The organism is Shewanella olleyana, from assembly GCF_023283825.1.
Taxonomy (GTDB): Bacteria; Pseudomonadota; Gammaproteobacteria; order Enterobacterales; family Shewanellaceae; genus Shewanella; species Shewanella olleyana.
Map to the genome: position 1 here is coordinate 57,672 of NZ_JAKILD010000013.1, position 57,671 is coordinate 115,342.

General features: G+C 41.0%; 46 protein-coding genes and 1 riboswitch (2 of these 47 cut by a window edge). Of the genes, 29 read left to right on the forward strand and 17 right to left on the reverse strand.

All coding sequences use genetic code 11. The annotated features are described in order from the left end of the window. A protein-coding gene (locus L2735_RS10945) for a bifunctional protein-serine/threonine kinase/phosphatase (RefSeq protein WP_248984743.1) crosses the window boundary here: on the forward strand, window positions 1-998 show its 3' portion. 724 nt of this gene lie to the left of the window's left edge; only the last 998 of its 1,722 coding nucleotides appear in the window; its start codon lies beyond the left edge, outside the window; the stop codon is at window positions 996-998. 45 nt (window positions 999-1,043) lie between these two features. Here L2735_RS10945 and cynS read toward each other — a convergent pair whose 3' ends face one another. Together cynS and L2735_RS10955 are read right to left on the reverse strand one after the other, a co-directional pair. Continuing rightward, window positions 1,044-1,484, reverse strand: coding sequence for a cyanase (gene cynS / locus L2735_RS10950; protein ID WP_248984744.1), 441 nt, complete (start codon window positions 1,482-1,484; stop codon window positions 1,044-1,046). Window positions 1,485-1,704: 220 nt separating this feature from the next. Continuing rightward, window positions 1,705-2,223 (reverse strand): aldolase/citrate lyase/malate synthase family protein, encoded by a 519-nt coding sequence (locus L2735_RS10955; protein ID WP_248984745.1) that lies wholly within the window; start codon window positions 2,221-2,223, stop codon window positions 1,705-1,707. Window positions 2,224-2,418: 195 nt separating this feature from the next. On the opposite strand from L2735_RS10955, the gene L2735_RS10960 reads away from it, so the two are divergent. Continuing rightward, entirely contained in the window at window positions 2,419-3,942 is a 1,524-nt protein-coding gene (locus tag L2735_RS10960) for a DUF3612 domain-containing protein (RefSeq protein ID WP_248984746.1), read from the forward strand. Window positions 3,943-4,032: 90 nt separating this feature from the next. Here the strand turns inward: L2735_RS10960 and L2735_RS10965 are convergent, their stop codons facing one another. Then, window positions 4,033-4,680 (reverse strand): type 1 glutamine amidotransferase, encoded by a 648-nt coding sequence (locus tag L2735_RS10965; RefSeq protein ID WP_248984747.1) that lies wholly within the window; start codon window positions 4,678-4,680, stop codon window positions 4,033-4,035. Window positions 4,681-4,696: 16 nt separating this feature from the next. Then, window positions 4,697-5,410, reverse strand: a complete 714-nt coding sequence (locus L2735_RS10970) for a hypothetical protein (RefSeq protein ID WP_248984748.1) — start codon at window positions 5,408-5,410, stop codon at window positions 4,697-4,699. Between the two features lie 449 nt (window positions 5,411-5,859). Here L2735_RS10970 and L2735_RS10975 point away from each other — a divergent pair, with 449 nt between their 5' ends. Further along, window positions 5,860-7,776: an alpha/beta hydrolase family protein gene (locus L2735_RS10975; RefSeq protein ID WP_248984749.1), complete on the forward strand. Its 1,917-nt coding sequence runs from the start codon at window positions 5,860-5,862 to the stop codon at window positions 7,774-7,776. Between the two features lie 119 nt (window positions 7,777-7,895). Here the strand turns inward: L2735_RS10975 and gorA are convergent, their stop codons facing one another. The 3 genes from gorA to L2735_RS10990 all read right to left on the reverse strand — a co-directional run bounded on the left by gorA (window position 7,896) and on the right by L2735_RS10990 (window position 10,847). After that, window positions 7,896-9,251: a glutathione-disulfide reductase gene (gorA, locus tag L2735_RS10980; RefSeq protein ID WP_248984750.1), complete on the reverse strand. Its 1,356-nt coding sequence runs from the start codon at window positions 9,249-9,251 to the stop codon at window positions 7,896-7,898. 194 nt (window positions 9,252-9,445) lie between these two features. Further along, window positions 9,446-10,012, reverse strand: coding sequence for a hypothetical protein (locus L2735_RS10985; RefSeq protein ID WP_248984751.1), 567 nt, complete (start codon window positions 10,010-10,012; stop codon window positions 9,446-9,448). A 109-nt stretch (window positions 10,013-10,121) separates the two neighbouring features. Then, window positions 10,122-10,847 (reverse strand): hypothetical protein, encoded by a 726-nt coding sequence (locus tag L2735_RS10990; RefSeq protein ID WP_248984752.1) that lies wholly within the window; start codon window positions 10,845-10,847, stop codon window positions 10,122-10,124. Between the two features lie 343 nt (window positions 10,848-11,190). Between L2735_RS10990 and prlC the strand changes: the two genes are divergently transcribed. Then, a complete protein-coding gene (gene prlC, locus L2735_RS10995; RefSeq protein ID WP_248984753.1) occupies window positions 11,191-13,245 on the forward strand; it encodes an oligopeptidase A in 2,055 nt (684 codons plus the stop codon). Between the two features lie 402 nt (window positions 13,246-13,647). Further along, complete coding sequence (locus L2735_RS11000) at window positions 13,648-14,319, forward strand: flagellar brake protein (RefSeq protein WP_248984754.1); 672 nt, start codon at window positions 13,648-13,650, stop codon at window positions 14,317-14,319. Window positions 14,320-14,395: 76 nt separating this feature from the next. Here L2735_RS11000 and ribB read toward each other — a convergent pair whose 3' ends face one another. Then, entirely contained in the window at window positions 14,396-15,052 is a 657-nt protein-coding gene (gene ribB / locus L2735_RS11005) for a 3,4-dihydroxy-2-butanone-4-phosphate synthase (RefSeq protein ID WP_248984755.1), read from the reverse strand. A gap of 92 nt (window positions 15,053-15,144) precedes the next feature. After that, window positions 15,145-15,320: riboswitch (FMN riboswitch) on the reverse strand. Between the two features lie 236 nt (window positions 15,321-15,556). On the opposite strand from ribB, the gene L2735_RS11010 reads away from it, so the two are divergent. Both L2735_RS11010 and L2735_RS11015 read left to right on the forward strand, forming a co-directional pair. Further along, window positions 15,557-16,111 (forward strand): thioesterase family protein, encoded by a 555-nt coding sequence (locus L2735_RS11010; protein WP_248984756.1) that lies wholly within the window; start codon window positions 15,557-15,559, stop codon window positions 16,109-16,111. Between the two features lie 45 nt (window positions 16,112-16,156). Further along, window positions 16,157-16,846 carry a DNA-3-methyladenine glycosylase I gene (locus tag L2735_RS11015; protein ID WP_248984757.1) on the forward strand — a complete coding sequence of 230 codons (690 nt, stop codon included), beginning with the start codon at window positions 16,157-16,159 and terminating at the stop codon, window positions 16,844-16,846. A 275-nt stretch (window positions 16,847-17,121) separates the two neighbouring features. Here the strand turns inward: L2735_RS11015 and L2735_RS11020 are convergent, their stop codons facing one another. Next, window positions 17,122-17,742 (reverse strand): TetR/AcrR family transcriptional regulator, encoded by a 621-nt coding sequence (locus tag L2735_RS11020; RefSeq protein WP_248984758.1) that lies wholly within the window; start codon window positions 17,740-17,742, stop codon window positions 17,122-17,124. Window positions 17,743-17,882: 140 nt separating this feature from the next. Between L2735_RS11020 and L2735_RS11025 the strand changes: the two genes are divergently transcribed. The 4 genes from L2735_RS11025 to L2735_RS11040 all read left to right on the forward strand — a co-directional run bounded on the left by L2735_RS11025 (window position 17,883) and on the right by L2735_RS11040 (window position 24,330). Continuing rightward, the gene (locus tag L2735_RS11025; RefSeq protein WP_248984759.1) at window positions 17,883-18,938 is read left to right on the forward strand and encodes an MBL fold metallo-hydrolase; all 1,056 of its coding nucleotides are present in this window, start codon (window positions 17,883-17,885) and stop codon (window positions 18,936-18,938) included. Window positions 18,939-19,323: 385 nt separating this feature from the next. Beyond that, the gene (locus L2735_RS11030; protein ID WP_248984760.1) at window positions 19,324-20,469 is read left to right on the forward strand and encodes an efflux RND transporter periplasmic adaptor subunit; all 1,146 of its coding nucleotides are present in this window, start codon (window positions 19,324-19,326) and stop codon (window positions 20,467-20,469) included. A gap of 9 nt (window positions 20,470-20,478) precedes the next feature. Continuing rightward, entirely contained in the window at window positions 20,479-23,634 is a 3,156-nt protein-coding gene (locus tag L2735_RS11035) for an efflux RND transporter permease subunit (protein ID WP_248984761.1), read from the forward strand. 183 nt (window positions 23,635-23,817) lie between these two features. After that, window positions 23,818-24,330, forward strand: a complete 513-nt coding sequence (locus tag L2735_RS11040; RefSeq protein ID WP_248984762.1) for a TlpA disulfide reductase family protein — start codon at window positions 23,818-23,820, stop codon at window positions 24,328-24,330. Window positions 24,331-24,412: 82 nt separating this feature from the next. Here the strand turns inward: L2735_RS11040 and L2735_RS11045 are convergent, their stop codons facing one another. Continuing rightward, window positions 24,413-26,041: an AbgT family transporter gene (locus tag L2735_RS11045; protein WP_248984763.1), complete on the reverse strand. Its 1,629-nt coding sequence runs from the start codon at window positions 26,039-26,041 to the stop codon at window positions 24,413-24,415. 681 nt (window positions 26,042-26,722) lie between these two features. Between L2735_RS11045 and L2735_RS20180 the strand changes: the two genes are divergently transcribed. The 3 genes from L2735_RS20180 to L2735_RS11060 all read left to right on the forward strand — a co-directional run bounded on the left by L2735_RS20180 (window position 26,723) and on the right by L2735_RS11060 (window position 29,642). Continuing rightward, window positions 26,723-27,928: a lytic transglycosylase domain-containing protein gene (locus L2735_RS20180; RefSeq protein WP_248984764.1), complete on the forward strand. Its 1,206-nt coding sequence runs from the start codon at window positions 26,723-26,725 to the stop codon at window positions 27,926-27,928. Between the two features lie 8 nt (window positions 27,929-27,936). Then, the gene (locus L2735_RS11055; protein ID WP_428848307.1) at window positions 27,937-29,310 is read left to right on the forward strand and encodes a M28 family peptidase; all 1,374 of its coding nucleotides are present in this window, start codon (window positions 27,937-27,939) and stop codon (window positions 29,308-29,310) included. A 65-nt stretch (window positions 29,311-29,375) separates the two neighbouring features. After that, window positions 29,376-29,642, forward strand: coding sequence for a hypothetical protein (locus tag L2735_RS11060; RefSeq protein WP_248984765.1), 267 nt, complete (start codon window positions 29,376-29,378; stop codon window positions 29,640-29,642). A gap of 108 nt (window positions 29,643-29,750) precedes the next feature. On the opposite strand, the gene L2735_RS11065 is transcribed toward L2735_RS11060, so the two are convergent. Continuing rightward, entirely contained in the window at window positions 29,751-30,593 is an 843-nt protein-coding gene (locus L2735_RS11065; RefSeq protein ID WP_248984766.1) for a 23S rRNA (adenine(2030)-N(6))-methyltransferase RlmJ, read from the reverse strand. 139 nt (window positions 30,594-30,732) lie between these two features. On the opposite strand from L2735_RS11065, the gene L2735_RS11070 reads away from it, so the two are divergent. The 5 genes from L2735_RS11070 to L2735_RS11090 all read left to right on the forward strand — a co-directional run bounded on the left by L2735_RS11070 (window position 30,733) and on the right by L2735_RS11090 (window position 38,481). Then, a complete protein-coding gene (locus L2735_RS11070) occupies window positions 30,733-31,494 on the forward strand; it encodes a class I SAM-dependent methyltransferase (protein WP_248984767.1) in 762 nt (253 codons plus the stop codon). A 750-nt stretch (window positions 31,495-32,244) separates the two neighbouring features. Continuing rightward, the gene (locus L2735_RS11075; RefSeq protein ID WP_248984768.1) at window positions 32,245-33,639 is read left to right on the forward strand and encodes a TolC family protein; all 1,395 of its coding nucleotides are present in this window, start codon (window positions 32,245-32,247) and stop codon (window positions 33,637-33,639) included. After that, window positions 33,632-34,873: an efflux RND transporter periplasmic adaptor subunit gene (locus L2735_RS11080; protein WP_248984769.1), complete on the forward strand. Its 1,242-nt coding sequence runs from the start codon at window positions 33,632-33,634 to the stop codon at window positions 34,871-34,873. Before L2735_RS11075 ends, L2735_RS11080 begins: the two co-directional genes overlap by 8 nt. Next, window positions 34,870-38,046 carry an efflux RND transporter permease subunit gene (locus L2735_RS11085; protein WP_248984770.1) on the forward strand — a complete coding sequence of 1,059 codons (3,177 nt, stop codon included), beginning with the start codon at window positions 34,870-34,872 and terminating at the stop codon, window positions 38,044-38,046. The genes L2735_RS11080 and L2735_RS11085 overlap by 4 nt, the downstream gene beginning before the upstream one ends. Window positions 38,047-38,235: 189 nt before the next feature. Then, window positions 38,236-38,481, forward strand: a complete 246-nt coding sequence (locus L2735_RS11090; protein WP_248984771.1) for a hypothetical protein — start codon at window positions 38,236-38,238, stop codon at window positions 38,479-38,481. 590 nt (window positions 38,482-39,071) lie between these two features. Here the strand turns inward: L2735_RS11090 and L2735_RS11095 are convergent. Further along, entirely contained in the window at window positions 39,072-39,626 is a 555-nt protein-coding gene (locus tag L2735_RS11095; RefSeq protein WP_248984772.1) for a TMEM165/GDT1 family protein, read from the reverse strand. Between the two features lie 420 nt (window positions 39,627-40,046). On the opposite strand from L2735_RS11095, the gene L2735_RS11100 reads away from it, so the two are divergent. The 3 genes from L2735_RS11100 to L2735_RS11110 all read left to right on the forward strand — a co-directional run bounded on the left by L2735_RS11100 (window position 40,047) and on the right by L2735_RS11110 (window position 43,562). After that, window positions 40,047-41,078 (forward strand): cation diffusion facilitator family transporter, encoded by a 1,032-nt coding sequence (locus L2735_RS11100; RefSeq protein ID WP_248984773.1) that lies wholly within the window; start codon window positions 40,047-40,049, stop codon window positions 41,076-41,078. Window positions 41,079-41,082: 4 nt separating this feature from the next. Continuing rightward, window positions 41,083-41,499, forward strand: coding sequence for a MarR family winged helix-turn-helix transcriptional regulator (locus L2735_RS11105; protein WP_248984774.1), 417 nt, complete (start codon window positions 41,083-41,085; stop codon window positions 41,497-41,499). Window positions 41,500-41,741: 242 nt separating this feature from the next. After that, a complete protein-coding gene (locus tag L2735_RS11110) occupies window positions 41,742-43,562 on the forward strand; it encodes a tetratricopeptide repeat-containing diguanylate cyclase (RefSeq protein ID WP_248984775.1) in 1,821 nt (606 codons plus the stop codon). Window positions 43,563-43,683: 121 nt separating this feature from the next. On the opposite strand, the gene L2735_RS11115 is transcribed toward L2735_RS11110, so the two are convergent. Continuing rightward, window positions 43,684-44,880, reverse strand: coding sequence for a BamA/TamA family outer membrane protein (locus L2735_RS11115; RefSeq protein WP_248984776.1), 1,197 nt, complete (start codon window positions 44,878-44,880; stop codon window positions 43,684-43,686). A gap of 662 nt (window positions 44,881-45,542) precedes the next feature. Here L2735_RS11115 and L2735_RS11120 point away from each other — a divergent pair. The 3 genes from L2735_RS11120 (at window position 45,543) to L2735_RS11130 (ending at window position 49,472) form a co-directional block, all read left to right on the forward strand. After that, window positions 45,543-46,397 (forward strand): HAD-IIB family hydrolase, encoded by an 855-nt coding sequence (locus tag L2735_RS11120; protein WP_248984777.1) that lies wholly within the window; start codon window positions 45,543-45,545, stop codon window positions 46,395-46,397. Window position 46,398: 1 nt separating this feature from the next. Further along, complete coding sequence (locus L2735_RS11125) at window positions 46,399-47,619, forward strand: glycosyltransferase family protein (protein ID WP_248984778.1); 1,221 nt, start codon at window positions 46,399-46,401, stop codon at window positions 47,617-47,619. Between the two features lie 110 nt (window positions 47,620-47,729). Continuing rightward, window positions 47,730-49,472 carry a sugar phosphorylase gene (locus L2735_RS11130; protein WP_248984779.1) on the forward strand — a complete coding sequence of 581 codons (1,743 nt, stop codon included), beginning with the start codon at window positions 47,730-47,732 and terminating at the stop codon, window positions 49,470-49,472. Window positions 49,473-49,577: 105 nt separating this feature from the next. On the opposite strand, the gene L2735_RS11135 is transcribed toward L2735_RS11130, so the two are convergent. The 3 genes from L2735_RS11135 to L2735_RS11145 all read right to left on the reverse strand — a co-directional run bounded on the left by L2735_RS11135 (window position 49,578) and on the right by L2735_RS11145 (window position 53,571). Further along, window positions 49,578-51,032: a methyl-accepting chemotaxis protein gene (locus tag L2735_RS11135; RefSeq protein ID WP_248984780.1), complete on the reverse strand. Its 1,455-nt coding sequence runs from the start codon at window positions 51,030-51,032 to the stop codon at window positions 49,578-49,580. A 548-nt stretch (window positions 51,033-51,580) separates the two neighbouring features. Continuing rightward, window positions 51,581-53,248 carry a sensor domain-containing diguanylate cyclase gene (locus tag L2735_RS11140; protein WP_248984781.1) on the reverse strand — a complete coding sequence of 556 codons (1,668 nt, stop codon included), beginning with the start codon at window positions 53,246-53,248 and terminating at the stop codon, window positions 51,581-51,583. A 20-nt stretch (window positions 53,249-53,268) separates the two neighbouring features. Further along, window positions 53,269-53,571, reverse strand: a complete 303-nt coding sequence (locus L2735_RS11145) for a hypothetical protein (RefSeq protein WP_248984782.1) — start codon at window positions 53,569-53,571, stop codon at window positions 53,269-53,271. A gap of 475 nt (window positions 53,572-54,046) precedes the next feature. Here L2735_RS11145 and L2735_RS11150 point away from each other — a divergent pair, with 475 nt between their 5' ends. From L2735_RS11150 to L2735_RS11160, 3 genes are all read left to right on the forward strand, one after another. Beyond that, on the forward strand, window positions 54,047-54,397 hold the full coding sequence (locus L2735_RS11150; protein WP_248984783.1) for a DUF4870 domain-containing protein: 351 nt from the start codon (window positions 54,047-54,049) through the stop codon (window positions 54,395-54,397). A 90-nt stretch (window positions 54,398-54,487) separates the two neighbouring features. After that, window positions 54,488-55,144 carry a Bax inhibitor-1 family protein gene (locus L2735_RS11155; RefSeq protein WP_248984784.1) on the forward strand — a complete coding sequence of 219 codons (657 nt, stop codon included), beginning with the start codon at window positions 54,488-54,490 and terminating at the stop codon, window positions 55,142-55,144. Between the two features lie 70 nt (window positions 55,145-55,214). Next, window positions 55,215-55,727: a GNAT family N-acetyltransferase gene (locus L2735_RS11160; protein WP_248984785.1), complete on the forward strand. Its 513-nt coding sequence runs from the start codon at window positions 55,215-55,217 to the stop codon at window positions 55,725-55,727. 13 nt (window positions 55,728-55,740) lie between these two features. On the opposite strand, the gene L2735_RS11165 is transcribed toward L2735_RS11160, so the two are convergent. Further along, window positions 55,741-56,280: an NADPH-dependent FMN reductase gene (locus tag L2735_RS11165; protein WP_248984786.1), complete on the reverse strand. Its 540-nt coding sequence runs from the start codon at window positions 56,278-56,280 to the stop codon at window positions 55,741-55,743. A gap of 771 nt (window positions 56,281-57,051) precedes the next feature. On the opposite strand from L2735_RS11165, the gene L2735_RS11170 reads away from it, so the two are divergent. After that, a protein-coding gene (locus L2735_RS11170) for a BUD32 family EKC/KEOPS complex subunit (RefSeq protein WP_248984787.1) crosses the window boundary here: on the forward strand, window positions 57,052-57,671 show its 5' portion. 4 nt of this gene lie beyond the right edge of the window; only the first 620 of its 624 coding nucleotides appear in the window; the start codon lies at window positions 57,052-57,054; its stop codon lies off the right edge, out of view.

Sequence of the window (57,671 nt, forward strand, 5' to 3'; positions counted from 1 at the left end):
TTGATTCCCTACCTAGCCATGAAGTCAATGAGTTTAAACAGCTATTGACGCACTTACCTTTACCGCCGCCACTATTCAGTGGCCAATCATTTGAAGGCTTTATCATTCAGCGAGAACTGTATGTCAGTAGTCGCAGTCGTGTTTACCTTGCGGCTGACAATAACTCACAACAGCGGGTGACAATTAAGGTGCCATCAGATGAAATGCGTCATAATGAAAGCCATTTAGAATCCTTGTTGATGGAAGACTGGATAGCAAAAAGGGTATCAAACCCGCATTTGTTGATCCCGTTTAAGTCTGCACACCCCAAAAACTATCTTTATACGGTTGCTGAGTATATTGATGGGGTAACGTTAGCACAGTGGATCCATGACCATCATCAAGTTGATCTTAGTCGTGTTCGCAATGTGATTGAGCAGGTGGCGCATGGTTTACAAGCGTTACACCGTCAAGAAATGGTGCATCAAGATTTACGCCCTGAAAACGTGATGATAACCAGTGAAGGTATTGTTAAAATTATCGATTTTGGTGCCACAGCCGTTGCTGGATTGATAGAGACTCAAGGTGTTGGTGCTGACATTCTTGGCACGGCACAATTCACTGCGCCTGAATATTTCTTAGGGGAGCTTGGGGATCATCGTAGTGACATTTTTTCATTGGCAGTGATGACCTATTACATGTTGACCAATGGGTTGCCCTACGGTACTGCAGTGGCGAAGTCGACAACATTAAAGGCGCAACAACAATTAATATATATTCCTGCTCGTTCTCAAAATGGCGCAGTACCCCATTGGGTGGATTATGCCCTTGAAAAAGCGCTTGAAGTAAATCCAGCTAAACGTACCTCAGAAGTGTCGGAATTTATTTATAACCTTAAAAACCCACATCCTAAAGCTATGCAAAAACAAGTGCCATTCATTGATAAAAATCCGATTTTATTTTGGCAACGTTTGACGTGGTTATTTGGGATATTATTTGTCATTGCGATAGTTAATTAAGCCGAGAATCTCAGTTTAACTAACTATTGCAATACTTAATAATGACTACCAAGCCTTATACGGTAAGAATTTACCATTCATGGTAATCACGACTCTGTCGCCCTTGGGGTCGACTTGCTTTTCAACATCCATTGAAAAATCAATCGCACTCATAATCCCATCGCCAAATTGTTCCTGAATGACTTCTTTTAAGGTGTCGCCGTACACGCCAACGACTTCATATAACCGATACACTAATGGATCTTGAGGGACATCTCGCTGCCATTTTTTGGTTGGGTAAGCCGTTAATGCCGCTTGGGAGCCTGCAGGTAAATCAAGTAACTGGCATAACTTGATAGCAATGGCTTCGGGCATACTGTTCATACCTAAACATGCTGAAGTGACCCAAACACAGCCCATTTCCAGCTCATCTGCGATATTCTGCCAAGTTAATTGGCGGGCATGCTTTGCTAATACAATCGCTTCAACCACTTGTTCCTTGTTCATCTTTTATTCCTTTAGTTAGCTAGAGTTAAGGAACAGATCGCAAGAGTTAGACCAAAAATAATTAATATGTAAATCAAGTTGTTATGTTTGTTACAAAGATTTGAGAGTCTGTTTTAGTGCAGATTGAGCTTGTTCTTGGTGCGCGGAGGGATAAAGATTGTTTGATGATGTGAAATAAACTGGCCGACAATTAAGTCGGCCGGTGATCATTATGATGTTATTAACGCTGATGCATCGCGTAGTCAGTGCCATCTTTGGCGGTAAACACTTTGCAGTTCCCTTCAGTTGGTAAGCAGCGTGAGTGCAACATGCTTACCCATTGCTTGTAAGGTGTCGGTAGGTTTTTAATTGGCAGCGCAACTTGAATATCTTCAATGTGAGCAGGGTCGTTAGCACCTAGTTCGCCATTGCGGTCAAAGCTCACTTCAACATGGGTATCGTTATTTTTTAATACCACAGACGTTGGGTCGCTTTTATGTCCCGTTAGAGCAACAAACTGACAAGGATTTTGTAATCCACATTGGCTGCCATCTTTCATAAACGCTAAAAGATGAGTGTAGTAAATAACGTAGCTATTAACATCGGCATGAGAGCCTTCGGTTAGCGGGAAGTTATCATCTAGAAATACTTTCGCATTGGTAATTTTATCTGCGTTAGTACTGGTCGCCACAAATTGTTCCTCAATGAAGCTGTTAAGGTTGTGAGCTGCTGTGTTGGTGTGCATTGTTGTCATAGTCATAACCTTATCCTCTTCGTTTGGGTCATTACACTGAATGAATCTTTTCTGTTCAGTGTTACTTCTCTTATCATTGATTCATGTTGCTAGCTGCGGTGAACGATTTTCAAAAACTGTTTCCCGATTGCTTAATTTGTAGTCTAGAGTATTTTTCACTACAATTTCACAATAAAAATTTTACACTGTGAATTTTACAAAATGCGCAATGATCAAAGCTTGATGAGAAAGTCACATTTTCTGGGCACTAAGATCCGAAATCTACGCAAACGGAATCATTTGACGATGGAAGATTTATCGGCCAGATGTATCCGAGTGGATTCAAGTTCTGCGCCTTCGGTATCGTATCTATCTATGATAGAGCGAGGTAAGCGTGTCCCCAGTGCTGGCATGCTGGCAGTTATCGCCACAGTGTTTCAAAAAGAGGTGGATTGGTTTTTAGATGATATGCCTGAAGAGCAGTCTATTACCCCTGAAAAAGGCCGTCGCGGTGGCATTAGTGGGATGCCACTCGAACCAAGCTTCTTATTTTCCAATGATATTTTACAAATTGCGATTCCTGAAATGTTGTCACAAACAGGCACATCAGGCAGACAATTTGCGCAGTTATTGATCCGTGCTCACCAAGAACATCATCAAAACCATTTCCCTGATTTAGAACGCGCTGCAGAAGATATCGGCAAGAAACAAATGCCATTGAGCGCCGATGAAATGCTCTCTATCGCTAAAAGTATGGGACTTAAAATCAAGTGGATTGATGAAGTCCCTACAGAAGTGTTAGATGAAACTGGAGCCCGCTCTTCACGTTTAACCACCTCATTTTTTGAGCCGCCTGCGACGATTTTTATCAATAAAGCCCTAAAATCTAACGCGCCGCGACTCAAATATGACTTAGCAGTGCACATCGGTCACTGCGTTTTACACAATAAAGACGGTTTAAAAAGTGTCATGACATCGGGGCGTCGAGTTGAAGTCGATGATGATGCCGCAATGCAGTCAAATACCTTAAATGCTCAAGATATTTTGCATGCATGGCGCGACTTTGAATCAAGCTTTTTTGCTGGTGCCTTGTTGTGTCCTAAGGTGCCATTTAGGCAACTGCTTGACCGTCATGGTTATGAAATTGATATTCACAAACAGCTGCAAGTTTCAGCCTCTGTGGCGATGAGAAGGATGACCGTCGTATCACCGTATCCACATTGGCATTATTTCGATGCCTATGCGCCAGGAAAACTCAAAGCAGTATATCGCGGTAATGGGATCCCGCTGCCTTGGGGCAATATGCGGATTGTTGAAGATCCTTGTCATCACTGGGCTGTGTTTCGAAAGATTAACGAACCATCGGCAGGGACTTCAGCTCAAATATCTATTTTGAATGTGGGTAATGAGCCACGTATTTACTGTTGTGAGTCGATAAAAGTAGATGATTCAGCGGGCAACCCACATGTATTGTGCGCAGGGATTGATCTGAACCCTGCCATTGAAGCTCAAGGCAAAGATGCTGAAAAAATCACTGAAGATTTAAAACAAGCATGTGTTGATAATGGCGGTTTAGTGGCGATACCTAAAGCGATAAAAGCCGATTTAACCAGTGTGGCTAAAATCCTTAATATCAATTGGATTGAACGTGGCATTGAAAACGAGGCTAGAGTGATTTGTTCACGAGGAGCTGTGTGTCCGCGTCAGCCTAGTTGTTATGCTAGCGGAAAAGCACAATGTGAGTAGCTATATGTGATTAGCTATATCTGTTAGTTAATTATTGAGCAGCATCTAAAAATGCCCTGTTAATGAGTCACTATTAACAGGGCATTTGCGTTATTTGAATGTGCTATCAAGAAGATGAAAAAACCACTCTTCGAGCTCTTTTTGAGATGATTGAATTAACTTATCTTTCTCATTATTGACATCAAACGGGCTGTCTTCACCAAAAGCATGCTGCAGTTGTTGTATTTGTTCAGCATTCCACTCTGGGTGAAACTGAAGTCCAACTTGCCTTTGATGTACGAACATTTGCTGTGGCCAAGCTGTTGAACTCGCTGTGATGCTCACCTCTGAGTTACAAAATTTAAACCCTTGATAATGCCACTGTGGTACTTGCATTACCTGATTATCAGCCTGTTTTATTGGCAACCAACCTAATTCAGCTTGTGGTAGCGCGAGTAACTTGGCACCGAGTGTCGATGCCAATAGTTGTGCGCCTAAACAAATCCCGATAATAGGCATGTTTGCGTGTACAGCTTGCTTAATCAACACTATTTCTGCCTGCATCCACCTTGGGTTTTCTACCACATCCATAGGGCCGCCTAAAATGATTAGCCCATCGACATTCGTCAAATTTGGTAACTCATTATTTGGCGCCATAAAATGAATTAATTGGTGACCATAAATATTTGCCCAATCGGTTATTCGTCCAGCCCCTTCAGCTGTGTGATGCTGAATGACGGCTAAGGTGAGTTTTTGCATTCGCTTTATCTTCCTATTATTGCAACTCGGCCGTTTCAAGATAGATTTCGATAAGCTGTTGAGGTGCTAGAGATAAGTTTTTTGCTAACTCATCCTTGCTTGGATGTAACTTGCCTTTTAGAGGCACAGTCACTTGAGATACCTTGTCAAATTGATGATTCAACACTCGTAAAAGGTGATCAGCCTCTGGGCGGTTTTCAATTAATTTGACTAAAAACTGATGCTGACTTTGAGGGTTGGCACTAATGACTTGATACGTCGCATTAGCAGCTTTATTTTGCTCAGTTAGCATATTGAGTTCAGAGAAAATGATGATGTTATCAATGATAACTTCTTGATCGGTGAACCGGCTTATTCCACCGCGCTCAAAATGTCCTTCCACAACATCAACCTGTAATTTTGTAAGTTCGTTATCTTGCGATGGATGCAAACGCATTAAATCAAATGGTTTCGGTACTATGGTCCATAACTGATTCGCTTGGTTTGACTGCTGAGTTAGCTTTTGTTTTACCGTTTTATCAATATCGGGATCACTAAAGTGAAATTGCATCACCATTTGCACATTATGTGGTTTATGGTACATGGGCAAATGTGATGCAAATAAACCATCATCGCCACCAAATATGGTCATGCCATGGGTACCAAAGTGAGTCTTATTTGCTTGTAAAGGCGAAGAGAAAAGAGTGATGATTGTAATAAAGAGAGTGGTAATAAACGCGGGTTTGAACATTGTCGGCTCCTATCTGGAAATTAGTCAGATGGGGCCGTCCCCTTATGAATATCTATTGGAGTAAAGCACTGGATAGTCATTTAACCAATAAACTGAGGTCGTCCTCGAAAACTATTTTACTACAATCGGCTAACAATTCGAAGCCATAGAATTTGATAGATGAACTGACTGTTTATTGAACAAGTTATGGTGTTAGTCTCTGTATTGTTAGTGATTGATAATAATCGACAAACTAACTATTGAATCTTGAAACCAAAGGCTGCAATATTCGTCATAACATATTTTTATGTCAGGAATCACTTGCCCAAGGAATAGGGAAGCTTAATTACACCTTTCATGTAATCTGTTTTACCTCTTCCTTGGATACCTTTTTAACAATTAGCATTACATTTTTAAGGATAAAACTATCTCTAGTGGTATCACTAGCTGATAGCTTTCAAGGAGTCACCATGAAGTACATCAAGTTGATGGTATGGGGAGTGTCATTGTGCATTTCAAATTCCATTCTCGCCGCCTCTGTTGAGGATTATTCCCGCCATAGCGATTATTACAATGTCAAAATATCACCTGATGGTAAACACTTAGCGGTGTTGGTGAATGATGAAGGTAAAAAGAAACTAGCGTTTTTACGTACTGATAATTTTGAGCTTACTTTTGCTTTAAATTCAAATAATAATGGTCAACCTGCTGATTATTATTGGGTTAACAATGAACGAGTCATTGTCCAAGTGGTTCAAAGTCGAGGCTTTTTAGAGCAACCGATTAATATGGGCGAAATATTTGGCGTTAATTACGATGGCTCAAAGCGCAAAATGATTTTCGGCTACCGCTCGCAAGGTGGAATTGTGTATTCCGGCTCTGGTGGTTTTTTAATTGATAAGCTTGCAGGTGATAAAAAGCATGTGTTAATCACAAAGCAATCTTTTAGTCGAGATGGTGATGTTTTACCTGAAGTGGTTAGGCTTAATGTTTATACAGGTAAAGAGCGCCGAGTTAAACGGGCGCCAATTTCTTATAGTCAGTTTTTAGTCGATAACGATGGCGTGCCAAGGTTTGTGGTTGGTGCAGATAAGAATGCTAAGACTAAAATTTTCTATCGTGAAGGCAAAGGTGAAGATTGGCAGCCATTTGATCAGCAAATTGATGGTGAGTTCACGCCGTTAGCATTTTCCAGTGATAATCAGTCGGTGTACGCATTAAAAACAGATCCTGAAAAACCGAAAGGCTTATACCGTTATGACTTAAAAACCAGCACAGAAACCTTTTTATACCGCAGTGAGATTGCCGATCCTACTTATGCGATTAAATCTGATTTAAATGAAGTGTATGGTTTGAGGTTAGATGAAGATTACTCAAGCTATATTTTTATCAAACCAGATACGCAGGAAGCAAAATTACATAAAGCATTAATTCAAGCCTTTAATGGCGACAGCGTGGAAATCACCAGTAAAACTCAAGACGGAAAGCAAATGGTGGTGCATGTTTCCAGCGATCGTAATCCTGGTTCGTTTTATTTATTCGATACTGAAACCATGAATGCGCGCTTTTTATTAGCTAGTCAGTCTTGGATTAAAAAAGAGCAGCAAGCATCTACCGAACCTTTTCGGCTCAAAACACCAGACGGTTTAGTGCTTAACGGCTATTTGACCTTGCCTATTGGCAAAAAAGAGAATTTACCGACAGTCGTGCTGCCTCATGGCGGACCACATGCTCGAGATTACTGGAGTTATGATCCTCAAGTGCAAATGCTTGCAAATGCTGGTTATGCGGTGCTTAAAGTGAACTTTAGAGGCTCCGACGGCTATGGTGAAAGCTTTATGGAAGCGGGTTACGGCCAATGGGGAACAGGCATACAGGATGATATTACTTTAGCACTGAATTATGCCATTCAAACCGGTGTGACCGATAAAGATAGAGTGTGTATTTTTGGAGCGAGCTTCGGCGGTTACAGTGCCTTGCAAAGTGCAATTCGACAGCCAGATATGTACCAATGTGCTATTGGTTATGTGGGCGTTTATGATTTGCCTATGATGTTTGATGAAGGTGATATCAAAACTATTAAATGGGGTGATGCGTATTTAGATAAGACATTAGGGACCGATAAAGCTGAGCGTATCGCACAGTCTCCTGCGCGCAATGTTGATAAGCTTAAAGCACCAGTGTTAATTATTCACGGTAAAGACGATCAGCGTGCCCATTTTGAGCATGCGCTAGCGCTTAAAGATGCCTTAGATAAAAAAGGCCACCCTTATGAATGGCTAGTGAAAGACAAAGAGGGTCATGGTTTCTATAACGAAGATAATATTCTAGAAGCAAATAAAGCTATTTTATCATTCTTAGATAAATATATTGGTGCAAAAAATTAGACTTTAGTACAACTGTCAAATTTAAATTTTTCATCAGTTAAAAAGTGGTAATAAAAAGCCCTATGCGATAGTTGATGAATCATCAGCTATCGCATAGGGCTTTGTTGAATTGTTATTTACTATCTCATGGTAACAAACTCTTCAGCGCCAGTTGGGTGAATAGCCACAACTGCATCAAAGTCAGCTTTTGTTGCGCCCATTTTCATCGCGACGCCAAAGCCTTGGAGGATTTCATCCATACCAAAACCAATACCGTGAATACCCACTACCACTTCGTTTTCGCCTGCGCAAATCAACTTCATTTTGCATGCTTCACGATGAGCAGTAATAGCAGTGTACATAGAGGTAAACCCTGATTTGTACACTGTAATGTTATCTTCGCCATATTGCTCAATCGCTTCTGGCTCAGTTAAGCCCATAGTGCCGATTGGTGGGTGACTGAATACCACGGTTGGAATTACACTGTAATCCATTTTCGCATTTGGCATATTGCCAAATAGACGCTCTGATAATAAACGACCTGCTTTAACAGCAACAGGAGTCAGCTCTACGCCGCCTTCCATAATATCGCCAACACAGTAAATACCTTTAGCTGTGGTGTTTTGCTGCTCGTCAGTCACCACATAGCCTTTAGCATTTAGTTGAACATCGGTATTTTCTAAACCGATGTTACCAGTAGATGGAGAGCGACCAATGGCCCAAATTAAGCTGTCGACAGTGATGCTCTCACCATTTTCAAGTTCTAGTGTTAGGCTGTCATCTGCATTTTTAATCACGGCTTTAGGAATGCTGTGGGTGTGCAATGTTGGTCCATTGATTTCCATGGCTTCAACTAAAGTGTCAGTTAAAATTGGATCAAAGTTACGTAGCGGAGCATGTTTACGCACTAATAGGTGGGTTTCGCTACCTAAAGCATGCAAAACACCCGCGAGTTCTACTGCAATGTAGCCTGCGCCGACAACAGCAACTCGTTTAGGTTGCTCGCGTAGAGCAAAGAAACCATCTGAATCGATACCATATTCAGCACCTGGAATATTTGGAATCGTTGGTGCGCCGCCTGTGGCGATAAGGATATGGTCTGCAGTGTAGTGTTCACCGTCGACTTCAATGGTATTACCGTCAACAAACTTACCGTAACCGTTAAGTAGGGTGACATTGTTGCTTGCAAAACCACGGCCATAAGCATCATGAATGCGACCAATGTAGGCTTCGCGGTTATCAACTAAAGTGTTCCAGTTGAAGTTATTTACGGTGACGTCAAAGCCATAATCTTTAGCAAATAGGTGCATTGCTTCAGCAACATGAGCGCCATACCACATGACTTTTTTCGGTACACAGCCGACATTTACACACGTTCCGCCAACATGTTTTGCTTCAATAACCAAAACCTTTGCACCACGCATTGCTGCACGGTTACCAGATGCGATACCACCACTACCTGCACCTAGGCAGATATAGTCAAAATGTTGAGCCATGTTAACCCTCTCTATGTGTTACTTCTGCCAAGCTTATTTCAATAAAAGCCTGACTTTAATAAGCGTTTATGTGAGTTCGATAGATTTTATTGCAGCCATTGTAGGGGGGAATCCAATTACAAGCTAGTTTCAAAGACCGTAATAAATTGTAATTTATTGCAACGGTTTTAATTGGCTGGAATAGGAAATTTACGCTAACGCTTATATTGGCAGCTCGAACGCTCAGCTTGTGTGGGACCTGTTGTTGAGCAGCTCATGCAATCCCACTCTGTTTGGCGGTGACCTAATTCTGTTTGATGATGTATCGCTTGCTGTAGATCAATGTGTTTTTTCAAATAACGGATCCGATTGGCCAACCAGCGACAACTTGGGTCATTGGCGGTAGCCATTTTCGTATTGCTGTTCTTGGTTTTTGATACTGAGTTTGAGGGTGATAACTGTGCGGTTTGCGGTCTATCTAACTGCATTTCGTCGGCTGAATATTCGAATGCATTTTGTGATTGTGAAGGGGTGATGGCCTTGCCTTGATTATCTTGTGCGCCGTCATTCCCCAGTGAACTTTGTTGAGGTTCCTCTGATTTGTGGGATTTTTTATGTTGGATGAGTTGAGTAAATTCAGAAGCTTGAACGGGTGGGGTTGCTAACATGAAAATAATGGTTAGTAGCAGAGATAATAATCGTGTTTGTAAGTTGGTTGATTCGAACAGATGATTATTTAACCAATAGATAAATTGCGGGTAAACCCCTTGAGGTTGTTTCATCAGCATTCCTTTGCTTTAGTCAGTTTTTACCATTCAATTGGTAAGACTCACATAGCTTAGAAGGGAATACTGATATTTGCCACAAAGTTAGAGAACGGAGTTATTGAATTTAAAAGCTCCAACTTAAATAAATACCGCCATAGCTTTCATCTAAACTGCCAGTGTAACCATCCATCTCAGCTTCCTTTTTAATGTCAGCCATGGCAATTACATGGCTAAAGTGGGCACTAATAGCCATATTACTGCTTAGGGCGTAACTGGCTTCAACGCCCATTTGAAAGTGGTTGGCGCCATCATGTTCTTCTGTAGCGTACTGAAAATCAAACCCTTGAGTAATGTATGGGGTTATTGAAAATTGTTCGGTTAATTGCCAAGGGCTATGTAGGCTGACTTCGACAAAATATCCACCCGCTTCGGTAGCATAAGTATATGCAACAGATGGGATTAACCAATCCACACCGGTGTAGGCTATTTCTGCAAAAAATTCATTATCTGAGCCGCGTTCGTCGCCATAAAATTCAAGGCGTTGATAACCCACAATAGTTTCTAAATTATCATGTAGGTTTAAAGCGTACTCTAAGCCAAAGTTCCATTCGGTGTAGTGTTCGCTATCTCCACGAACAACAGCTGCATAAGAGGTAAAATCGCCACTTGATACCGATGCCGCACCAAGATAAACACCGCCATCAGCTAAATTATTTCGACCTTCTGAGATATATTTTGAGTCCCAACCTAAATCAATACCAAACTCAACACCTTCGGCATGGACTTGGTTAGATAGCATCGCTGAAACGCTGATTAATGATAAAAACAGCAGGATGAAATTTGTTTTCATATCATTGATTTCTCTCATAAGGTCATAAAGATGTTGTAAGACTACATGATTCAAAGTAATTGGTAATGAGAATGAATTGGATTTGCGATCAAGTTGTCAATAACAGTTATGTAAATAGCATGTAAATAGGATTGTGCAGTGAGTCACGTTTTTTAAGGTTATTTTAAGGTAGTGGTTTGGTGGGTGACTTGGGTAGGGACGCTAAAGTATATTAAGACTGATGATTTGCTTCATTGTTTGCTTACTATTCTGGCCTCAATCTGCAGCAGACTTGAATTCGTTAGCGTGAGCCCTTATTAATACAGTTAAGGCAATTATTACCCTATTTCCCGAGGAATCACCTATGAGCAACACATTGCTAGATAATCCTTTGCTTGAACAGAGCGAACTGCCGCAGTTTTCGAAGATTAAAGCTGAGCATATTCAGCCAGCAGTTGAACACGCTATCGCACAATGTCGCAGTAAAATCGATCAAGTATTAGCAGATAACAGCACATACTCATGGGAAAATTTAATCGAACCGCTTGAAGAGGTGGATGATCAATTAAGTAAAATCTGGTCACCAGTCTCACATATGAATTCAGTGACGAGTACTGATGAATGGCGCGAGGCCCATGATGCTTGCTTACCTTTATTATCAGAGTACGGCACCTTTGTCGGTCAGCACCAAGGGCTTTATCAAGCTTATAAATCGATTCAGGAATCAGCAGAGTTCGAGCAACTCACCACAGCGCAACAAACCTTATTGACTCAGAGTTTACGCGACTTCGAATTATCAGGTATTGGCTTAAACGATGAACAAAAAGTCCGTTACGGTGAAATCGTTAAACGTTTATCTGAATTAACCAGCAACTTTTCAAACCAACTGTTAGACGCCACCCAAGCTTGGTCTAAGTTAATTACTGACGAATCACAGTTATCAGGCTTACCTGAATCGGCTATCGCTGCAGCAAAAGCGATGGCTGAAGCGAAAGAGCTTGAAGGCTACCTATTTACCCTAGATTTCCCGTCTTATTTACCTGTGATGACCTACAGCGATAACCGCGAGTTACGCGAAGAATGTTACCGGGCATTCGTAACTCGTGCATCAGATCAAGGTCCAAATGCTGGCGAATTTGATAACAGTGCCAACATGGACGAAATTTTAGCGTTACGTCATGAGCTGGCGCAGTTATTAGGTTTTGATAGCTATGCTGATAAATCGTTAGCGACCAAAATGGCCAATGATCCTAGCCAAGTATTATCATTTCTAAATGAGTTAGCACTTCGCTCAAAAGAGCAAGGCAAGGCAGAACTTGCTGAACTTAAAGCATTTGCTAAAGAGCACTTTGATGTTACTGAAATGGCCTCATGGGATTTAAGTTTTTATGCTGAAAAATTACAGCAGCATAAATATGAAGTATCACAAGAATTATTACGTCCATACTTCCCTGAAGACAAAGTCTTATCAGGCTTGTTCTACACAGTATCGCGCTTATTCGGTTTAAGTATCGAAGAGCAACAAGGCTTTGATAAGTGGCACGATGATGTGCGCTTCTTCCACATTTATGACGCTGAAAAAGTGCATCGTGGTAGCTTCTATCTTGATTTATATGCCCGCACAGGTAAACGCGGCGGAGCATGGATGGACGACTGTCGTGGTCGCCGTGTAACCAGTTCTGGGCTGCAAAAACCAGTGGCTTATTTAACCTGTAACTTTAATGGCCCAGTTGATGGTAAACCTGCATTGTTTACCCATGATGAAGTGACCACTCTGTTTCATGAATTTGGCCATGGTATTCACCATATGTTGACTCAAATTGAAGTCGGCGGTGTTGCTGGCATTAACGGTGTGCCTTGGGATGCGGTTGAGCTTCCAAGTCAGTTTATGGAAAACTGGTGCTGGCAAGAAGAAGCCTTAGCTGAAATCTCGGGTCACTTTGAAACGGGTGAAGCCTTACCAAAAGCACTGCTTGATAAAATGCTCGCTGCAAAGAACTTCCAGTCAGGCATGATGATGCTGCGCCAACTTGAGTTCTCACTGTTTGATTTCAGAATGCACCATGAGTTTGATGCTGAAAAAGGTGCTGATATTCAAGGCATTCTTGATGAAGTACGTGGCCAAGTTGCCGTTAATGTTCCACCATCGTTTAACCGTTTTCAACATGGTTTCGCTCATATTTTTGCTGGTGGTTATGCTGCAGGTTATTACAGCTACAAATGGGCTGAAGTATTATCTGCAGATGCGTTTTCACGCTTTGAAGGTGAAGGTATCTTTAACCCTGAAACTGGTAAAAGCTTCTTAAACAACATCCTTGAAATGGGGGGCAGTGAAGAGCCAATGACTTTATTTGTGCGCTTTATGGGCCGTGAGCCGAATACCGATGCATTATTACGTCATTCAGGTATTAATGCCTGAGTTCAAATAAAATCAATAAGTGATTGCTTTTTAAAAGTAAAACAATAAAATCAAAAGGCACTCTAAGTTATATACAGTAACTTCAAGGGTGTCTTTTTTGTTTTTACCTTGTCAGGATTAGTTGTTTTATAAGATGAACTTATTAAAACACCAAAGTTACATTACTAACCTGAACCCGGGATAAGAAGTTAGTTAAACTGTTGAATTATTACATGTTTGCTTTCAATCTTATTCTAGATAGATATTTTTGCTTAGAACAAGGCAAATTTGTGCGTCAATAGCAGGCCTATTGCAAACAAATTTAACGCCGTTATCAGTAAAAATAACCTCTAGAAAGTAAGTTGTTATCCCGAGCTCAGGTTAACTACGTCATAGACAGCATAACTTGAACGGATTCGTATTTTGAACCAGCAACCATCACCAGACGAGCAAGTATTCTTTACCTTATCACCAGGAAGAACGGTCGATATTCAAATTGATTTCCCTGTGAAATTTAGAACCAAAGCTATTTTGGTTGGCTTTGAGCTGGGTAAATATATTATTTTGAAGCACCCCGCACCGCAGCAAATGAAAAATTACAGCGATGTATTTGTTGAAGGCAATGGTGTAGTGGTTCGTTATCTATTGGAAGGTCAACAGGGCGAGTGCTACGCCTTTAAATCGACCATTCGCAATATCACTAAAATCCCAGAAAAGTTTATTTTTCTGTCTTACCCAAAGCAAATTGAAAACCGTCAGTTACGAACCCATCAACGCTTCGTCACGCATTTGCCAGCAGCTATCCAAGCAAAAGATGAAAATGATGCGAGCCATGGTACCCAACTAAAAGGCATTATTTCTGATATTTCATCCAAAGGCTGTGGCTTCGTATTTAAAACTGAGAATCCGAATCTTAAAGTGAGTCAGAAAGACATTATTGTGATGATCCGTAATCCTAATAATGAAGGGGTTTTCATTCCTGCTAAGGTGTGTAATAGCCGCTTTGAAGACGGTAAGGTCAATGTTGGGATTAAGTTTGAAGACGATGATGAGCAAATCAAAACCTTACTCACTCAGCTGTATATTGATTTGTAAGAATTAAAAAAGGCATTAAAAAAAGCGACTGTTATCAGTCGCTTTTTTTGTTTTCGTAGACGCTAAACTTTCAACACTAGGCCAATTTCAAATCATGTTGCTGGCGGTACATCACCATGTCTTCAATCGTCAACACTGGCATATTGTGCTTAAGGCCAAATGCGACAATTTCAGGTGCTTTTGCCATGGTGCCATCTTCATTGGTCACTTCGCATAATACGCCAGCAGGTTGAAGCCCTGCCATTTGCATTAAGTCTACCGTGCCTTCGGTGTGGCCGCGACGAGACATTACACCGCCAGCGCGTGCGCGAAGTGGGAAAACATGCCCCGGGCGAGCCAGATCTGATGCTTTAGCATTAGCTGCAGTGGCGGTTTTTACTGTGGTAACACGATCTTGTGCTGAAACACCTGTGGTGACGCCTTCTTTAGCTTCAATAGACACAGTAAAAGCCGTTTGGTTAGCGCTATTGTTATCTTGCACCATTGGTGGCAGTTCAAGCTTGTTTGCTTGGTCATCAGTTAAGCATAAACACACAATACCGCTGCATTCGCGGATCATTAATGCCATTTGCTTGCTAGTAAGATGTTCTGCTGAATAGATAATATCGCCTTCATTTTCACGATCTTCATCGTCGAGCAATAATACGCCGTTACCTAGACGTAATGCAGCTAAGGCTTTTTCAACACGTTCGATAGGATCGCCAAAAGGCGAAAGTAGTGATAACTGATTCATGGTTAACTCCTAAAAAATACCAGAATCAGGGCTTTAAAGAGGGGTTTTACGCCAAACGAAATACACCAGCAAGCATAGGCTCACTGGCGTATTTCTATTCTCTCTCATCCGGACTATAACCGTCGGCTCTGGAATAGTAGACATTACATCTACATCACCAAATCTGCTGACCTCGACGAATCGAGCGCTCGCGGGCTTAGTTAAGATTACATAAAGGTAAGTTAACATCACCGCCGGTGGGGAATTTCGCCCCGCCCTGAGAATTAAAATAACCTGCTCACACCCAATGTGTGAACAGCGCCGCCATGGTAAGCCAAAACGCTCGTTTAAAAAAGTGTTAACGCTCACAGAGGCGACAATTATTTATTCAATATCGAAGGTTAACCTTTATCAAATAGATTTTTGTATAAGTTGTTCTATTTAATGATTTGTTAATTTAGTAAGCAGGCTTGATAGCTGGTATGACCTCTGTTAGCCTGTTTCGTTCACATGGAGTAGTAGTATATGAATTTATATTTCCGCCTAATTTGGTTGATGTTTTGGCGCAACCGTCAGGCAAAAAAAATAGGCTTTTTAGATACCAGCCGAATTAGTTACCGCGCTTGGCCACTTGATTGCGACATCAATATGCATTTAACCAATTCTCGTTATCCTGCGTTTATGGATCTTGCTCGTACCCATATGATTGCCGAAATGGGATTAATGAAAAAATTCCTTAAACTTAAATGGCTACCTATCGTGAACGCGTCGGAGTTTACTTTTTTCCGTGATATTAAACCGATGGAAAAATTTGAAATTGAAACTCGCATTGTTGGCTGGGATGAGAAGTATTTTTATATCGAACAACGTTTCGTGACTGCTAGAGGCCTGCATTGCATCATGCATGTTCGCGGTGTGTTCATCTGTAAAGGTAAACAAGTACCGATTACTGAACTGGTTGAAGCGGGTGGCTATTTCGGCCCAACCCCTGAAATGCCGCCTGAAATTGTTAAGTGGAAAGAGTTTTTACAAGTTAAGAAAGAGCAAAACAGCGCGCCTAAATTGAGTTTAGCGTCGTAAGCGTTATCATATCCATAATTGATAGCGTATTGAGTAGGTAGCACTGTGGCAAAACTAGAAAAATTTAGCGATATATTTGATCGTGCAGCTGAACGAAAAGGCGGCGCCAAAGCGTTAGGTTTGTTAATGCCACAATCATTGGAAGCTGATGAAATTGGTCAGTATTCTGATGCTCAGTTGTTGTCAGCCATGAGCAAACAAGTATTTCAGAGTGGCTTTGTCTGGCGGGTGGTTGAAAACAAATGGCCTGCCTATGAAGAAGCTTTCTTTAATTTTGAGCCTTTTAAAGTATTAATGCTGTCGCCTGATCAGATCCAACAAAGAGCATCTGATGCAACACTGATACGCCATCAAAAGAAAACCCAATCAATTGTCGATAATGCCTATATGGTTCAGCAGCTTGCTGCTGAGAATGGCAGTTTTGCTGAGTTTATTGCTAATTGGCCAGAAGAAGACATCACTCTATTATGGCAAGCGTTAAAAAAGAAAGGCAGTCGCTTAGGCGGCAATACTGGCCCTTATTTTTTGCGCACCATAGGCAAAGACACTTTTTTATTAACCAATGATGTGAAATCTTATTTAACAGCCACCAAGGTTGTTGATGCTGGTTTTACTTCACAAACGGCGCTTCGCCAAGCACAGGCGGCTTTTAATCATTGGCAACAAGAGTCTGGTTTGAGCCTTGCGCATATCAGCCGCATTATTTCTTTGGGAGTGGGTGATAATCGGGTTTAGCCTCTATACCCAAACAAGCTGAAGATGCTCGATTTCAGCAAGAATTTACACGCGTTTAGGCAAGGCATTGATTGCGGATAATGGTTATTCCCTTTTCAAAATCAATAACGCAGCATAAACGCGTGTAAAACTTGCCCTCAGGGAGTTTCACCGTGTTCCCACTACGTTGTTGCGCTAATTTATAAGGTACCTACATTACCGCATTAACGCGCCTAGTATTGAAAACACGGTGAAGCTCTGAAACACGTATCTTCAAGTTGTTTGGGTATATAAGGCTAAGCTGATGCTATTTGATAGCGGCATAAGAACATTTTTGCGACTTCGTTAGCAATACTCACTTGTTCATCATGATTGAGTCTTTCAGCAAACTGCATCACTTGTGGCCAAAAGCAGCTGCCTTTTATCAGGCTATGTATTTGCTGTAATGCCAGCTCTTCATTAGCTACCGATATTTTTTTGTCGGCTATAGCTTCTCTTATCCAGCGCATGGTGGCGCTTTCTTGTTTTTTGACCCGCTGAAATTCTTTATTCATTGACTCTGGAGTATAAAAAAAGTGACCAATAGCCATACGTGTCAGTTCAATGTATTCCTGACTACTAATGAAGTTAACTTCTTTAAATACCACTTCCGAAAGCTGCTCAAGTAGCGGTCTGTCACTCTGATATTCAGCGACGTTATGCTTTAAAGAGCGGTCCCATAAATCAGCCATCAAGGTCATGACAATCGCTTCTTTGGTATCGAAGTGATTGTAAACAGTACGTTTAGATACGCCTGCTACCTCAGCGAGTTTATCCATACTTGTTGCAGCAACCCCAAATTCTGTAAAGGTCACTTTAGCGGCATTGATAATATCTGCTCGCTTTATCTGGCTTAAGGTCATTTTTTCTTTAGGCATCGTTTGGCTCAATCAGTAAATCTGTAGATATTCTACACTGGGCAGTTTACTTTTCAATCATATTTTAATAAACTGCACCGTGTAGTTTACTTTTTGTGTTAAAAATGAAATATCTGTGGATTTTTGTAGGAGTTTTAGTGATGGCATTTTCAATTAAAGCAATATTCGGTAATAACAAAGCTGAAGCTGTGAAATTTGAAAATACCGATATTGCCTATCAATCTAGCTTAAGTGATATTTGGAGCATTGCTAAAAGTTATATGACGACAAAAAGGCTGCATCCAGCCCCTGAAGTTGAGGTCCCAGTTCAGCCTATTACAGCAACAAGCCTGAGTTTTTCAACTGAAGATCAAATTTTTCGTCTGGGTCACTCAACATTATTAATTCGTATTGATGGCGAATATATCCTTTTAGATCCTGTATTTAGTCAACGAGCTTCGCCTGTGCAATGGGCTGGACCAAAACGTTTTCATCAATCTCCAATAAATATTGAACAATTACCTCCTATTAAGGCGGTCATTATTAGTCATGACCATTATGATCATCTAGATAAAGCGGCTGTGACAGAACTGAAAGACAAGGTTCAGTATTTTGTGACACCTGAAAAAGTGGGCAATCATCTTATTGAGTGGGGCGTTGAACCTAGCAAGGTGAATCAGCTGTCTTGGTGGCAAGAACTTCAATTAGATGATTTAACGTTAGTCGCAACGCCAGCACAGCACTTTTCTGGCCGTGGTTTATTTGACCGTGATACCACTTTGTGGGCGAGCTGGGTCATTAAAGGGAAACAAAGTAAGTTATTTTTTAGTGGTGATGGTGGTTACTTTCCAGGTTTTAAAGAAATTGGCGAGCGTTATGGCCCATTTAATATCACCATGATTGAAACGGGTGCCTATAATGATTTATGGAGTGACATTCATATGATGCCTGAGCAAAGCTTGCAGGCCCATATCGATTTAAACGGTGACAATTTTCATCAAGCTGCCATGTTACCCATTCACAATGGGACATTTGATTTAGCCTTGCATGATTGGTTTGAGCCATTAGAGCGGATTGTGCATTTAGGCGAGCAGGCAAATGTTCATGTCGTCACTCCTATTTTTGGAGAGGCTGTGTCAGTTAAATCTGCGATGAAAACTGAGCGTTGGTGGCGTGAAATGTTACTGAGCGAGGAGTTATCGCTACAAGCTCAATAATTTTTATTGAGAAAATAGAAAAATATCTGGTTTAACCTAAACTAAACCAAATAAAATACTATTTCATATGCATTTTTTTTAACGTTATGTTGTATATTGGAGTTTTACGAACTTATTTGCGTGTAACGTTTTTGTAACATTTATAGATTGTAATTTTTGTTGGAATAGAATTTTTAACATATTTAAAACAAAGCCGCTAAGCTTATTATTTGTTTACAATTTATAATATTTTAAATGGTAGTTGAGTTTGAGTGGGTGTGCGTTATGTGCGATAACAGTGCCCATCAAAAAGAAGTGAATTATAACGTTAGGATTATCGCTATTCGTAATCGTGGTGCAATGAAGCAGACGGTTACAGATGATGTCATTAGGAGTAAGAACAGTCATGCACAAAGCACTGAAAATAGCCTCAGTTATCACTGCGGCTTTATGGATTACAGCTTGTGGTCAAGCCGAACAGGCTCAAACCCAGCAAAAAGCACCCCCCGTTCCAGTAGGAGTGTTGAGCGTGACTGAGCAATCTCAAGCTATCCAAGTTGAGTTACCAGGTCGTAGCCGCGCGTTTTTAGAAGCAGAAGTACGTCCTCAGGTTTCAGGTATTATCACTAACCGTGGTTTTGTTGAAGGTAAAGATGTTGAAGCGGGTCAATCACTTTATCAAATTGATGCGGCAACTTATGAAGCTGCGCTAATTAGTGCAGAGGCTGATTTAGCTAGTGCGAACGCTTCTTTAGCTTCGGCAAAAGCAACAGCTGACCGCTATGCTGCACTTGTTGAAACAAATGCAATCAGTAAACAAGATTTTGATGAAGCAGATGCGGCTTACAAAGAAGCGATTGCAAATGTGACCGTAGCCAAAGCTGCGATTAACACAGCAAACATTAATCTTGAGTATACTGAAGTTAAAGCGCCTATTTCTGGACGTATTGGTAAATCTAGTGTGACACCAGGTGCATTAGTTACTGCAAACCAAGTTTTGCCATTGGCTAAAATTCAACAGCTTGACCCTATTAATGTTGATATTGCTCAATCAAGCGCGCAGCTACTTCGTTTAAAGGCCAAACTGAAAGCGGGTAAGTTACAACAAAGTGACAACGCTGAAGTGAAGCTAATTTTAGAAGATGGCACCACGTATGATCAAGCGGGTATTTTACAGTTTGCAGAAGTCAGTGTTGGTGAGGCAACAGGTTCTGTAACTTTACGAGCAGAGTTTCCGAACCCTGACGGGGTGTTATTACCTGGCATGTATGTACGAGCAATTTTAAATGCAGGTCAAGATCCAAAAGCGATTTTAGTGCCTCAAAAAGCAATTACTCGCAACACCAAAGGTGAAGCGATGGCTATGGTTGTCGGTGCTGACAATAAAGTTGAGTCGCGTATTGTGACCACTGCTGAAGTCATAAAAAACCAATGGCGTATTACTGATGGTTTACAAGCTGGCGATAAGCTAATTGTTGATGGCTTACAGAAAGTTCGTGTTGGTTCGGAAGTAACTCCTCAAGTATTAACAGCTGACTCTCAACCAAAGTAGGATTTTTTTATGGCTCGTTATTTTATCGATCGCCCTATTTTTGCTTGGGTGATTTCAATTTTGATTATGCTGGCAGGGATCTTAGCCATTAGAGGTCTGCCGGTTGCGCAATATCCAAGTATTGCTCCGCCAACAGTAGTTATTGATGCCTTTTACCCTGGTGCTTCAGCTAAGACCATGGAAGATACGGTGACTCAGGTTATTGAGCAGCGTATGACTGGCCTTGATCATTTGAGATATATCTCGTCAAGCAGTGATAGCTTTGGTAACGCGACAATTACCTTAACCTTCAATGCTGAAGCTGATCCAGATATTGCTCAAGTACAGGTACAGAATAAATTACAAGCGGCAATGACTTTGCTACCGCTAGAAGTACAATCGCAAGGCGTTAACGTTAATAAATCCAGTGCGGGTTTCTTAATGGTCGCTGCGTTTGTATCAGAGGATGGCTCGCTGGGTAAAAACGATATTGCAGATTATGTTGCTGCAAACATCCAAGATCCAATGAGCCGTGTACCTGGAGTCGGTGAGTTACAGTTATTCGGTGCGCAATATGCGATGCGTATATGGCTCGATCCACTCAAATTAACTCAATATAACTTAACCAGTATTGATGTAATGGCTGCGATTAAAGAGCAAAATGCTCAAGTATCAGCAGGTCAATTAGGTGGCGCACCTGCAATGCCTGGGCAAGAGTTAAATGCTACGGTTACAGCGCAAAGCCGATTACAAACCCCTGAGCAGTTCCGAGAGATTATTCTTAAATCTGATATGTCAGGCGCCAATGTCTACTTAAATGACGTTGCGCGTGTTGAATTAGGCGCAGAAAGCTACTCGGTTGAGTCATTCTATAATGGCAAGCCTGCATCTGGTTTAGCCTTTAAGCTTGCAACAGGTGCTAATGCACTTGATACTGCCAATAATATTCGTGAAAAACTAGACGAGTTACAAGCTTATTTCCCTGATGGTCTGGTGATTCATTATCCATATGACACGACTCCATTTGTTGAGAAATCAATTGAAGGTGTTGTCCACACCATTCTCGAAGCAATTGTTCTTGTTTTCTTGATCATGTTCTTGTTCCTACAAAACTTCAGATCAACACTGATCCCAACAATTGCTATTCCAGTTGTGTTATTGGGTACGTTTGCTGTTTTATCTGCTTTGGGCTTCTCAATCAACACCTTGACCATGTTCGCTATGGTACTGGCTATTGGCTTGCTGGTGGATGACGCCATTGTTGTGGTGGAAAACGTTGAACGGGTAATGTCTGAAGAGGGACTCAGTCCGCTAGAGGCGACGCGTAAATCGATGGATCAAATTACCGGTGCCTTGATTGGTATTGGTTTAACACTATCCGCAGTATTTGTTCCAATGGCATTTATGTCGGGTTCTACCGGTGTTATTTATCGTCAGTTCTCGGTGACGATTGTGACGGCAATGGCATTGTCGGTCTTTGTGGCGATGGTTTTAACTCCTGCACTTTGTGCAACTCTTCTCAAGCCGCTGCCAAAGGGTCATACCCATATTAATACCGGATTCTTCGGTTGGTTTAACCGTAGTTTTGACAAGTTAACCTCGCGTTATGAGGGCACTGTTGCCGGTATCTTAAAGCGAATTGTTCGCATGATGGGTGTTTATATCGTCATTGTCGTTGCAACCGCGTGGATGTTCATGCGTATGCCTACAGCATTCCTACCTGATGAAGATCAAGGGATCATGTTCACACAGGCTATTTTGCCAACCAACTCGACTCAAGAAAGTACAGTTAATGTATTGAGTGAGATCAATGATTACTACCTAGCAGAAGAAAAAGGTAACGTTAAATCTGTATTTAGCGTTGCAGGCTTCAGCTTTGCAGGTATGGGTCAAAACATGGGCATGTCATTTGTTGGTCTTGAAGATTGGTCCGAACGTAGTGAGCCTGGACAAGACGTGCAGTCTATTTCAGCTCGAGCGATGGGCAGGTTCATGCAGATCAAAGAAGCCATGGTGTTTTCCTTTGTGCCGCCAGCGGTAATTGAGCTAGGTACTGCCAATGGTTTTGATCTTTACTTACAAGACCGGAGTGGTCAAGGACATGACGCCTTGATTGCTGCACGTAACCAGTTACTGGGTATGGCAGCGCAAAATCCGAATCTTGTCGGTGTTCGTCCAAATGGCCAAGAAGATGCGCCAATGTACGAAATCCAAGTGGATCAGGCTAAAATTCGTGCTCTTGGCGTTGATATTGATAATGTAAATAGCGTACTCGCAACAGCTTGGGGTGGCTCTTATGTGAATGACTTTATTGACCGTGGCCGTGTGAAGAAGGTTTACCTTCAAGGTGATGCACAGTATCGCATGCAACCAAGTGATTTAGACACTTGGTACGTACGAAACTCAGAAGGCGAAATGGTGCCGTTCTCAGCTTTCGCTTCAGGTAAGTGGAATTTTGGTTCGCCGCAATTACAACGCTTTAATGGTTTACCGGCTGTTAATATTCAAGGTGCGACTATGCCTGGGTACAGCACCGGTGATGCGATGTTAGATCTAGAAGAAATGGCTAAGCAATTACCACCTGGATTCGGTCTTGAGTGGAACGGTCTATCATTTGAGGAACGTTTATCAGGCAACCAAGCACCAGCATTGTATGCGCTATCTATTTTAGTCGTATTCCTTGTATTGGCGGCCTTGTATGAAAGTTGGTCTGTACCATTTGCGGTAATTTTAGTTGTGCCTCTTGGGGTTGTTGGAGCAATTATTGCGATGAATGGTCGTGGTTTACCTAATGACGTATTCTTCCAGGTAGGTCTATTAACGACAGTGGGACTTGCGACCAAGAACGCCATTTTGATTGTGGAATTTGCTAAAGAATTCTACGATAAAGGTGCCGGTTTGATTGAAGCGACGCTGCATGCTGTACGGGTACGTTTACGTCCAATCCTGATGACTTCTTTAGCATTTGGTCTAGGTGTTGTGCCGTTAGCGATCAGTACTGGTGTAGGTTCTGGTAGTAAGAATGCACTAGGTACAGGTGTACTGGGTGGCATGATGAGTTCGACCTTTATTGGTATTTTCTTAATTCCATTATTCTTCGTAGTGGTTGAGAAATTATTCAACAAAAAAGAACGTAAAGGCTACAAACCGCCTGAAGCTGAAGCGGAAACCACTGAAAAAAGTTAATCTTTAAGTTAACTTATTCATAAACTTAAAAGCCTGCAATATGCAGGCTTTTTTATGTCCGAGCATAAATAATTAGGTTGAAACGCAATGACTAACGTTTTATTGATCCTTGCGTAAAGGAATAAACGTAAGTTAAATAAGCTGAAGAAAAATAGTGAAAAGCTTAATGAGATGAGTTTTGATATGGATATGAAATTAGCAATAGCTCCCCCAAACATGCTAGCTCGCATGGTTTTAATGGCCTTGCTGGTATTATCGGTGTCGGAGGTTGATGCTGCACCATCTTTGAGCCACATGGTTCAAAACGAGCTGGGTGAGCAAGTCAGCTTAAGCGAGTTCAAAGGTAAAGTGGTATACGTCGATTTTTGGTCGTCATGGTGTGGTCCTTGTCGAAAGTCATTTCCGTGGATGAACCAAATGCATGCTAAATATCAGCAGCAAGGTTTGGCCGTTGTAGCCATTAACCTTGATGTTGAATTACCGCTAGCGTTGAGTTTTTTAAAAGACTTTCCCGCTGATTTTGCCGTTCGTTACGATCCAGATAGTGAGGTCGCAAGGCTATTTGCACTCAAAGGTATGCCAAGCAGCTTTATCTTCAATCGCCAAGGTGAGTTAGTGCAGCAGCACACAGGGTTTAACTTGAATAAACTCGAGCAATATGAACAAGAATTGGTTGATCTTTTACAACCCAAATAACTTATAAAGCTATGAGCTAACATAAAAAAACCAGTAACAAGAAACATGTTACTGGTTTTTATTTGTCAGCTTAACTTAGCCATTAAGGCGTGTAATAAGTCGCTGCGCCAGGACCTACAGGGAAACCAAGTACGAATACCCATAGGAAGAAGAACAAGGTCCAACCGATAAAGAACACGATTGAGTATGGCAACATGGTGGCGATGAGCGTTCCGATACCTAAGTTTTTCTTATAACGACTGGCTACCGCAAGGATAAGCCCGAAGTAACTCATCATTGGGGTTATCAAGTTAGTGACAGAGTCACCAATACGATACGCTGCTTGAATAGTTTCAGGAGCATAACCCACTAACATCAGCATAGGCACAAAAATAGGTGCAGTTACTGCCCACTGCGCTGACGCACTGCCGAGCATTAAGTTAATCACACCACACAGCATAATAAATAGCACAAACACTAATGGCCCCGTTAAGCCAATACTGCTTAAGGCATCGGCCCCAGTTACCGCTAATACTGCGCCAAGGTTGGTCCATTTAAAGAAAGCAACAAACTGAGATGCAAAAAAAACCAGAACGATATACATGCCCATGGTGCTCATGCTGTGGGACATGGCATTAATGACATCTGTGTCTTTATTCATGCTGCCAACAACTTTACCGTAAACCAAGCCTGGAATCGCAAAACCAATAAAGATGAAGGCGACAATCCCTTTTAAAAACGGTGATCCTGCCACCAAGCCAGTATCGGGATTACGTAGTGCGCCCCAATCAGGCACGATAGTTAGGGCTAATAATGCTGAAAATACCAATACCGATAGACCTGCCATTTTTAACGCGCGGATTTCTGTTTGAGATACTTTATCCATTTTTTGCTCGGATAAATCATCAGCTGCTTCAGAGACATCGTATTTACCCAGCTTAGGCTCAACAATTTTTTCGGTAACGATGGCACCCAAGGTGGTAATTAAGAAGGTTGAAACGAACATGAAATACCAGTTTACTTCAGGGCCAACGGTATATTCTGGGTCAATCATTTGCGCAGCAGCTTCGGTGATACCAGACAGTAAAGGATCGACTGTTCCTAACAATAAGTTAGCACTGTAACCACCTGATACCCCCGCAAAAGCGGCAGCAAGTCCTGCCAGCGGGTGACGCCCGAGTGAATGGAATATCATTGCCGCCATGGGGATTAATACCACATAACCTAGTTCCGATGCGGTGTTTGACACGATACCTGCGAACACAATAGTCAAGGTTACTAGACGTTTTGATGCGCCCATGACCAACAAACGCATTGCTGCTGAAAGTAAACCTGAACGCTCAGCAATACCGACACCGAGAAGCGCAACTAATACAGTACCGAGAGGAGTAAAACCGGTAAAGTTAGTCACTAAGTTTGAGACCATCATTCTCAAGCCTTCAGCGTTCATTAAGCTGACAACATGAATGAGTCCGTCTTCACTGCGGCCTGAACTGCCGATGGGTCTAGGGTCTGCAACGGTGAGTTCAAAATATCCAGCAATACCACTGATAGCAATGACGGCTAAACAGAACATAGCGAATAAAGTGATTGGGTGAGGTAATAAGTTACCTAAACGCTCAACGATATTGAGAAATTTAACGAATGCACCGCTACTCGCAAGATCTTGTGGTGTGTTTGATGGCGGCGCGCCATTTTTAGGTGGCGTATTATTTGTTGACGTAACGGACATGATCTTCCCTTTAGCTTGGCTTAATTATTATGAGTTTGAGATTTTGCCAACTTACAGACTAGCTTATAAATTTTAAATTAAGCTTAAATTAACGATGAAAAAGTTGATAAATAATACTTAACAACAGTTATTCATTCAACGCAACGTAATGACAACTCATTTTAGCTAAAAATGGTAGAAAGAGAATTGCTTTTTTGTAAGAGGGTATAAAAAACACCCACCATCGTTTTTTGTTATCTTTATGTTTTTTAATGATAAAAATAATAAGTGTTAATTTTTGTTTTTTAATAGATCACTTAATCTACTTTTCAACTCAGGTAATTCTAAAGTATTCATTTTCGAAGGTTTAAACCCTGGTTTTTATCAGGTTTTTGACGAAATTGTAAAAAAGTGCGCAATAAAAAAACACTGCTTTTAGCGTGATAGGGTGAACTTTGAAGTGAAATGTGGCTATTATGATTAATAGTGGATTTAATAAGTTAAATGAGCCAGCAGTTTCAGTACATCATTACTCAATGAGGTGTCTTGTTTGCAAGCATACTCGTTAACATAATGCAGAAACAGCATGTCATTTTGAATATGACAATAAAATGATTTTACAGAATAATTATAACAATAATGAAAAAAATACAATTTATAATCATAGCTTTAGCCGTAATTTCTGCTGTTGGTTTTTTGCCAGTGAACGGAGCATTTGCTGCGCCTCATCTTGACGATAAAGTTAATAGCCAATCGGGGAATATAGCAACTAATGATAAAGCTAAACGGACAATGCAACCGACAGAACAGCCTGCATTAAAAATGGAAGAGAAAGTACGTAAGTCCCTTTCGCCAATGGTTTTGACACCAACTGTTTCTGCACCTACAGCATCAATACAAACATCTGAAATAGCCAAAAAGCATGCTAAATTAGCACCTTCTGATAACTCATTACCTACAAAGCCAAATAAGCAATTCCAAAGTGTTGAGTCGGTTAAACCTACTTGGGTATCGACCCCACAACCTGAAGTTAAACAAGCCGTAAAATCCCAACAAGTGTTGTTAGCGCCGATTGTGGTATTACCCACTGAACCAGAATCTACTGAACCAGAACTAAATCAAGATGTAGAAAGTCGCTTGCATCTAAAGCCTAAAAAACAACAAGTGCTTCACCCGGCAGTGGTTGCTATACCTGACGATTCCCCTAAACCTATGCTGGTATTACAACCTAAAGTCATTGCTGCGCCAACAAGCCAAGTCGAACTCAATCAAAATACGGCTCCTGCTAAAAAAACAAAGTGGGTTAAACCGTTAAAAACAGCTTCCTTTTCAGATTCAAGCCAAACTAAAAGCAGCCAGCCTAAACGTAAAATCTACCAATATGAGCAAGGTGGCATTACGACTTTTTCTAATATAGTGCCTGACTCGGCTAATTTTGAAGTCTTGTTATATGACTGTTTTGCCTGCCAAGTTGACTCGCAGGTGGATTGGTACAGTATTCCTTTATTTGCGTTTAAGCATAAGGATTATGTTAACGACGCAGCCCAGCAGTTTGCATTAGAACCTGCATTAATCAGAGCGGTTATCCATGCTGAATCTGCCTTTAATGCCAAGGCACTTTCGAAAGTAGGCGCTATAGGGTTAATGCAATTAATGCCTGCCACAGCTAAAGAACTTGGCGTAAGTGATGCTTATGATGTGAAGCAAAACATCTGGGGCGGCAGTCAATATTTAGCTTATTTGCTCGATAGATTTGATAACGACATTGATTTGGCCTGCGCGGCTTATAACGCCGGCCCAACAACAGTAACTAAATACCAAGGCATACCACCTTATCCTGAAACACAAGCCTATGTAGAGCGGGTAAAAATACTCTTAAAACGTTATCGCGCTGCACTGCAAAGTTAGAGGAAACTATGAAACGACAATTACAGTTAACCAAAACAGCAGCATCAGTTTTCACACTGATGTCTTTAATCAGCTTTGGAGCGAGCGCCGCGCCAGCACCTTCGCAAGAAGATCTTCGTTTATACGATATTGCCACAGCGCCTAAAGCCGAACGACTCCATGATGATGTAGCCAAGTTAGTCAGTTTTGGTACCCGCCATACCTTGTCCGAAACTGAGTCTGATACCCGAGGTATTGGCGCGGCAAGACGTTGGATTAAAGACGAGTTTGAGCGCATTTCAGCTGACTGTGGCGGTTGTCTTGAAGTGGTGATGGTAGGAGAAACCGTCACTGGTAAGCGAATTCCTGAGCCGACTGAAGTGGTCAATGTTTTTGCGATTCAGCGTGGCAAAACCGATCCTAATCGCGTCGTGATGATGAGTGGCGATATTGACTCACGGGTCACCGACCCAATGAACTTTACCTCAGATTCACCAGGTGCCAACGATAACGCTTCAGGTGTCGCGGGTGCATTAGAAGCGGCGCGAGTGCTGTCTAAATATGAGTTTAATGGCACCATTGTTTATGCTGCGTTGTCAGGTGAAGAGCAAGGCTTATATGGTGGTGATGTATTAATCAACTATGCTAAAAAGCATGACTGGCAAGTTCAAGCGGTATTGAATAATGACATGATTGGTAATATCGCTGGGATTAACGGGGTGATTAACAACTCTACCGTGAGAGTATTTTCAGAAGGTGTGCGAATCGCTGAAACTGAAGCAGAGGCAAAAGAGCGTTACTTTAGTGGCGGCGAAAATGATTCTTCATCGCGTAACTTAGCACGTAATATTAAAACCTTAGCTGACCAATACATGACGAATTTAGATGTGATGTTGGTATATCGTCTCGATCGCTTCGGTCGTGGTGGCCATCATTTACCGTTTAATAAAGCGGGTATGCCAGCTGTTAGAGTGATGGAAACTAATGAACATTACGATCGTCAACACCAAGACTTACGTACTGAAAATGGCATTGAGTATGGTGATGTCATTGAAGGTGTCGATTTTGATTTTAATGCCAAACTGACTGCATTAAATGCCATTAGCTTAGCGTCGATGGCCTGGGCGCCAGCGCCTCCAACGGGGGTGAAGATTGAAGGGATTATGCAACCCGATACTAAAATTCAGTGGAATGATGACGGCAGTAAGGATGTTGTTGGCTATCGCGTTTATTGGCGTTTAACTACGGAATCAGAATGGACCCATAGTCGTTATGTGGGCAAAGTGAATGAATTTATTTTAAAGAATATGGTCATAGATAATTATCTCTACGGTGTTGCAGCCGTAGGTAAAGATGGCAATACCAGCCCTGTGGTATTTCCTGGGGCAGCAGGGGCGTTTTAATTTAAACGCCCTTAGGTGTTTAAAAAGTACGTGATGTAAAAGGATGTTAAACAAGGATGTATACATTGAATAAAATATTAATTCTGTCGGTAATCATGGTAGCGAGTGCAATGATGACTGGCTGTAGCAGTAATAGCGTTAAAACGGCCTCGATGAATGCAGGTTGCGATTTTGTCGTTGGCGCGGCCAATAACAAAGCTGAGCGCGACGAAAGGGAGTCTAGACCTGGTAATACTCGCAGTGATCCACAGAAAGACATTGTATCGGGGATTTTCAGTGCGTTTATAGGACTGTTTACACGCCCTTACTCTGGCAATAAGGATTGTGTTTAGTGAGTTCTATTTTTGCCAGCTTGTAATTTGCACATTAAAAAGCCACCAATTATGGTGGCTTTTTGCTGATGTTTTGTTGAGTGCTTCTTGAAGCGCTATTCAGGAGCTTTACTCAGGTACTTCTAACTTAACCACTGTTTTACCGCCACTCTGACCTAGACTGCGCTCTAAATAATCCAAGGTTTCTTTAGCGGCGATATCTAATTGCCATGGTGGGTTAATCACCCATAAACCAGCAGCTGTCATACCAAATGCATTGTTGTCAGGGGTGATTGATTGCTCAATTCTGAGTTGGTTTTTAATGCCGCTGTCAGCCAAAATTTTCAACATAGCTTCTGTTTGTGCTCTATCAACCACAGGGTACCAAAGCATATAAACGCCAGTTGCAAAGCGTTTGTGCGCCTTAATAATCGCGTGGGCCACATCTTGATAATCCGTTTTTATTTCATAACTTGGGTCAATCAGTGCAACGCCGCGGCGCTCTAACGGTGGTACTGCAGCAATCAGTCCTTTTAAGCCATCACCTTTTACTACACGTACATGTCTATCATCTGCAAACTGCTCATCCAGTGTGGCAAAATCAGTACCGTGAAGCTCATGTAATACCATGCGGTCTTTCTCACGCATGTTCATATCAACAAAAGCTGGAGATCCCGGGTAAAAAGCCAGATCTTCTTCACCTTGGTTGAAATGTTTTACATCTTCAATATAAAGCTGCAAGGACTCTGGTAAATCATCTTTGCCCCAAAGCTTAGCTACACCATCTAAATACTCACCTGTTTTCTTAGAGAACTCATCGGTTAGCGCATAACCGCCAGCACCCGCATGGCTATCAATATAAGCCATTGGCTTATGTTTTTTGTGCATGAGTTTAAGCACTTGCAGCAACATTGAATGCTTGAGTACATCGGCATAATTGCCAGCGTGATAACCGTGACGGTAACTTAACATGAGTAATCCCAGATTATTTGAACAGCTTAAGGCTGTGTAATATCTGCATTATAAGTTTTCTATGCCATCAGGTATAGGTATTCACTCCCGCAGGCTTTTGGCATAATAGTCGTAATCTCATTGAGCCTTGGACAATCCTTTGCAAATACCTGTTTTTTTTAACCAGCAATACCCATCTTTAGTTGATATCAGTAAACGCTGGGGTCTTGTATGGGATAAAGAAGCTGAGTTTGAATTACGCTTCGAGCAAAACACCTTAACCCTGCATAAACGTGACGAGCCAAAACTTGATGGAATCGAAGTCGATTTTGTCTCAGGAGCGGTGGCTCATCGACGCAAATTTGGCGGTGGTCGCGGTCAAACTATTGCTAAAGCGGTTGGCTTGAAACAAGGTATTTCCCCGACTGTGGTTGATGGTACTGCAGGTTTAGGTCGTGATGCATTTGTATTGGCAAGCCTAGGCTGTAAAGTCATCATGGTTGAGCGTCACCCTGTGGTGGCTGCTTTACTTGAAGATGGCCTGCGCCGCGCTTATGAAGACGCTGAAATCGGTGAATGGATGCGTGAACGCATGAGCTTGTTTCATGGTTCAAGTATTGAAGCTTTGGCCGATGCTGCTGCACAGTCAGGCGATGAAATTGATGTGGTTTATCTTGATCCTATGTACCCACACCGTGAAAAGTCAGCATTAGTTAAAAAAGAAATGCGCGTGTTTCAAACCCTTGTGGGAGCCGATTTAGATGCCGACGGGTTATTGAAACCTGCCCAAGCATTAGCGACAAAACGTGTAGTGGTTAAACGTCCAGATTATGCAGAAGATTTAGATGGGGTAAAACCTAGCATGGTATTAGCGCAGAAGAAAAATCGTTTTGATGTTTATGTAAAAGCGGCAATGAAGTAAGCCCAAGTTATATTTTTAATCATTTGTACATTTGTGCATTTGTGCATTAGTGTCGCTGAACCCATAAGCTATATTTATAGTGCTTCCAGCGACAATTAGATCGTCGTGTTTGCCTGTGGATTTCACTAGCCCAACTCGCACTCTAAAAAGTCAAAGCTGTTTCCCATAGTGAATTAGAATTTTTTACTCAGGCTAGGACATTTGTATCCTAGCTAATTTTCAACGAATATAAGATTTTGGTTTCCAAATCAAAATCTATACCTCAAAAATATTTTGGCCTGCATCATTATGGCCACAAAGCACTATTAAATCTCAAAGTCTGTCTTGAAGTGATTACTCGTATTTTCTCATCAAACTCTTAAACAATATGAAAGAGAACAGTGTCAATCTGTTGTTTTGAGATTAGATATTACGTATTGAAGTATCAATTATGTTGTTATTTTCGGATTGCTGATTGAGAGTGTAAGCAAGTATGTCTCAGAGTGATGATGTCTTATTTTTTAGAACAATCTTGAAGTGCTACACAGTATTATGTAGTTAGTTTATTGTTTTTAAAGAGTATTACACTCGTGTTTCAAACTTTGCTTTTATATGGCTAATTTGAACACCACGATAATAAGTGACCCAGCCCAATAATTTAAGTTACCGCTTTGTAAAGCCTTGCAAAGTTGACATATAGCTATGTAAGTTTTCTGTGTAAATCTCTAGAATCATTAACATAAGAATAATGACACCATGGAATTTCGGTTAATGAAAAAAAACCTCACCTATGCGGTGGTTGCTATGTCCTTAAGTGCATTAGCCGGTTGCACCAGTCCGACATATTTAGATGAACAACAGGTTAAACCTGAGCTGCCTCAAACTTGGTATACCAGTGCTCAAGCTTTAAAAGAAAACAAACCTTGGGTTGAGGCTATTGCAACGGATCAATTGTTAGAACTGGCAAGTATCGCGCTAAACCGTAATCAACAATTAATTCAATTAGCTTTGGATGTCGAAGTTAAAAAGCAGCAGCTCACGGTCAGTGACTCAGAATTCTGGCCTGAATTAACTGGGTCGTTAAATTCAGGGCGTAATGGTAATAATGACACTGAAACTAGCACTAATAGCCTGAGTTTCGATTTAAATTATGAAATTGATATTTGGGGCAAGTTATCCGACAGTGCTAAAGAGACCAAACTCAATTTATTAACCGCAGAAGCCAACTATCAGCAAGCGCGAGATAACCTCGTTGCTGATGTTGTTAGCGCTTATTATCAAGTGGTGACATCGCAAGAGTTGGTTAAATTATATGAGCGCCGTACTGAAAACTCTAAAGTAAACTTTGAGATTATTGAGTCTGGATATTTCCAAGGTCTCAATACTGCGCTTGATGTGTATTTAACTCAAAACGAATTTTACAACGAACAATCTAATCTGCATGGTCAGCGCAGTCAGTTAAATACTGATATTCGTAAGTTAGAACGATTATTGGGTGGTTATCCTGCCGCTAAGTTGATGGTGAACGCCCAGCTACCTTTGTTACCTGAAGGCATCAAAATTGGTATTCCGAGTGAGCTAGTAAAGCGCAAACCTTCATTGCAAGGGGCTTGGTATCAGTTGTTATCTCAAGATGCGACAGTGGCTTATACCCAAAAACAACGTTACCCATCGCTACGTTTAGGCGGCAGTGTCGGTAGTAGTGACAGTGACTTTGCTAACTTATTCGATGGCGACTTTAGCTCTTGGTCTGTTTTTGCTGGGCTGACTTCGCCTATTTTTAATGCCGGACGCTTAAAAGCCCAAACTGAGCAGCAAAAGCTGATTTTAAAACAACAAGAGCAGCAATACCTCATCACATTATTTGGCGCGTTTGAGGATGTTGAAAACGCTCTCGACTTAGATGCTAGCTTACAGCTGCAGTATCAAGCGACACTCAAGTCTCAAGATAATGCACTACAGGCAGAAACACTCTCATTTGAACAATACCAAGTCGGGCTAGAAAGCTATACCACGGTATTGGATGCACAAACTCGCTCGTTTGTGGCGCAAACCTCTGTGATCAATCTAAAAAATCAAATCATTGCAAACCGGATTCAATTGCACCTAGCGTTAGGCGGCGATCTTGATGCAGGTGTAACTCAAGTTGAAAATAATTATGAATAAAAAATACCTTGTTCCTGTTGCCATCATTGCTGCTGTCGTCATTGCTATTACGTTAATTACTAGCAACCCACCGGCCTCTAAACGTGGTGGTAAAAAGCCGTCAAGCAACGTAACTGTCGAAGCTCTGCAAATCCAGTTACAAGATTATCAAATTGAGGTGAGTAGTTTTGGGGTGGTAAAACCTCGCACTCAAAGCTCTTTGGTGACTCAAGCTTCTGGGCAGATTTTGTCTATTAATTCTAAGTTTCGTGAAGGTGGCTTCTTTAAAAAAGGCGATATCTTGGTGCAGCTAGATGACCGAGATTATCTTGCCGAAGTGAAAATTACCCAAGCAGGTTTATTGCAAGCACGACAAGGGCTGCAAGAAGAACAAGCGCGTGTTGAACAAGCTTTAATTGATTGGAAACGTTTAGGTAATGGCCGTGAACCCACTGAACTGGTATTACGCCAGCCTCAGTTAGCAGCGGCGCAGGCATCGATGTTATCTAATCAGGCACAGCTTGATAAAGCTTTGCTGGCCCTAGAGCGCACTAAAGTTGTCGCCCCTTTTGATGGCCGAATCTTAGAGAAAAACGTTGATGTGGGGCGAGTGGTGTCGACTAATGCTGCACTCGCTACGATTTATGCCACTGACTATGTTGAAATCCGCTTGCCAATTAACAACAAAGATTTAGCCTTAGTTGACTTGCCGGAGCAAGGCAAAAAAGCCGTTGCACCAGTGCAGTTTGAATCAGATTTAATTGGGTCGCAAAGCTGGCAAGGTCAGCTTGATCGTACCGAAGGTGCGATTGACAGTAGTTCACAGCAGCTTTATGTGGTGGCGCAAATTGATGAGCCATTTAGTTACCAAAGCCATAAGCAAATGCCATTGAAAATAGGCCAATATTTAACGGCTAAAATTCAGGGGAAAGTATTGAAAGGCGCTATTGTTATCCCGACAAAATCAATCTACCAAGGTAGCTATGTGTATGTGGTAGAGGATGGAAAACTGCTGCGCAAAGAAGTCACCATCTTATGGAGAAACACCCAAGATGCCGTGATTTCATCAGGGTTACAAGCTAATGATAACTTGGTTACCACTTCATTAGGCCAAGTGAGCTCGGGTACACCTGTTTCTATAGCTGGGGCGGCAAAGCCAATGAGACCATCATCTGAAAACCGTCCAGAAAATGCTAACAAAGATAAGCCAGCTAGAGGCGAAAGGATGGCCAAGAGTAAGGAGGCGCAACAATGATAGCTTGGTTTACTAAAAACCATGTCGCTGCCAACTTGCTGATGCTGTTTTTGTTGGTGATTGGACTGGGTTCGTTATCGACACGTATTCCACTGGAAGTCTTCCCAAGTGTGGACTCTGAAGTCGTATCGGTGAATATTTCACTTCGCGGTGCAACACCAGAAGATGTTGAGCAAGGGGTGACAATTCGAGTCGAAGAAGCGGTACAAGATCTAGAAGGCATTAAAAAAATAACTTCGACCTCTTCAGAGGCTTCATCAAGTGTCAGTATTGAAGTTGAAAGCAGCTATGATCCTCGTGAATTACTAGCTGATATTAAGAGTCGAGTTGACTCAATTAATACTTTTCCGGCTGATGCTGAAAAACCGGTTATCGCATTAGCTCAACGTAAACGAGAAGTCATTGCGGTGACAGTAACAGGTAAATACAGCGAGAAAGAAACGCTAGAATTTGCCGAAGTGGTGCGTGATGAATTGCTGCGCTTAGATGGTGTAACCCAGCTGGATTTAAGCGGTGTGCGTAATTACGAAGTCACCCTAGAAGTGCCACAAGATAAGCTGCAACAATATCAACTAACTTTAAGTGAAATAGCCAGAGCGATTAATGCCTCTAGTACCGATATTTCTGCAGGTAACTTGAAAACCCAAGGCGGTGATATCTTATTACGCTCAAAGGGCCAAGCGTATTACAAAGATGAATTTGCCAATATTGCCATTAAAACCGCATCGGACGGCACCATTATTCGCCTTAGTGATGTTGCTAATGTGATAGATGGTTTTGAAGAAACCCCAGTGCGAACTCGATTTAATGGCGAGCAAGCAGCATTTATCGATGTATATCGAATCGGTCAGCAAAGTGCGATTGATGTTGCCGATAAAGTAAAAGGCTATATCAACTCCCGCCAAGATAATTTGCCTGAAGGCTACAGCTTGAGTTATTGGGATGACGATTCTGAAATCGTTAAAAACCGTATCTCGACGCTAATGGGCAGTGCCATGCAAGGCGGCATATTAGTCTTGTTATTGTTGACCTTATTCTTACGGCCTTCAATTGCGTTTTGGGTGTTTATTGGTATTCCTGTGTCGTTCATGGGGGCGTTTATCTTCATGCCGTTTTTCAATGTTTCATTGAATGTCATGAGCTTATTTGGGTTTATATTGGTGTTGGGTATCGTGGTGGATGACGCCATTGTCACTGGCGAAAATATCTATAGCCATTTAAAAACCGCCCCTAACGGTGAAATGGCGGCGATTAATGGCGCTAAAGAAGTGGCTGCGCCAGTGACCTTTGGTATTTTAACCACAGTCACAGCGTTTTTACCTATGTTGTTTATTGAGGGCAATCGCGGGGCTATTTTTGCCCAAATTGCCATCGTAGTCATTCCTGTACTGCTATTTTCGTTGATCGAGTCTAAATTTGTGTTACCTGCGCATCTTAAAAACATCAAACTGCGCCACGAGAATCAAAAACAGAATCGTTTTGAAAAGTTTCAGCAAAACTTTGCTGATGGTTTCGAGCGAGCGATTATCAAGTTTTATCAACCGTTTCTGCGTATCGCATTAAAAAATAAAGCGGCGACATTAAGCTTATTTACCGGAATGCTGATCATTATTATTGCTTTGATCATGACAGGCTGGACCAAGTTTACTTTCTTCCCGCGTATTCCTAGCGAAACCGTACGCCTTAGTTTAACAATGCCAGCAGGCACGCCGTTTGAAGTGACTAATCAACATATTATTTCCATCGCATCAAAAGCTAAGATTTTGCAGGATAAATATATTGATGAAGCCACCAATGAAAGCATTATCTTAAATATTCTAGCAACCACGGGTGGCCGCGGCGGCACCTCAAATGCAGGTGGTGTTCGATTTGAAATCACCCCACCAGAAAAGCGTGAGTCGGACATTACCTCTGGGCAACTATTAGCTGAGTGGCGAAGAATGGTTGGCGACATTCCTGGCGCTGAAGCAGTGACTTATCGTGCTGAAATTGGCCGAAGTTCCGATCCGATTGATGTGCAGCTAAGTGCCAATTCATTGGATACATTGCGTGAAATTGCAGACCAAGTGAAAGCGCATTTAGCGAATTATCCTACGGTGTTTGATATCTCTGATAGTTTATCTAACGGTAAAGAGGAGCTATTAATTGAGCTTACCGAACAAGGTAAAGCACTGGGTTTCACTCGTGAAGAAGTGACAAATCAGATACGCAGTTTCTATTTTGGCTCGCAAGTGCAGCGTATTCAACGTGGACGTGATGATATTCGGGTCATGGTGCGTTTGCCGCTGAATGAGCGACAGTCATTAGCTGATTTAGAAAAAGTCTTAATCACTACCAGCCAAGGTGCGCAAGTGCCACTTGGCCATGTTGCTAAAATGACTTCAGGAAAAAGCCCGTCGACCATTAAACGCATCGATCGCTATCGGGTGCTTAATGTCACTGCTGATGTGGATAAAGACAATACCAATATGACGGTGATGCAGGCGGATCTTAAAACCTATCTCGATGGATTAGTGGCGCAATATCCTGGTGTGCGTCATTCGCTGGAAGGTGAAGCAAGAGAGCAAAGTGAAAGCTTTGGTTCGCTTCAATGGGGCTTAGTGTTCGTGTGCTTCATGATCTACAGCTTATTGGCGATTCCGTTTAAGTCTTATGTGCAGCCGTTTATCGTCATGAGTGTTATACCATTTGGATTAATCGGTGCAGTGATAGGGCACTGGATCATGGGCTCAGCGCTGACCATATTCAGTATTTTAGGGATGTTGGCGCTGGTGGGCGTAGTGGTAAATGACTCGCTAGTATTGGTTGATTTTATTAATAAAAAACGCGCTGAAGGTGTTGAGCTGGTGGAAGCCGTTTTGACTGCTGGAGCTAAGCGATTTAGACCCGTCATGTTAACGAGTTTAACCACCTTTATTGGTTTAATGCCGCTACTATTAGAGCAATCAACCCAAGCGCAGTTCTTAATCCCAATGGCGATATCACTTGGTTTTGGTATTATTTTCGCGACTTTCATTACCCTTATTATGGTGCCAGTAAACTACATGGTCGTTGAGCGTATCAAAGGGGTAAAAGTGGATGAAGCTGAATTTGATAAGGACTTTGGTGACAGTTTCGCGCCAGTTCCGTTTGTGAATGAATCTGCTATTAATGAGCCGATCAAGGGAAGTTAGTTAACGAGGCATCTTAAAGGGATTTTTATTACAGCTGGTTGTTTGAAATATTAATAACCAGCTGATTCAATTGGTGTTTCCAGAACTTATACTTAGTGGGTATACGTGTCATTCTTTATGGTGGTCTAGAACTCAAAAATAGCTTAAGGTATTAATATTAAAGGATTTACACATCATTAAGGGATTATAATGAAGTTTGTCGCTCAATTTGTTCACTGCTTATTATGGCTTTCTGTTGCCATGTCTCCGACACTACTTTTCACCATTATAGGCCTTGTGCTGGTTTATAGCAGCGAAGGACAAATGGGGGAGTTTACAGTACCAGTAATGACGCTTATCGGTTTTGTGCTCGGGGCTATGTGGGCCGAAAGAGTTCGTAAGACTGTGGGCTTATCTAATTTCTTTGGCCGACTAGTAGGCATGAGAAATGGTTAGCTGGAAAGTGGCAGACTTTCGCTTTCTGAAAGGCTGTATTTAACTAGGCTAAACGTTCTTCAGGTGTCGTTTGATCTTTGCTGCGCATAGTGCCGCATTGCACTAAATAGTGTTTAGAGCTCAAGTAACTCCACGCTCGGCCTAATTCGCGCTGCTCATTGGTAACTTGCTGCTCAAGTGAGCCATATTCATCTTCGATGTATTCAATGATCGCATCAGACTCAATTTCTCACTAATTACACCTATTTAATCGCCATTATTTTTAGCCGCTAATGCAGCTGTTACACATTGAACAAAGGGCAAATTTTGAAACTGATAATATTATACAATTAGCATAAGAATGTGCTCACTTTTACTGGTTAAAATCGCTTATAACTTCGTTAGAAATTTTGTAGGTAGAGCAACTAGCTGCAATTCCTGCCTTGTTCTAAGCGATTTTCCCTACGCAATATCTGATCACTTATTTATCCCGATTGTTATTAATCATGACTGACACCTGATAAGCATAAAGATTATTAATACTGATAAGGCGAAGTCATGATTAAAAGACGAAAATTTTATTTTCTAGGGCATGTTTACTTTCATGGTGCTCACATTAACACGCTTGCAACAGCCAATAGTACAAACAAGCAAGCTGTTACTTTACGTATTAATGCCAATGGCAATTTATCTGCGGATAGCTTTCCAATTATCACTACTGGGACATTAGCGAGCAGCATGCCGATAGTGGTACCTATCACCACCATAGCTAAGGCATCAGCGTATTGAGCGCCAAGAATGGAGGTGGCTATTTGGGTTTTATCGCCTATTTCAGCAATGAAAAAAGCAATAAAGCTGGCAACAAAGGGGCCTCTGTTGGAGATTTTTTCATCATCATCGAGCTTATCAGGCACTAGTATCCACGCTGCCATGGCTAAAAAGCTGATTGCGAGTACCCAAGTTAATAACTGAGGTGAAAGGTAGTCGGCGATGACTACACCTAAATATGCCGCTAAAGCATGATTGGCAATCGTGGCTAAGAATATGGCGGCAATAATAGGTATAGGTTTACGGTAGCGGCTAGCTAGCAGTAAAGATAACAGTTGGGTTTTATCACCAATTTCGGCTAATGCGACAGTGGTAATGGAAATCGCTAATACACTCACAGAATACTCTTTTGGAGGCGGGGATTGTGATTAACCTAAGACAATGCTCACTCCCCACCTCGGGTTGCGATCATTGTCTATGGTCTCACTAAACTCAGTTGGCACTGAGTCTTGAACGCCATGATGATGTGCATCAATTATGTTGACGAACAAACCGACTTATTTAAAGACTGTTTAAATGAGTGGCAAGTTACTCCCCAAAGACAGCTGCAGTGTAAAGATTGTCAGGATATTTTTCAAGCAAAAATCGACTTTTAAAAGCTCATTCCTGAGACCATTGTTAAAAAACAGCTGTTTACTTTGTAAAGTATGATTAGAAGTATGCTTTAACCTCATTAACTAGCCCTAATGAAATTGATTTAGTTTGATTATCAAGGTATTTTAAAATAATACTTTGACAGTCAAACTAAAGGTGCCCAAGTGCAATTTACTACCGAACATCAACATGATTTTTGTGCTCAGCAAAGTTCAGGTGAAAGAAGAACCTTGTATGTTTTAATCTTGACCGTGACGGCTATGGTGGTGGAGATTATTGCTGGTACTGTTTTTGGCTCGATGGCATTACTGGCTGACGGTTGGCATATGGGAACCCATGCTGCCGCGTTTTGCATTACCTTGTTTGCGTATCGCTACGCAAGAAAGCATGCCCACACTGATAAATTTTCATTTGGGCCTGGAAAAGTCAGTGTCCTTGGGGGATATACCAGTGCAATAGTACTGGGTATCGTTGCATTATTAATGATGGTTGAATCTGTACACCGTTTATTTAATCCGCAAACCATTCAGTTTAATGAAGCGATTATGGTGGCATTTATTGGCTTAGCGGTGAATGTGGCCAGTATTTTCTTACTGGGTGAGCACCATCATCATGATCATGGCGATTCACACGGCCATTCGCACAATCATTCACACAGTCACTCACATGATCATTCGCACAGCCATTCGGATGATCATGTACACAACCATTCTCATAATCATGCTCACGAACATTCCCATGAGAAAGATAATGCTCATTCTCATACCGAAAAACATCATGATCATAATTTACGTGCTGCCTACATGCATGTTTTAGCGGATGCTTTAACTTCTGTGTTAGCGATTATTGCGCTGGTTTTTGGCAAGTTTTACGGCTGGCATTGGTTAGATGCTGTGATGGGCATCGTTGGTGCCATTGTGATTACCAAATGGACATTGGGTTTAATGAAACAAACCAGCCCAGTGTTACTCGATGAGAATATTGATGTTCAGTACAGAGACAAGATTATCGCGACATTAGCGCCATATGCAGACGTTAAGGATATGCATATATGGAAGATCAGCGGCCACCATTATTCAGCGGCATTAACGTTAGTCGCAAAACAAGCTGAGTTTTCTGTAACTGAATATAAGACCTTACTGAGTCAATTTGATAAAATTCATCACCTGACCCTCGAAGTCCACCCAATGAGTTAACTCAATGAGCAATATTGAAAATTTAAATCAAACCATTACCGAATTTTACGACAAGATGTCTTCTTGGGAGCTATCTGTAGTTAAAGAAACAGGCTATTCACTTGCGCAAACTCATACCATTGAAGTGTTGGGTCATCATGGTGCACTCAGGATGAAAGAGTTGGCGCAAAAGCTAGGGATAACCACCGGAACATTAACTGTTCAGGTGGATAAATTGGTTAATTTAGCCCTAATTGAACGTGGTCCACATCCTGAAGATGGTCGTTCGACTGTGGTTGAACTGACTGAGGCCGGTGAGAAAATCCATCGGCAACATAACCAATTACACCTTGAGCTAATGAATGACCTTACCCGTCATGTTTCAGCAGAAGAAGCACAAATCCTATTGTCATGTTTACAGAAAATGAATCAAGAATTTTGACCGTTAATGGAGCTTAATATCTCCTCTAACTTACGTCACAAGTAATACTTAACTCTTATATCGTTAAAAGTGTAACAGTAAGTAACAAAGGTTATTTAAATCAGTATTTTATGTTTTATGCGTGGTGTTTTTTTGTGGTAGTCTAGGTTAGTGTTGCAGCTAAAGGATATGTAGGCTGAGTTAATATGGACTTTATTACAAAGAAAATCTGGCGAGTCTATTTGGGATGTGCGCTGGTTCTTATGAGTATAAATGGATTTGCCAATACTCTTGATATATTAGAATCTGCTGTTTTAGCTGTTAATCCACAAGAAGGAGTGGTGCTATTAAATCAATTTGATATAGCTAACAGTGAGCTAACACCACAACAACAAGCTAAGGTTTTTTTTCTGTATGGTCAGGTATATGAAAAAAATCGTGAATTAAATAAATCGATTACCAGTTATGACAAAGGCATCGCACTGGTCAAATATCTGCCTATTAGTGACATCCTTATTGATAGCCATTTAGAGCGTTCTTTTGCTTTGTATTTAAAAACCAATGATCCTGCCGTTTATTGTGAAGATAGAAAGCAAGCTTTGATCTATGCCCGCCAACATAATAATTCTGAATTACTCGCTAAAACGTTAACGCAAAATGCATTTTGTTATAACCAACCAGATAACGTTTACCAAGGAATATCGCTTCTTGATGAAGCCATGTTAATTATTAATAAAAGCGACAATATTAATACTCATCGAAAAGCGATGATTTACAACGCGACAGGCAGCTTGTATCGCAGTGTTGGTTTACATCAACAAGGTTATGTTAATTTTGAAAAAGCGTACCAAACTTGGCAAAGTGTAAATGACGTTGAAGACATGTTTAATATGCAACATAACATGCTCAGTGAAGCCATTAAGCTAAGTGATTGGGATAAGGCTGATAAGAGTATTGAAGCACAGTTTGCTTTAGCTGCAATGGTAGACGAAACAAAAGATTTATTGTTTTTTTCTCATCTCAATGCGGGTCGCATTTCGCTTTTTACTCATGATTATAATCAAGCTATTGTTCATCTTGAGAGTGCCGTTTCACTAAACAGTACCACTAAAGAACAATACTTTATTTCTAGCAATTATTTGTACTTATCTTTGGCTTATTTTAAAAATGGTAAGCTTGAACAAGCCGCTAATGCTGCAAGAATATTTAGGTTAGATAATCATTTCCCAGCAAACCAAAAAACGATGCTACTTAAAGCTGACGCTATTATTGCATTAGATGATAACAAGCCTACTTTAGCTGCAAACCTTCTGTTTCAGGTTATTGATATAGAAAGAAAAAATAGTCAAGATATTGTTGAAAATCAAGTTGTAAGTCGATCACTTGACCATAACTTTAAAGTCGCAGAGTTTGAAAATGAACTACTCGCCAATAAACTGGCAATAAATGAACTTAACTGGAGTTCAATTGCTGATAAACAAAGAATTAATGAACTCAGAATGAGTCTATTCTTTGTGACTCTTATCGTATTGGTTTGCATTGTATTATTTTTATTTTTCTCTAGAAAAACACTTAAAAGACGAGCGCAGACAGATTATTTAACGGGGTTATCAAATCGCGGCCACACCTTCCAGAAAGGCCAAAAGATCATTGAGCGATGCTGGAAAAAGCAAAAGCCTGCGGCTGTCATTATTTTTGATATTGATAATTTTAAAGCGATCAATGATCGTTATGGTCACCATATTGGCGATTTAGCAATCAAAGCTGCCGCCATGAGAACAAAAAGTTGGCTTAAAAAACATGATTTAGTTGGAAGAATTGGTGGGGAAGAGTTTTTAATCATTCTCGAAGACACCACTCAGGAAGAAGGCTTTAGTATTTCAGATCGACTCCGTAATGGTATCGCATCACAATCCTTTCAATTTGAAGATCAGAGTGTCGATTTCACCATTAGCTTAGGTGTTGCCGTTTTAAAGGATGACGTAACGAGTTTAACCACCTTAGTTAAACAGGCTGATGATGCGCTTTACCAAGCTAAATTTTCTGGTAAGAATAAAGTCTATTTATCGGCACAATGCGCATAGGTCGTGTTATTTAGCGTCTAATATTTAGCGCATCACAAAAGGTCATAGTGACTTATTCGCGACTTTAATTGTTATGCGCAAGTTTATATCAGTGTTTTACTTAAAGGGATATTGCTGTTTTTTAAAATCCACTGCCCATCGTCACATAAAGGGCGTTTTCTTCTTTACTAAATGCCATATCTAAACCAAGGTGAATCCCATACCTGCGGGCAATTTGATATCGAAATCCCACTCCGTATGCGCTTACTATTTCACTGGTTTTATTGTCTATTTGTTCAGATAAATCCACCACTTCATCATTGTAAGCAAGACCGGCACCATAGAAGCCCGATATCGTCCAACGATTGTCGATGTTATACATGACCTGTGCTTGTAATGTGGCAACCTGATCGCCTTGATAACGAAAAGCTGAAATACCTCTAAGATCCACATATGGCTTAACTGTTGGCGGTAATGTGTCGTCTTTGGCATAAAGAGCTTCGTAATCGCCTGCAACAGCTAAAGTCCATTTATCCGCGACCGGCCAAAAATTTTCGCCACTCACAGAAAGGCTATCATAGTTATAATTTGAGCCAAATTTGTCACTGTAGCTCATATACTCTGCAGAAATAGAATAACCATCAGTTGGGTAGAAGATGTTATTACGAGTATCGTATTCAGCGACTATACCTAAACCTGAAGTGGTATTATCTCGGCCTAGCATGCGCTGAAAAATCCAGTCTACGGCTTCATTAGATGATGAAATACTCGATTGAGACCAGTATTGTTTTATACCCAACATAAGCGGTGTATCTGCGGCGCGGAATAATACTTTTTGGCTGATGAGCATAGCTTCTGTTTGGGTGTCGAAGCTAAATGGATTATCTGATGGCAACAAACCACCTAAATCAGAATAAAGATCAAAGTTTACCTTTCCTGCTCCACCTAAGCCGACATAGCGAATACTGTCTTTCTTCCATGATTGACGATGTGCTGCAAATGCAAACCATGATCCATTCTCAGTGCCTATAGCGCCAACTGCGGTTATTGCAGCTGGGACTAAGTTGGCGCCACCATCTATTGATTCAAGTGCTTTTTGCTTGCGGATTTCTTTCTCTTGTTCTGACTCATGTAAAAAAATACCTGCAACACCACCGCCATAACCTAATGCTGGTTCGGTAATTAAAATAGGAACGGGTAGGAAACCGTAAGCATTTTCAGCGAGGTGATGACCTAAGTCGAATTGACCGTCAACGGGATCGAAAAAGTACTCATCATCCTTATCTGCTAGTGCGACTTGGCTAAAAAGAACTGAACAAATGAATAATTTTCTCAACATGTAAGGTTACCTGATAGCAAGTGCTGTAATAATGCGTTTTAGTTAGATAAATTGGATTTATTAAGAAAGCAGTAATGAGGTTCCTTGGAGTGGATAAGCATGTTTAAGTAGAATTAAAACACCCTCATTACCAACTTAATGCCTGTCGGCAGAAAGGAATATAATGGATTTCGACTGAAGTCCTAACTCGCTTTTGATGGATTAAATCCTCACAAGGTTTGTTTCAAATGGGGGCATTATAAAAATCTGAGTGAATTAGCAAGGCGGGGAAGTCAAATCTGTTGCTGTTTTATCAACGTCATTAATGAGCTATTAAGAAATTCGAGCAGGTTGTTATGGCCAGTATATTGCCTAGTAGTATCACCCTCAAAAATGCTTGAGTTCAGCCCGAATTTCTATTTAATTGAGCAAATAACCGAGAACCAGAACGTGTAACTTTTGCACTGTTGTGGTGCGAGTCGTGATTTAAAACCCTGCAATAAATGACAATACCCCCTACAAGCAGAAGTTGTTATAAATGTTGGCGCAATAATTTTAATCATTTATTTCAATAGCTAACAATCATGTTTGACCCAATTTAGTGCAGTCTTTGACGATCTGGCACATTACCTGAAACGTTTTAAACAGAGAAATTTTTTGTTTGGGTAAGGAAGGGAATAAACATGATCACACGACCGCTAATTTTTACCGACATGGATGGCACTTTACTCGACCATTATGATTATAGCTTTTCGAGCGCAATTGAAGTGATAGAGGCATTGGTTGAAAAAGAGATCCCTATCATTCCTAATACCAGCAAGACCTTTGCTGAAATGGAAAAAATTCAACAAACAATAGGTTTTAATTCGCCTTTCATCTCTGAAAATGGCGCGGTGGTTTACATCCCCATCGGTTATTTTGACACTCAACCTGCTGACACCATTACCCAAGGTTATTACTGGGTAAAAGAGTTTTGCGAACCAAGAAAACATTGGTTACAGCTATTGGAGACTGAGGCGAGTGAGTTTAGCAATGACTATATTGGTTTTTCCACATTAACAGCGCAAGAGTTATGTGAATTAACAGATTTATCAGAAGAAAAAGCAACACTAGCACTGGTAAGGCATTATTCAGAGCCTGTGCTATGGACAGCCGATGTTAATCGCAAACTAGCCTTTATTAAGCATATGAATAGCCTAGGCGCCAATATGCTACAAGGCGGTCGCTTTTTACACGTGGGCGGTCATACCGATAAAGGCCGCGCCATGGACTGGTTAGCCCAAGTTTATGCCGATGCATATCAAACCAGTGTACAAACCATTGCATTGGGTGATAGTGGCAATGACAGCGCCATGTTAGAAGCAGCTGATGTTGCGATTCAAATTAAATCTCCGACTCATACTTTCCCAAAAATCATGACCACCAACAAAACCATGCAAAGCCAGCATTATGGGCCCAAGGGTTGGGCTGAATGTTTGCAGGCTTTGTTACTAGAATCATCGACACCAACACCATCATTTACGCTTGAGGAGGCATAACATGGCTGATTTTTATCAAAATGGCATTGTTACTACGCTACATAATTTAACCCAGCGTACCCATGATGAAATGGAAAAGGACTTGATGAGGTTTTCTAAAACTCGTCCTTTAGGTTTGATTTTACCTTCTCTATTTTCTGAGTTAGAAGGTGAGGCATTACCTCAAATTATCAATAAATTGAAAGAAGTACCTTACCTTAATGAAATTGTTATTGGCCTCGATAGAGCCGATAAAGAACAATATAAACAAGCACTGGGGTTCTTTAATCAGTTGCCGCAACATCATCGAGTATTATGGAATGATGGCCCAAGATTACAGGCATTAGATGCCAAACTCAGTGCGTTAGGTTTAGCTCCTAAAGAGCTAGGTAAGGGCCGTAATGTCTGGTATTGCATGGGCTACACTTTAGCGTCAGGAAAAACGGAATCGGTGGCATTACATGACTGCGATATCGTTACCTATGAAAAGTCATTATTAGCCCGCTTGCTTTACCCAGTAGCTAATCCACAGTTTAACTATGAGTTCAGTAAAGGCTATTACGCCCGTATGTCTGATGGCAAAATTAATGGCCGGGTATCACGCTTACTGGTCACGCCATTGATTAAAGCCTTGCAAAGAGTCGTTGGCCATAACGATTATTTAGAATATATGGATAGCTTTCGTTATCCACTTGCGGGTGAATTTTCATTCCGCCGTGATGTATTAAATGATTTGCGTATTCCGAGTGATTGGGGGCTAGAAATTGGTGTACTCAGTGAAATGCATCGTAACTATGCCCATAACCGTATTTGTCAGGTTGATATTGCTGATAATTACGATCATAAACATCAAGACTTATCATTAGATAATGCCGAGGCTGGCCTGTCTAAAATGTCTATTGATATCACTAAAGCCTTTTTTAGAAAGCTGGCGACTCAAGGTGAAACCTTCAATACTGAAGCGTTCAGAACATTAAAAGCGACTTATTATCGCATCGCACTGGATTATGTTGAAACCTACCATAACGATGCGTTGATGAATGGCTTATCTACTGATATTCATACTGAAGAAAAAGCCGTTGAAATGTTCACTCAAAATATTGTTACCGCAGGTCAGCGCTTTTTAGATAATCCAATGGAAACGCCGTTTATGCCGACGTGGAGTCGTGTGATCAGTGCCATGCCTGATGTGCTTGAACAGCTTAAAGCAGCGGTTGAAGCAGATAATGCCGAGTTCATGTAAGGCTAATGATTGGATTTTCTGGCCTATCGTTTTTACTGTGAGTCCCTTTAGTTGAGTATCATCAAGAGGCTTGCAGTAAGTAATAATGATTAACGTTAGAAGAAAGACTTATGACAGAAATTGAAAGTTTAAAACACAAGCTTATACAACAACTTGACTGTATTTATAAAGATGTTGAAATCGAGCAAACTAGCGATGAATTAGCTGAATCGCTAATTGATACTATGCGTATTGAGCAAGGTGGCTTTACCCCAAAGCCCTTTAGCAACCATTGGTCTGAGCAAGATGTGGTGATGATCACTTATGGCGATAGCATCATTTGTCCTGATCAAAAGCCGTTAGCGACCTTGTCAGAGTTTATGAATGCTCATCTTGAATGCATCAATTCGGTGCATATTTTACCCTTCTTTCCATTTAGCTCAGATGATGGTTTTGCGGTTATTGATTACTCTAGTGTCAATGATGGTCTGGGAGATTGGTCAGATATCGAAACCATTGCTTCCAAGCGACGCTTGATGTCTGATTTAGTCATAAATCATTGCTCTAGCCGCAGTGCATGGTTTCAAAACTTTATTAAAGGTGAGGGAGTGGGTCATGACTACTTTTTTACCGCCAATATTGATGATGATTTATCAGCGGTAGTGCGTCCAAGAACCTCTGAGTTACTTAGGCCAACACACACCAGTAATGGTTGGCAACAGGTATGGTGTACATTCAGCCACGACCAAGTTGATTTTGACTTCAGGAATCCGCAAGTCTTGATGGAATTTGCGCGGATTATTCGCCAATATCTCGATGCCGGAGTGAACATATTCCGTTTAGATGCGGTGGCTTTTTTATGGAAAATCGTTGGTACTAAATCCATTAACTTGCCACAAACCCATGAGGTCATTCGCTTACTGCGCACCCTTATAGAGCATGCGCAACATGATGCTGTGGTCATTACCGAAACCAATATTCCAAATACTCAAAACCTGACCTATTTTGGTAATGCCAATGAAGCCCATTGTATCTACAACTTCTCATTGCCTCCGTTACTGATAAATACTTTAATTACAGGTAGTTGTTTGTATTTAAAACGTTGGCAAATGAGTATGCCTCCAGCCCAAGACGGTACGACTTATTTTAACTTTATTGCCTCCCATGATGGCGTAGGATTAAGACCCGTTGAAGGGATACTGGAAGATAATGAAATAAACACGCTGGTGGAAACCATGGCGCTATTTGGCGGTAAAATTTCCAGTCGAACCAGTGAAGATGGCCAGAAAAAACCTTACGAAATCAATATCGCCTTAATTGATGCCTTGCAAGGCACAACCAAAGGCAAAGATCAGCATGGTTTGGCGCGATTTACTTGTGCACATGCGATTATGCTAGGTCTTGAAGGGATCCCTGGAATTTATATTCATAGCTTATTAGGCACTGAAAATGACTATGAAAAGTTAGCGAATACGTCCCATAATCGCTCAATTAACCGCCATCGTTGGGATTACAATACTCTCAATGGCTTACTCGCTGATGAGCAAAATATTCACAGTAAAGTGTTGGCGTCATTAACTAAGCTCATTAGTATTCGAACTAACCAGAAAGCCTTTAATCCCAATGCCACTCAGTTTACTTTGCACTTAGGGTTGCAGTTATTTGGATTCTGGCGTCAAAGTCGCGACCGTAGGCAGAGCATTTTTTGTATCAGTAATATTACCGACCAAGCAATGGATTTACCGTTAGCAGAGCTTAACTTAATCGGCACTGAAACTTGGTTTGATTTAATCGATGGTGAAGTGATTAGCGATATTACAGCTGTGAAATTGTTAGAGCCTTATCAAACAGTGTGGATAAGCAATGTAGCTTAGGCACTGTTTATTAATAATGCTCTTTAAATGGTTCTTTAGCATGATGTTTTAACGTAAAAAAAACCAGCATTTGCTGGTTTTTTTACGACGTCATTAAGTTACTGGCTATTTCTTTGCAAGAGTGTACTGCTTCAAAATATCATCAAGATCTGCTGATGATTCTGATAAGTTGGCCGCGAGAGATACTGAGCGGTGGGCTGTTTCTCGAATGGTTTCTGCTTGGCCTCGAATATCGTTTAACTGACCGGCAATATCACGAGACGCTGCGCTTTGTTCTTCTGATGAGGCGGCAATTTGCGAACTCATATCAAATACATGGCTGATTGAATCTACCATGCTATCCACATCTTTACCGACTGATTCGATGGCTGTTCTGCCTTGGTCAGCCTGTGACACAATATCGGTAGTAATGTGAGATAAGGTATTGGTATCTTTCTGCAACCCTTCAATCATGGTTTGAATTTCTACCGTGGCTTGTTGAGTGCGACTGGCAAGTGTTCGAACCTCATCGGCAACCACTGCAAAGCCTCGACCTTGTTCACCTGCTCGCGCAGCTTCAATAGCAGCGTTTAGTGCCAGTAAATTAGTTTGTTCTGAGATACTATTAATGGTTGTCACAACCGCGCCAATATTGGCCGCAGCTTGTGACAGTTCACCAACAGAGTTTGATGCTTCTGAAATCCGGCTGGTGAGCACACCGATACGGTTTACCGCTTCAGCAATTTGAGTTTGACTATTGTTGGCCTGGGCTGAATTTTGTTGGCTTTGTTCGGAAGTGCCGCTGGCATTATGAGACACCTCTTCGATAGCGGCGGTCATTTGGGTCATTGCCACTGATACCGTATCTAAAAACTCATGTTGATACTGAGTGAGTTCTTCACTTTGATTTGCTTGTTGGTTGAATTCGTTGGCGGCTTCAGAGAGGGTTTGGGCATTAGCAGCAATAGCGGTGACCATTTCACTCATATTATCGGCGCTGCGATCAATCTCACGAGCAATTAAGCTGAAGTCGTCGGTACCAAAAAAATTAAGTCGGCAAGTTAAGTCACCATCGGCAAGGCGTTTAATTGCCACATACATATCCCATAAACCTCCGCCTAACGAGGTCGACGTCCAGTAACAGACTAAATATAAAGGCAATAAACCTAAAAAGGCGAATAATAATAGGTAGTTGGCACTTGAAAGGTCATTAGCTTCCAACTTAGCAACATTAACAGTGATGATGAAGGCTTGGTTATCAATAGGCGCGCTGACGGTGACATTATTACCACTGCGTCTTGCTTGGGTTAATGGACCTACTTGAGCATCAATTCGCTGGGCATAGTCTATTAATGATTGGCCTTCAAGCGCTTGAGCACGTGCGCCATCTGCAAGTGCATTCACTCTTGCTTGAGCAAACATTTCAGAAGCATGTTCAATTTTTGACGTGGTCGCGAAGTAATTACTGACAGCGATTGCCGCAGTAATGATGGTGAAGAGTGTACAAATAACCCAAAACTTACCATTTAAACTCAACTTAATGAGAATGGCATCGACTTTGCGAAAATTGATTTGTTTCATCTTGATCATTCCTTTGCTTAAGCCGAACGTGTTTAGTGACGTTTGCTATAACGTATGCTCTGACAGGGTCTATAACACTCTCGACAGCTAATTGTCGCTCAAGCGAACTAGCTATGGGCTGCTATCTGAGTCAGTCATTTACAATGTATTATGTTTGTCGGCCTATCAATAAAGTGTTGTTGAACTGCGTAAAAACAGCATGGTAACGCCAATGAGTATTAATTAACTCGAGACAGCTCTCAGTCTTAATGCGTTTATTGGTACAGATACATCTTTTGTTTATTTAAAGTACTGTTCATTTTAAATACTGTTAATTACAAGCTCGGTTTATATCAGCTGGGGTGTAACCGAACCTGTCTCTTGAGTGCTTATTTTTATCGGCTTATGGAAGCAAAAGTTTAGCCAAAGCCTAAGCAGAAGCGTTTGTTGGCCACTTTTTACAGCGTTATCGAATTTTTATGTAGATTAATTACACTGCAAAGTCTCAGTATTCTAAAAATGGCCAACTATTCGCTGTAAAAATAATCTTTAAAGAGCAGCAACCCTGGTTAAACGTGTTGGATTATGGGAAGTAAATTGACATCATCATTAGCGTGTTTAACGCGCAGATGTTTCACTAATGCCAATTTAGTTTTATGTTCGACTGAATTGCTATCGAAGCTATTCACTAAGTTTCGACCAGCGGCTTTTGCACTGTATAGCGCGATATCAGCATGTTTAAAAGCTAAGGTGGCATCATCTTGAACTCTAGAAATTCCAGCGCTTACGGTAAATGGCATTAATGTGCTGGCATCAATATTATTTTTTATTCGGTTCAATACCGCTGCTGCTTGCTCAAGAGAAGTATGTGGCATCAAAATAGCGAATTCTTCGCCACCAATACGCGCGATAATATCTGTTTCACGGCATTGAGACGTAAGAAAGTCAGCTAAGTTTTTCAATGCACTATCACCTACATCATGGCCAAAGTTATCATTAATTTTTTTGAAGTAATCGATATCGATTATGCCTAAACAGGCATGATAATTAGGGTAGCGTTTGGTATAGACGCTCAGATTATTCAATTCACTATCAAATTTTCTGCGATTCCATACGTTAGTTAATGGATCTGATTCACTTTGGTTTCTGAGAGTTTCTTCCAATTGTTTACGATGGGTAATATCAGTAAAAGTGATCGCATATTTTTTTATGGCGCCCAGACTATTTCTCAATACTTGAATCCGTGCCATAAGTGCATATTGGTTGCCTTGTTTATCTTGCCCTATGACTTCGCCTTGCCAATTATCTTGGCGTAAATGGTGTCTTATTGTGGTCATTTCTGCTTGGGTGAACTGGATATTAAGTTTACCCAATGATTCACCCATTAATTCGTGCTGAGTGAAGCCTGAAACACGTGAAAATTCTTTATTTGTTTTGATTAACCTAAAGTGGCTATCAGTGATAATGACGCCTGCAACGCCATTAAATGCTGCGCCCATCAGTTGTTGGTCCATTGCACTGTTTTCATGACTGTTGAAGAGTTTAAAAATATAGCCACATACTCCTAAAATCAGCAATAACAATAAGCTAGCTATAGTGAGTAGATTATTTTTTTGCTCAGCGACAAAGGCTGAACTTGTTGGTGTAGTGATCAGAATGTACTTACCTAAAGGAGCGTAAACGTCACTCAATTCAAGTTCTGTGTACGAGTAAGTCGTGTCCTCTGCGGTAAGCCTGCCGTCATCCGATGATAATATTTGCTGCCATAAAGCAGGCAAGCTATTGGCAAGGTTATATTGCTCTGAGGCGGTAAATAAGTGGCCTAATTCTTCTGATGGATCATCACTAGCCAAAATGTTGCCATTTTTATCGATGATCCGAGTAATGAAACGATCACTTTGCATTGCTTCAATAGCCTTAAGTACATTGCTAACACTGAGATTTACCACGATATAGCCTTGGCGCATTGACTGATTATAAACAGGTGTAATGATCCTTAAGCTGGTTTTAATTGGTTTAGTTATTTGACCATTTTCTATTTCAATTTCTACAGGCCAAGTACCTATTTCACCTTGCTTAAGTTGTTGAGCATATGAAAAATACGGGCGTTTTGATTTGTTTTCTAATTGCGTTGAAGGTACTCGCTCAATGCTATTTTGATTGTTATTGACTCTGATGAGCTCAATGCCTGAATCATCCAAATAACGAACTTGAGAGTAAACATTTTCATTTTTCATAATGAAATAAAACATGTTCTCTAATGCGGTGTGATTTCTTGAACTGGCCGTTTGGGTAAAAAGCCCCACTTGTGGGCTAGTGGAGATTTTTTTATCATGTCATCCACTTCTTCAATCACACTTGATAAGCGCTCAGAAGCGAGTGCTAAGCGCTGAGCGTGACTATTATTAATGCGAGTGAGTTGATCATCTTCAATCCGTTGGTATTGGTTAAAAATGTATAAACAAAAGCTGATACCAAAGATAAGTATGATGCTAGAAATAAGTTTGAATACACGAATATTCTTATTTCGCATGGTGTTATGCATAGGTTTTTTACTCACTTCACAGGCTTGAGACTAATGTTGTCAATCTCTTCTGTGGCTACTGTAAATGAGATATAAAAGTGATAGTTACCTTTGTATGCCAAATGACCCCAGTTTGAGGAGATTTGCCTGTTAATCTCGTTTGAAGAGAATGGAGGCTGATAAACGTTTAAAACAAAGAAGTAGATAATAGCGAGTTTAAAAATAAGCTAAGGTAATGTTTTTAAATACTTAATGTCATACTTTTAAATTGATATTAAAGCATCAAAACTATTGCACAAGTTAACAGCGCTGGTTAATCTATCAGCAGAAACATATTGTGAGTCGATGAGTGAAGGATTGCTATCGAGTAAGCGAAAAGGAACTTTCGAGCTTTTCCTATTTATCCCTTTTCATGCATTATCCTGTCACAAATACTTCTTAATATGCCTTCAGTAACAATTGGTTATTAATTTTATTCATGCCTAGAAAGCTAGGTAATTAAGGATTTTAAATGAGTGAAGAAACAGGTTTGCAATTAGAAGGCATTAGCCAAGATTCAAAAAACTTGGCGTTATTGTGCTGGATAGGTACCATCTTTTTTGGTTTTATCCCTGGGTTAGTTTTATATCTGGTGAAAACTGACGATAACTATGTTCGTGAGCAAGCAAAAGAAGCGTTAAACTTTTCGATTACGGTTGTTATTGGCTACTTTATTTCAAGTATCTTGATGTTTATCGCGATAGGTATATTGATGGTGCTTGTTGTTTGGGTTGTCAGCTTAGTATTTTGCATCATGGGCGCTATTGCGACTGCAAAAGGCGACAATTTCAAAGTGCCATTTACCTTACGTTTAATTAAGTAAGCGTTTTTGATAGGTAATAGCCAGCAAGGAGAAAACCAATATGTGGCTTTCTCCTTGTTGGTTAAGTGCAAAGCTTAAAAGGAATATTAAGTGGAAACGAACGTTTTTGACCGTAGGCACACCACAGATAACATTATCAGTGGCCCTTTATACAATTTAGTGATTGGTTTGACCCTATGTTGGGGTTTTGGTGTTAACTGGTGGATGGTGACTAACATTTCCCCTGAGGCTATTGCGTCAGTTAACTCATGGGTGTTCTTTATCGGTTACTTTGCCTCATGTTTTTTAGGTATTTACCTATTCTCATCATCTGATAAACCTATTGTCAGTTTTATTGGTTATAACTTTGTGGTGGTGCCATTTGGTTTCATCATTAACTTAGTGGTGAGCCAATATGATGCGGCATTAGTGGCTGAAGCCATTAGAATTACTGGTTTGGTCACTATTGGAATGATGTGCCTCGGCACTTTATTTCCTGCCTTTTTTAGTAAAATTGCTGGCGCACTGACCATTGCATTATTGTTGGTGATTGTCGTCGAGTTGATTGAAATCTATGTGTTTGGGATCCATCACGGCATTTTAGATTGGATTGTGGTGCTGATTTTTTGTGGCTACATAGGTTACGACTGGGGCCGCGCCAATCAAATCCCTAAAACCGTTGATAACGCGATTGACAGTGCAGCAGCACTTTATATGGATATTATTAATCTGTTCCTAAGAATTTTACGTATTCTAGGACGTAAGTAATACGATCTCGGCATAAACGAAAGAGCCGCAAGGCTCTTTTTTGTTTTATAGCACACCAAAGGAGTTGCCTGTGCAATTAGTAAAGCCTTGTTTGCAGTATCATCAAAGCTATTTACAGTACATTGCAGAGCTGGGCGATGAAGAGCGTTACCCCTTTCCGCTTGATTTCGACTGTGATGATTTTGAAGCCATGCTACAAAAAAATCAGAACTTTGCTGATGGGGTAAATTTGCCTCAAGGTTATGTGGCTAGCGAAACTTATTGGTTAGTGAATGGCGTTGATCTCATTGGAGTGGCTAATTTACGTTTGAGCTTAAACGATAGCATCAGGCATTGCGGCGGTCATATTGGTCTAGGCATTCGTCCAAGCTTTAGAGGAAAAGGCTTAGGTGTTGAGCTCTTGGCTCAAACTATTGCAGTTGCGAAGCTTAAGGGCATGAAAGAGTTACACATTCATTGTTATCAAAACAATCTTGCTTCAGCCAAAATGATTATCGCAAATGGCGGTGTGTTGCACTCTGAAATTGAGCTAGAGGACGATAACGCTGCGGCAATAATACAGCGCTATCGAATACAGGTATAAGTGAAAGCCTTAGTTAACTAATCAGTTGAGTTACGGCCTCAGTGAGCTGCGCTGCAAGTTCAGTGTTAGTTAACTCACCAGTTCCAGCATCAAAGTTCTGATAAAAGCTTGGCACTGACATTGAGCCCTTTACTTCAGCGGCAAAGTAAGGTGCTGATCCCGTCGCAGCAGCTAAAACACTGCCTGCGCCACCAGGACCAGGGGAGGTGGCAAGTAGCAATGTTGGCTTACCTTGGAATACTTTTTGATCTATACGAGATGTCCAATCAAACAAGTTTTTATATGCCGCGGTGTAAGAGCCATTATGTTCTGCAAATGAAATTACGATAGCATCGGCGCTGCCAATTTTTTCAAAAAATGCTTTAGCCAATTCAGGCTGACCGAGCTCTTTTTCACGATCTTCACTGAATAAAGGGATTTCGTAGTCATTAATATCTAATAGTTCAACTTCTGCGTTTTCAGCTAAGTTAGCTGCTTGATGAGCGGCATAGTTTGCCAGTTTTTTGTTGATTGACTGACGACTGCTACTTGCTGCGAATGCTAAAATTTTCATGTTATTGCCTTAGGCTTTTAAGCCAATTTAAGATTATTTTTGGACAAGAAGTAAACCTAGCTTATAGCTGATTTAATCCCTTATATTCAATAAATTCAACCACATTTCTGTCAGGGTTTTTAATAAACAACACAAGGTGCTAGAGATATGGGGTTGCTAATCAGTGGAATAATTAAAGTCCAGTGCTCAAGCTCTCAATTGGCTACACAAGATGCTGAAACATTCCAAATGCTAGGGTATGTTGACCTTTCAAGGTTGTTTTTGGAGCAAACGCTGTCCGAAAGCCGTGGCTAACAAGGTTTCACTCATGGCTGAGCGCACCTTTGTGAATAAAGAGCCTAGTTGGTTACTAGGCGGTAATCCACTCGACTTGATTAAAACGCATTTATGTCGGTAACCAGCAAAGAACAACAGCCCTTAGCTGTTCGCGTTTGCTGATAGTAATGCATATATTTCAGTCAGGAAGCTCGCTTGTCATCGAACAAACTTAAAGGCATTGGATAATTTATCTGTGATGTTAACTGACGAGGAGTCTAAGTCTAAGGGTGTGTTTGAGCATAAAATCGAAAGAGACAATAGCTTGATTCACCTCCTTCATAAACGTAAAACCCGATGTATTATTACCAGCATAATTTTAGTTATTGAGTGACAAAGGTGTACCTTGTTTCGCTCAACAAAGTGAGGGTTTAGTCCTACATAAGAGACTCTGAGCATGGTTTATGCAGTGCTAGAGTATACATCAGTTGGTGTTTTCTTTTGAGGCTCTTAATTTTGTCAGTAAATAAAATGGTAATAGACGGCGTTTATGAAACGTCAAAAATGCGTGTTGAAATCCATGATGACATTGTCATTAAAACCTTTAAGAAAGCCCGCAATTCAACGCAACGTTACACAAGAGAAAAGAAAGCACTTCACCTTCTCCTCGGTCAAAAAGGGTTTCCGCAAATTATTGAATATGACGATGCTTTACAAAGCATAGTTATGTCTAGACTAAAAGGTGAAAGACCTGAAACCTTGTCTGAATTACAAGCTGGCCAATTGAGAGCATTAGTTCATGTGCTCAATGAAACCGGTGTTGCCCGTCATGCAATGCCGATACGTGACTTTATTGTTGATAAGGATGGCAATTTAGGGATGGTTGATTTTGAGAGAGTAACTTTCAGGGCTTTTCGTTATTCCCCTATTTGGAACTTGGCACTGAAAGTGAACCAATACAACCTTTTGAAGTTAATCAATGTATATCAGCCGCAAGCTTTGTCTGCACCTGAATCTGAACATTTTTACAAACTGTTACGGATGAGAAATAGCCTGACGAAACTGAAGCCTTTGCGAAATTCGCTGCGAAACTTTTGGTCATATGGGAAAGTGGTATCAATGAAGAAGACACTAAG

Bases quoted from the DNA above. Each gene is read 5' to 3' on its own strand.
- cynS (WP_248984744.1), bottom strand. From the start codon at position 1,484: ATGAACAAGGAACAAGTGGTTGAAGCGATTGTATTAGCAAAGCATGCC.
- L2735_RS10955 (WP_248984745.1), bottom strand. From the start codon at position 2,223: ATGACTATGACAACAATGCACACCAACACAGCAGCTCACAACCTTAAC.
- L2735_RS10960 (WP_248984746.1), top strand. From the start codon at position 2,419: ATGCGCAATGATCAAAGCTTGATGAGAAAGTCACATTTTCTGGGCACT.
- L2735_RS10965 (WP_248984747.1), bottom strand. From the start codon at position 4,680: ATGCAAAAACTCACCTTAGCCGTCATTCAGCATCACACAGCTGAAGGG.
- L2735_RS10970 (WP_248984748.1), bottom strand. From the start codon at position 5,410: ATGTTCAAACCCGCGTTTATTACCACTCTCTTTATTACAATCATCACT.
- L2735_RS10975 (WP_248984749.1), top strand. From the start codon at position 5,860: ATGAAGTACATCAAGTTGATGGTATGGGGAGTGTCATTGTGCATTTCA.
- gorA (WP_248984750.1), bottom strand. From the start codon at position 9,251: ATGGCTCAACATTTTGACTATATCTGCCTAGGTGCAGGTAGTGGTGGT.
- L2735_RS10985 (WP_248984751.1), bottom strand. From the start codon at position 10,012: ATGAAACAACCTCAAGGGGTTTACCCGCAATTTATCTATTGGTTAAAT.
- L2735_RS10990 (WP_248984752.1), bottom strand. From the start codon at position 10,847: ATGAAAACAAATTTCATCCTGCTGTTTTTATCATTAATCAGCGTTTCA.
- prlC (WP_248984753.1), top strand. From the start codon at position 11,191: ATGAGCAACACATTGCTAGATAATCCTTTGCTTGAACAGAGCGAACTG.
- ribB (WP_248984755.1), bottom strand. From the start codon at position 15,052: ATGAATCAGTTATCACTACTTTCGCCTTTTGGCGATCCTATCGAACGT.
- L2735_RS11010 (WP_248984756.1), top strand. From the start codon at position 15,557: ATGAATTTATATTTCCGCCTAATTTGGTTGATGTTTTGGCGCAACCGT.
- L2735_RS11020 (WP_248984758.1), bottom strand. From the start codon at position 17,742: ATGCCTAAAGAAAAAATGACCTTAAGCCAGATAAAGCGAGCAGATATT.
- L2735_RS11025 (WP_248984759.1), top strand. From the start codon at position 17,883: ATGGCATTTTCAATTAAAGCAATATTCGGTAATAACAAAGCTGAAGCT.
- L2735_RS11030 (WP_248984760.1), top strand. From the start codon at position 19,324: ATGCACAAAGCACTGAAAATAGCCTCAGTTATCACTGCGGCTTTATGG.
- L2735_RS11035 (WP_248984761.1), top strand. From the start codon at position 20,479: ATGGCTCGTTATTTTATCGATCGCCCTATTTTTGCTTGGGTGATTTCA.
- L2735_RS11040 (WP_248984762.1), top strand. From the start codon at position 23,818: ATGGATATGAAATTAGCAATAGCTCCCCCAAACATGCTAGCTCGCATG.
- L2735_RS11045 (WP_248984763.1), bottom strand. From the start codon at position 26,041: ATGTCCGTTACGTCAACAAATAATACGCCACCTAAAAATGGCGCGCCG.
- L2735_RS11055 (WP_428848307.1), top strand. From the start codon at position 27,937: ATGAAACGACAATTACAGTTAACCAAAACAGCAGCATCAGTTTTCACA.
- L2735_RS11065 (WP_248984766.1), bottom strand. From the start codon at position 30,593: ATGTTAAGTTACCGTCACGGTTATCACGCTGGCAATTATGCCGATGTA.
- L2735_RS11075 (WP_248984768.1), top strand. From the start codon at position 32,245: ATGAAAAAAAACCTCACCTATGCGGTGGTTGCTATGTCCTTAAGTGCA.
- L2735_RS11080 (WP_248984769.1), top strand. From the start codon at position 33,632: ATGAATAAAAAATACCTTGTTCCTGTTGCCATCATTGCTGCTGTCGTC.
- L2735_RS11085 (WP_248984770.1), top strand. From the start codon at position 34,870: ATGATAGCTTGGTTTACTAAAAACCATGTCGCTGCCAACTTGCTGATG.
- L2735_RS11090 (WP_248984771.1), top strand. From the start codon at position 38,236: ATGAAGTTTGTCGCTCAATTTGTTCACTGCTTATTATGGCTTTCTGTT.
- L2735_RS11105 (WP_248984774.1), top strand. From the start codon at position 41,083: ATGAGCAATATTGAAAATTTAAATCAAACCATTACCGAATTTTACGAC.
- L2735_RS11110 (WP_248984775.1), top strand. From the start codon at position 41,742: ATGAGTATAAATGGATTTGCCAATACTCTTGATATATTAGAATCTGCT.
- L2735_RS11115 (WP_248984776.1), bottom strand. From the start codon at position 44,880: ATGTTGAGAAAATTATTCATTTGTTCAGTTCTTTTTAGCCAAGTCGCA.
- L2735_RS11120 (WP_248984777.1), top strand. From the start codon at position 45,543: ATGATCACACGACCGCTAATTTTTACCGACATGGATGGCACTTTACTC.
- L2735_RS11125 (WP_248984778.1), top strand. From the start codon at position 46,399: ATGGCTGATTTTTATCAAAATGGCATTGTTACTACGCTACATAATTTA.
- L2735_RS11130 (WP_248984779.1), top strand. From the start codon at position 47,730: ATGACAGAAATTGAAAGTTTAAAACACAAGCTTATACAACAACTTGAC.
- L2735_RS11135 (WP_248984780.1), bottom strand. From the start codon at position 51,032: ATGAAACAAATCAATTTTCGCAAAGTCGATGCCATTCTCATTAAGTTG.
- L2735_RS11140 (WP_248984781.1), bottom strand. From the start codon at position 53,248: ATGAAAAATGAAAATGTTTACTCTCAAGTTCGTTATTTGGATGATTCA.
- L2735_RS11150 (WP_248984783.1), top strand. From the start codon at position 54,047: ATGAGTGAAGAAACAGGTTTGCAATTAGAAGGCATTAGCCAAGATTCA.
- L2735_RS11165 (WP_248984786.1), bottom strand. From the start codon at position 56,280: ATGAAAATTTTAGCATTCGCAGCAAGTAGCAGTCGTCAGTCAATCAAC.